A 49,105-nucleotide genomic window follows, 5' to 3' on the forward strand; every position below is an offset into this window, starting at 1 on the left:
GCTGCAAGCTGACTCCCTCGCCGATGGGCCCGCAGCCACAGGGGCCTCAAACAAAAAAGGCAGCCACCGCCAGGGAGCTGCCTTGTGCACACGCTGCAAGCGGCAAGGCCGTCAACCCTTATTTAATGAGGGCTTGCGCTTCTTTAAATACGGGGTGCTCCGCCGTGCGGATCCACTCAAAGGCCACCATTTCAGTAGTCACCAGCTCCGCGCCTGCTCCGGCCAGCCGGTCAAAGGCGGCATCGCGGTTGCGCTCGGTGCGGGAGCTACAAGCATCGGTCACCACCCACACTTCAAACTCGTCTTCCAACAGGTCCAGCGCGGTTTGCATCAAGCAAACGTGGGTTTCACAGCCCGCAATCACAATCATGCTGCGCTCTGAGGCAGGTGGCTTTTGCAGATGTTTGGGCAGGCTACGGGCATTGCCCTGCACCGGCTTGGCCGGAGGGCGCAACCACTCGCCCAAGCCCTCTTCGATAGCGCTGAACTGCATTTTGTTCAGCACCCGGGCACCCGCGCCCGCTAACGCTGCACCCAAGTCAGGCACCGTGTTACCCAGTCCGGCCGGATTCTGCTCGGTATAAAACGCCGGCACCTCCAACAAAGCCGCCAGCTTGGCCAGGCGCACCGCATTGCCCAGTACCAACTCCGATTCAAACATGGCGGGCATCAAGCGCGCCTGGTAGTCCACCAGCACCAACTGGCTTGAGTCGACGTCCATCAACATAGCAAAATCCTTCTCAAAAAACGTTCGCAGAGCATAACCGCCCTCAGCGCGGGGCCTTGGCCACCGCGTTTCGCAGGAAGAATATCTATGCGAATCAATGCGTTAGAGATGAAATCAAATGTATCTGACTGCTTGACAGGCCGCGCCGACCCCACTAGAGTGCGCCGATGCGTTTTTTCTTAGTCTGTGCCCTGATGCTGTCTTTTGGCATCGCCCACGCCCAAACCGCCCCGGCTCCCAGCGACGACATGTCCCGCTTGTTGGCAGAGCGCGGCTTGCTGTCCCGCATTGGTGATGTAGGCCAAAAGGTAGGCAACCGCGCCACCGAGCTGGTCATGAACTCCATGGCTTTTTTGGGCGTGCCCTACAAGCGCGGCGGCACGGAAGCTGAGATCGGTTTCGATTGCAGTGGTTTTGTCCGTGCCATCTACCAACAAACCGCCGGACTGCTGCTGCCCCGCCAGGCTTCCGAGCAGGCTGCCGCCACCCAAAAAATCGACAAACACGAGTTGCAACCCGGCGACCTCGTGTTCTTCAACACCATGCGCCGCACGTTCAGCCACGTTGGCATTTACGTGGGTAACGGCAAATTCATCCACGCACCAAAACCCGGTGCCGAGGTGCGCGTAGAGGACATGGGCATTAGTTACTGGGCTAAGCGCTTCGACGGCGCACGCCGCGTCAACACCGAACAGCAGCCCTGAGCGGCCCGATGCGGTCAGGTTCACCATGAACCTTGATCTTTTCGGCGACCCGCCGCCAGCCGACGCCTCCCCCCACCCGCTTTCCCCTGGCGCTTTTTCGCTGGAGGGCTTGGCGCTCGCGCAAGCCCCGCGTCTGTGGGCAGAAATTCAAAACATCACCTGCATCAGCCCTTGGCGGCACTTGCACACCCCTGGCGGGCTCAAGATGTCGGTGGCCATGAGCAATTGCGGCCCCTGGGGCTGGGTGAGCGATGCCAGCGGCTACCGCTACCAGCGCACGGACCCGCTCACAGGCGCGGCTTGGCCCGCCATGCCGGGTATCTTCACCGAACTGGCAACGCTGGCTGCAGAGCGGGCCGGCTACCCCGGTTTCGTGCCGGACGCCTGCCTGATCAACCACTACACGCCCGGCGCCCGCATGAGCCTGCACCAAGACAAAAACGAGCTTGACTACCGCGCCCCCATCGTGTCGGTGTCGCTGGGCTTGCCCGCCGTTTTTGAATGGGGCGGGCTCCAACGGAGCGACCCCGTGCAACGCGTGCGGCTGCACCATGGCGATGTTGTGGTGTGGGGCGGGCCGGCGCGCTTGCGCTTTCATGGGGTCCAGGCGGTAGAGCCCGGGCACCACCCGCTCACCGGTGCCTGCCGCATCAACCTGACCTTCCGCACCGCGGCCTAGGGTGAACCCGCAGCCGGTTTGGGGAGCCGGCTCAAAACCGCACCACGGCGACTCCCGCTCGCTGCACTTGCCCCCACAATGCCTGCTGCCAAAGCATCGCGCAGCACAATAAAAGCGCCTGCCTTCCCCCTACCGCCAGGAGCCATCGTATGAGCCAAGCTATTCAAGACGCCGACCCGCAATTGATGCAATCCACCTTCGAGGCCCAGCGCGCCACAGCACTCGCCTGGCGGCAATCGACGGCGGCGGAGCGCATTGAGCGGCTGCAGCGCCTGCGCACCAGCCTGATGGCCCACCAGGAAGCCCTGTTTGACGCCTTTGCGGCCGACTTTCACAAGCCCCGCTTCGAGGTCACCGGCACCGAAATCGTGCCCAGCTTGGACGAGATCCGCCACAACATCGGGCACATCAAACGCTGGATGCGCCCCGGCAAAGTGAGCGCCACCGAGCTCACCATGGGCAACAGCGCCTACGTGCAGTACCAGCCCCGCGGCCGCTGCCTGATCATCGCGCCCTGGAACTACCCGCTCTACCTGCTGCTCAGCCCGCTGGTGTCGGCCTTGGCGGCCGGCAACACCGCCATCCTCAAGCCCTCGGAAATGGCGCCGCGCGTGGCCCAAGTGCTGGCCAGCATCGTGGCCAAGGCATTTCCGGCGCGCGAAGTCGCTCTGTTTGAAGGCGGCTTGGCAACCTCGCAGGCACTGCTGGCCATGCCGTTTGACCACATCTTTTTCACCGGATCACCCGCCGTGGGCAAAGTGGTCATGGCGGCTGCGGCCAAGCACCTCACCAGCGTGACGCTGGAGCTGGGCGGTAAGTCCCCCACCATCGTGGACGAAACGGCCGACCTGCAAAAAGCGGCCGAAACCCTCATGTGGGGCAAGTTCGTCAACGCCGGCCAGACCTGCGTGGCACCCGACTACCTGTATGTGCACGCTGCCGTGCGCGACGCCTTTGTGGCCGCCTGCCAAGCGGTCATCAAGGCCCGCTATGGCGACAGCGCCCAGAGCCAGCGCAGCAATGCGGACTTCACCCACATCATCAACCAGCGCCACACCCAGCGTATCGGCAGCTTGCTCCAAGACGCCACCTCGCGCGGCGCGCGGGTGCTGGCCGGTGGCGAGGTCGATGCAGCCTCCAACTACATCGCCCCCACGCTGGTCGACAACGTGCCGATGGACTCCACCTTGATGCAAGAAGAAATCTTCGGCCCGGTGCTGCCCATCCTGCCCTACACCGACCTGCAGCAAGTGATTGAAGCCATCAACGCCGACCAGAAGCCGCTGGCCCTCTACATCTGGAGCAACAGCCAGACCAACATCGACAAAGTGCTCACGAACACCAGCTCGGGCGGCGCCTGTGTGAACCACTGCGTGCTGCATGTGGCCCATGGCAACCTGCCTTTTGGCGGGGTCAATAACTCGGGCATCGGCAGCTCACACGGCATTTACGGCTTTAAGGCGTTTTCGCACGAGCGCGCGGTGCTCAAGGGCGGCTGGCTGCCCAGCATCCGCATGTTTTTTCCGCCCTACACGGCCGGGCGCGCGCGCATCATGCAGCTGCTGGTGAAGTGGGTGGGGCGCTAAAGCGCGCTGCCCCGGAGGGCGCAGGCGACGGCGGTGGTATCGTGCGGCGATGAAAACACAGATAGACCACCTCGTCGTTGCCGCCCACACCCTCGAACAAGGCGTGCAGTGGTGCGAAGCCACCCTGGGCGTGACGCCGAAAGCCGGCGGTGAACACAGCCAGTTCGGCACCCACAACAAGCTCTTTAAAATCGCCACGCCGGGCCACCCGCTGGCGTATTTCGAAATCATTGCCATCCAGCCCGGCGCCAAAGGTCCGGCCAACCCCAACGCCAAGCGCTGGTTTGACCTCGACAACCCCGAGCTGCGCGCCGCAGTTGCCAAGGAGCCGCGCCTGGTGCACTTTGTGGCCGGCACCGACGAGATGTTGGCCGCCCGCATTGCCCTCAAAAACATCGGCATCGAACGCGGCCCGGCCATGCCGGCTAGCCGCCACTCGCGCAAAGGAGTGCTGCACTGGCAAATCACCGTGCGTGAAGACGGCTACCGCCTGTTTGAAGGCTGCCTGCCCACGCTCATTCAATGGGGCAAGCCCGAAGACGCCGAGCCCCTGCGCCTGCACCCGCGCAACAGCCTGCCACGCAGCCGCGTGAGCCTGGACAGTATTGCGGTGAGCCACCCGAGTGCAGCCAAACTGCAAGCGGCCTATGCCGCCATTGGCTTGGAAGGCATTGCCATCACCGAGGGCCCGGCCAACCTGAGCGCCACGCTCAAAACGCCCAAAGGCATGGTCACGCTGCAAAGCTTGGGCATTTAAACGGCAGTTGGCGACGAGGATTTGCTCTGCTTTTGATAGCTACTCGCGCATATTCCAACTGGGTTAGAGGCCATTTTGACCATGAAACCGACGCGCAGCAGCCCGCCCGCGCCCCCGCCAGGCACTGAGAGCGCAGATGGCGCGGTGCCCGGCCAGTTCCGCCCCCGCATCACGCTGATGACGCTGGGCCGGGGCGAGGGCCTGCTGGGCCTCAAGCCCCAGGGCAAGCTGGGCCCGCGTGGCGACAGCGTGACGCTGGCGCAGTTCGACTGGACCTACCGCACCCCGGTGGGCGACCGCTGGGAAACGCCCGCCCCCACCTCCATCCTCAACAGCCGCGCCGCCGAGTTTGAGGAATTGTTTGACACCGGCGGCCCGGTGGTGCGCCTGCAGCGCAATCTGGTGGCCGAGGCCGACGCCATGGACGCGGTGTGGGACCTGGGCTTTGTGCCGCTGGTGGACGCCAGTTTTCAGTGGCGCAGCCAAAAGCAGCGCCCGCATCTGGGCAGCGTGTGGACCCTGCCGCAAGAAGATCACTTTGGCGACTTCTGGGCCGACCAGGTGCCCCAGCTGCAAGCCAAGGGCTGGCAAGTGGTGGTGCAGCCCGGCTTTGCGCACGAAAGCGTGCCGGTTGAGCGCTGGAGGCTCATCCTCAGCAACACCGGAGAAGTGCTGGGCAAGGAGCTGGACAGCCCGCTGGTTAAACCCACACGCGGCGTCGAAAAGCTGGCCCTCCCCGGGCGCGAAGGCGAATGGCTGCTGAGCCTGGGCATCGAGATTGACGGTGAGACGCTGGACCTGGCCCCTATGCTGGCCAACCTCCTCAAGCGCGACCCGCGCTGGCTGATCCGCAACTACCTCGACACCTTGGACGACTTGGCCACGGTATCGCTACGCGCGCCGGGTGGCCGGCGGATTGACGCCGAAGCCGGGCCGCTCAAAGCCATTGTGGGCGCCATGGTGGACTTGCTGACCGACCCGCTGCGCATGGCCGTCAAAGGCCCCATCCAACTCGGCGCGTGGGAGGCCCGCCGCATCAACACCCTGCGCGCCAGCCTGTTGGATGTGCATCGCGTGGGTGCCCACCAAAGCTGGCAGCTCGGGGGTGATGTGGGGCTGGCCGCGCTGGCCCAGCGCCTGCACAGCACAGGCCAGCCCCAGCCGGTGGCTGCACCTGCTGGTTTGCAAGTGCAATTGCGGCCGTATCAATTGGAAGGCCTGGCCTGGCTGCAATACCTGCGCGCACAGCACCTAGGCGGCATCTTGGCCGACGACATGGGCCTGGGCAAAACCGCGCAAGCGCTGGCCCATGTGCTGCTGGAGAAACAAGCGGGGCGGCTGGACCGCCCGGTGCTCGTGGTGCTGCCCACCTCGCTCGTGTTCAACTGGCTGACTGAGGCCAAGCGCATGGGGCCGGACTTGCGGTTGCTGAACCTGCACGGGCCGGAGCGCGCCAGCCTGTTTGCCGACATGCCCGCGCACGACCTGGTGATCACCACCTACCCGCTGCTGTGGCGCGACATAGCCGCGCTGGCCGTGCAGCCTTTTCACCTGGTCATTCTGGATGAGGCGCAAATGGTCAAAAACGCGGCCAGCCGCAGCGCCCGCGCCCTGCGCCAACTGCAAAGCCGCCACCGCCTGTGCCTGACCGGCACCCCGCTGGAAAACCACCTGGGCGAACTCTGGGCGCAGTTCGACTGGCTGATGCCCGGCTTTCTGGGCGACCAGCGCAGCTTTGCCGCCCGCTGGCGCAAGCCGATTGAAGAGAACGGCGAGACCGTGCGCGCCGCCCTGCTCGCCCAGCGCGTGCGCCCCTTCATCATGCGCCGCCGCAAGCAAGACGTGGCCACCGAGCTGCCGCCGCGCACCGAAGTCATCCAGCGCGTGCAACTGCAAGGCCGCCAGCGCGAGCTGTACGAAAGCGTGCGCGTGGCCGCCGACAAACAGGTGCGCCGCGTGCTGCAACGCCAGAACTTTGCGGGCGCGCAAATCAGCATCCTGGATGCGCTGCTGAAATTGCGGCAGGTGTGTTGCGATCCTTTCCTCGTCAAAGGGAGTGAGCTTGGGGCCGACATGGAACGGACGAAGCTGCATGCACTTACCGACTTGCTGGTCCCGCTGGTGGACGAAGGCCGCCGCGTGCTGGTGTTCTCGCAGTTCACCGAGCTGCTGGAGCTGATAGCCGATGCGCTCAGTGCACTGCGCCTGCCGTTTTTAAGCCTCACCGGCCAAACCGCCCCCGCCCAGCGCGGCAAGGTGGTGAAGCGCTTCCAAGCGCTGGAGGTGCCGGTGCTGCTGGTGAGCCTCAAGGCCGGTGGCATCGGCCTGAACCTCACGGCTGCCGACACGGTGATCCACATGGACCCGTGGTGGAACCCCGCGGTGGAAGAGCAAGCCACCGCCCGCGCCCACCGCATCGGCCAGGACCAGCCGGTGTTCGTCTACAAGCTGGTGGTGGAAGGCAGCATCGAAGAACGCATGCTGGAACTGCAGGCCCGCAAACAAGCCCTGGCCGACGGCGTGCTGGGCCACGACGCCGAGGGCGCGCCTAAGTTTGACCAAGCCGATTTGCAAGCGCTGCTGGCGCCACTGGGCGCGCTCATGGCACAAGGCCAGACGCCGGAAGAAGCTGTGCGGCGTTGGGGTAGGACTGGTAGCCGGGTGGAGGGCTTTTAGGCATTAAATCGGCCTCTAGCCCACGTCTTACCTGCGCGAGCAGCTACCAATTTAGTAGCAATTAGCTCACACCGATGAGCTCGCGCTGGTGCGCGGCGTGGCCCCCAGCTTGAGGCCCAGTGCCTTGATGACCTTGAGGATGGTGGCAAAGCTCGGGTTGCCTTCGCCCGAGAGCGCTTTGTACAAGCTCTCACGCCCCAGCCCGGTGTCTTTGGCCAGCTGCGTCATGCCGCGGGCGCGGGCGATGTCGCCCAGCACATGTGCGATGTAGGCGGCGTCATCGCCAGCCTCTTCCATACAAATCGCAAAGTAGTCGGCAATGTCTTCCTCGGTTTTGAGGTGCTCGGCAACATCCCATTTACGTGTTTTGAGTGCCATGGTGTATTCCTAAAGTTGTCTGGCCAATGCCAAGGCGGCTTTGATGTCTTTGGCTTGCGTGGACTTGCTACCGCCTGCCAGCAAAAACACGAACTCCAAGCCGCGCTGAGTGAAATACACGCGGTAGCCGGGCCCAAAGTCGATGCGCATTTCACTCACGCCCTCGCCGACGGGTTTCACATCGCCAAAGTTGCCCAGCTCTGCCCGCCGGATACGCGCTTGCACACGCAACATAGCTTGCCGATCTTTCAACGCTGCAATCCACGCATCGAAAACTTCGGTTGTTTGAATCGTGTACTTGGCCAGAATGTATCCCATTAAATACAATTTTGGTGAGCCACACCAAACCCGAAAGGCATTAAAGACGCCTGATAAGCATGAAATTGGCCTCTAGCCCGCGTGGAACATGCGCAAATTGCTACTGAATAAATAGCAATTTTGTTCCTTGGCATGGGCAAAGTGCGTAATAAATGAGCATTTATCAGTAGCGGATAAAGACTCATAAACCCAATCGCTTTCAAAAACGCACTTGAAACCGTATGATTGGCCGCACTATTTAGCCCACCATTCGGAGCACGCCATGTCCCCCATCAGCGCCAACGACCTCAAAACCAAAGGCATTTCTGCCATTGAGTTGGCCCTCAGCACGGCCACCGAGGCGGTGGTGCAGGTGCGCGGCAAAGACAAGTTTGTGGTGATGGACATGGCGCACTACCACTACCTGCGCGAATGCGAGCTGGACGCGGCGCTGGCCCAAACCCGCGCCGACTTGGCGGCAGGCCGCGCCGTGCAAGAGTCGCCCGAGGCGCACCTGGCGCGGCTGGACGCCATGTAATGGCGGGCGCCACTACGCCACCCAGCGGCGCGCCCTGTGAGTTGGTTTTTACCGAGCAATACAACCGCAAGGCCGCCCGCTTTCTGAAACGCCACCCGGACTTGCGCCAGCAATACCTGAAAACACTGCAGGTGCTGGAGCTGAACCCGGCCCACCCCTCCCTGCGTTTGCACGCCCTGCGCGGCAAACTTGAAGGGCTGCAGTCGGTATCCATCAACCTGTCGTACCGCATCACGCTGGAGCTGTTGATCCAAGACGGCCAGATCATTCCGGTGAACGTGGGTGACCACGATGCGGTGTACTGAAGTTTGGAAACTGCTATGAATACATCCACTACCCGCCACCTACTTCCCCATCTTCAAGGCATCGCCAGCCGTATCGTCCTGGCTATCGGTTTAGTTGCTGCCGTTTTCGGCGGAGTTAGCAACGCTTGGGCGGCTGGCGGCGATACCTGGCAGGAAGAGGTGCTGTTGCACGATGGGCAAAAGATGGTGGTGGAACGCTCGCAGACCTATGGCGGGCGCTATGAGATGGGTCAGTCGATGCCCGCCAGAGAGCACACGATTCGGTTCACCCTGCCAAACTCGTCCAACGCAATCAGTTGGACGAGCGAGTACGGCGAAGGCTTGGGGCGTACCAACTTCAACCTTTTGGCTCTGCACGTCAAAGACAAAACGCCGTATGTGATTGCGGAGCCCAACCTTTGCTTGGCATACAACCATTGGGGCCGACCAAACCCGCCCTATGTGATCTTCAAATGGGAAGCCAAGGCTTGGCAGCAAATCGGGATTGCGGCCCTCCCAACCGAGTTCAGCACCATCAACCTGATTGTCAATAACAGCCGCATTGACGAAATCAAGGACAACAGCAAATCCACCGGCTATGTACCCGCGACTTATGTGCAGGTCATGAATGGACGGTTGCCACAAGCCCAATACCGCTCCATCCTGCGGGAGCCGATGGCAACAGGGCTGTGCCCGCAATACTCGGCTAGCCCTAAAGCGCCAGATTGAGCGATAGGCAAATCAGCCTCTAGCGCAGACTATTCGTCCACTTACCGCTACGCTATTGATAGCAAACCTATCCCAAAATGCCCAAGAATTCCGCTTCCCCCATCCCCCTACAAGCCGAACCCGGCCACCTGATCCGGCGGGCGCACCAGTTGGCGGTGGGCACGTTTGCCAAGACACATGGCAAGCAGATCACGCCGGTGCAATACGCGGTGCTGCGCGCGCTGCAAGACGCGCCGGGCATGGACCAGGTGACGCTGGCCGAGCGCGTGGCGCTGGACACATCGACCACCGCCGACATTGCTGCCCGGCTGGATGCCAAGGGTTGGATCGTGCGGGAGCTGCTGCCCCGCCGCCAGCGCGCACTGCGGCTCACTCCCGAGGGCGAGGCGGTGCTGGCCGAGATGCTGCCGCGGGTGGACCCCATGTATGCGCAGCTGCTGGGCGCCTTGGAGCCGGCCGAGCGGGAGGAGTTTTTGCGCCTACTGCGCAAGTTTGTGCACCTGAACACGCCAGCCGTTGAAAGTCCGGGCGATGCGGCGGACCAGCCATCCGACGGCGCATAGCCCGCTGCCAGCCCCTACCGACCAATCGTCGGATTCATCCCGTCGTCAAGGGAAAACCCTCATCCCCAGCCCCTAGCCGTGGAATTGACTTCGGTCTATGATTCTCGTCATTCAGCATACTGAATGAAGAAATTCACCGCCCTTTCCATCCAAGGAGCCACGCCATGTTTCCCCTCAACACCTGGTACGTTGCCGCACGCAGCGAAGAGATCCCTTCCGACCGCCCCTTGGGCCGCCGCATTTGCAACATCCCCATGGCGCTGTTCCGCAACAGCGCAGGCGTGCCGGCCGCGGTGGAAGACTTTTGCCCGCACCGGGGCGCCCCGCTCTCGCTGGGCAAGGTGGAGGGCGACACGCTGGTCTGCGGCTACCACGGCTTGGCCATGGGTTGCGACGGTAAGACCGTGTCCATGCCCTGCCAGCGGGTGCGCGGCTTTCCGGCCAACCGCTGCTTTCCCCTGCACGAGGAACACGGTTTTGTGTGGGTGTGGCCCGGCGACGCGGCCCAGGCGGATGTGGCCAGCATTCCGAAGTTTGAATGGCTGGGCAACCCGCAGTTTGGCTACGGCGGCGGCTTGTACGAGATTGCCTGCGACTACCGCCTGATGATCGACAACCTGATGGACCTGACGCACGAAACCTATGTGCACAGCACCAGCATCGGCCAAAAGGAAATTGACGAAGTGCCCTGCCAGACCCGCGTGGACGGCGACCATGTGATCACCGAGCGCTTTATGGAAGGCATTGAGGCTCCGCCTTTCTGGAAGATGGCGCTGCGCATGAACGGCCTGCCTGACGACCAGCCGGTGGACCGCTGGCAGATTTGCCACTTCACGCCGCCCAGCCACATCATGATTGAGGTGGGTGTGGCGCTGCAGGGCCACGGTGGCTACCACGCGCCCGACGAGTTTAAGGCCGCAAGCTGGGTGGTGGACTTCATCACCCCCGAGACGGATACGAGCATCCACTACTTCTGGGGCATGGCGCGCAAGTTCAAACCGGCCGACGCCGAGCTGACCGCGCAGATTCGCGAAGGCCAGGGCAAGATTTTTGGCGAAGACCAGGAGATGCTGGAGCGCCAGCAGCAAAACCTGCTGGCCTACCCCGAGCGCAAGCTGTTGATGTTGAACATCGATACTGGTGGCGTGCAGTCGCGCAAGATCATTGACCGCATCGTGGCCGCAGAGCGCAGCCCGGTCGCTGCAGAAAGCGCAGCCGCATGAGCAGCGCCACCACCTTGCAAGTGCGGGTAGCCGCCAAGCGCACCGAGGCGCAAGACATTTGCAGCCTGGAGCTGGTGGCGCTGGACGGCAGCGCCCTGCCCGCCTTTAGCGCCGGTGCGCACATTGATGTGCACCTGCCCAACGGCTTGCAGCGCCAATATTCGCTGTGTAACGCCCCGAGCGAAACCCACCGTTATGTGATTGGGGTGCTGCGCGACGCGGCGTCGCGCGGTGGCTCGGTAGCCGTGCACGAGCTGGTGGCCGAGGGCAGCACGCTCACCATCAGCACCCCGCGCAACCTGTTCCCCTTGGACAGCGCTGCGCCCCACCACCTGCTGCTGGCAGGTGGCATTGGCATCACGCCCATGCTGGCGATGGCGGAACATTTGGCGGCGACCGGCGGCGGGTTCACCCTGCACCACTGCAGCCGCAGCCGCGCGCGCACGGCTTTTGTGGAGCGACTGGCTGCAGCGCCCTTTGCCGCCCACGCCCACCACCACTTTGACGATGGCGATGCGGCGCAAAAGCTGGACATTGCCGCCACCCTGCAAAGCGCCCCGGCAGGCACCCACTTGTATGTGTGCGGCCCGCAAGGCTTTATGGACGCGGTGCTGACCGCAGGCCGCGCGGCCGGCTGGCCTGAGGCGCGGCTGCACCGCGAATACTTTGGAGCCGCCCCCACCGCCAAAGCGGACGACGGCAGCTTTGAGCTGGAGATAGCCAGCACGGGCAAGGTCATCAAGGTGCTGCCCGACCAGACCGCACTGGCTGCGCTGCATGTGGCGGGCATCGACATCCCCATGTCGTGCGAGCAAGGCGTGTGCGGCACCTGCCTCACCCGCGTGAAAGCCGGCACGCCCGACCACCGCGACCAGTACCTGGAGCCCGACGAGCAGGCGGCCAATGACCAGTTCTTGCCCTGCTGCTCGCGGTCCCAAAGCGCTCGCCTGGTGCTGGATTTATAGACAAATTTGCCTCTAGCCCCCGTATTACCTGCGCGAGAAGCTACTAACACCATAGCAACAACCGCCCTTGTGGCGGTTTTTTTACGCCCGTTGCACGAGCTCTGGAGAAAACCCTAGAACGTTTCCAGGCTCCATCGCCGCACAATTCGGCCAACTGGCCTTACCAATTTACCTTTTAGCCAATCGACGTATGCCGTTTCAACCCATAGAGCCCCGCCGGCTGTACCGCCAGATTGCCGACCAGTTGCGCCAACTCATCCAGAGCGGCGAGTTCGCCATCGGCAGCAAGTTGCCGGCCGAGCGCGATCTGGCCACCAAGATGGGCGTGTCCCGCCCGTCGGTGCGGGAGGCGCTGATTGCGCTGGAGGTGGAAGGCCTGATCGAAGTCCGAATGGGCTCGGGCATTGTGGTGATTGGGCGCGAGAGCGTGCGCCTACTGGACAACGCGCCCGGCCCGCTGGAAATCATTCGCGCCCGCCAGCTCATTGAAGGCGAGCTGGCTGCGCTGGCCGCGAAAAGCACCGACCCAACCCTGGTGCTCGACTTGCAAGAAACCCTGCGCGACATGGAGGCCGACATTGCGGCCCGCATCCTGCCCACCCGTGGTGACCGCAACTTTCACATCCGCATTGCCCAGGCCAGCGACAACAGCGCATTGCAAGCGGTGGTAACCCAGCTGTTTGACGAACGCAATGGCCTGATGTTCCAAAAACTGGGCGGCCACTTTGAGCGCGAAGCCACCTGGTACCAGGCGGTAGACGAGCACCGCGCAGTCATTGCCGCCATAGAGCGCAACGATGCCGACATGGCCCGCGCCGCCATGAGCGGCCACCTGGACCGCTCGCACGAGCGCTTCTCGGCCAGCTTGACCCACCTGTCCTAACTTCCCTCTATCTCAAGAGCCCTATGAATCCAGTCATTCGCATCCATCTGCAAGACAACGTCGTCATTGCAAAGCAACAGCTCTTAGGCGGGACCCGCATTGAGGCTGAAAACATCACCGTATCAGGCCTGATTCCTCCCGGGCACAAAGTGGCAGTGCGGGCTATCGCCCAGGGGGAAGCAGTGCGGCGCTACAACCAGATCATTGGTGTGGCCACACAGGCCATTGGGCCGGGCCAGCATGTGCACACCCATAACCTCGCCTTCAGCCACTTTGATCGTGGTCACACCGTGGGCGGAAATGTGCGGCCTGTGGACTATGTGGAAACTCCCGCCACGTTTGATGGCATCGTGCGTGCGGATGGTCGGGTGGCGACCCGGAATTACATCGGCGTTCTGACCAGTGTGAACTGCTCAGCGACGGTAGCTCGCGCCATAGCAGACCACTTCCGGCGCGACATCCACCCCGAGGCACTCGCGGCCTTCCCGCAGATCGATGGCGTCGTGGCCCTCACCCATGGTGCAGGTTGCGCCACGGACAGCGAAGGCGAAAGCCTGCAAGTGCTCCGGCGCACCCTGGCCGGCTATGCGCGCCACGCCAACTTTGCGGCAGTGTTGGTGGTGGGCCTGGGATGTGAGACCAACCAGATTCAGGGCCTCATGGCGCAAGAGGGATTGCGTGAAGGTGCCAAGCTGGTGACATTCAATATTCAAGACACCGGTGGCACCGCAAAAACGGTGGCGCGGGGTATTGAAGTCGTGCAAGGCCTGTTGGCAGAGGCCAATGCCGTGCAGCGCACTCCGGTCTCGGCCTCTCACCTGGTCGTTGGCCTGCAGTGCGGTGGCTCAGACGGTTATTCGGGGATCAGCGCCAACCCTGGCTTAGGCGCTGCGGTAGACCTGCTGGTGCGTCACGGCGGCACGGCCGTGCTCTCGGAAACCCCGGAGATCTATGGCGGCGAACACCTGTTGCTCCAGCGCGCGGTATCGCAAGCAGTGGCCGACAAGCTCGAAGCGCGCCTGCAGTGGTGGACCGACTATTGCGCCCGCAACAACGGGGAGCTGGACAACAATCCGTCCGCCGGCAACAAGGCTGGGGGCCTGACAACTATTCTTGAAAAGTCTCTGGGCGCCATCGCCAAAGGCGGCACCACGCCGCTGGTGGATGTCTACGAATACGCCCAGCCCATCAAAGCCAAAGGCTTTGTCTACATGGATACCCCGGGCTACGACCCGGTATCTGCGACCGGGCAGGTTGCCGGGGGTGCCAACCTGATTTGCTTTACCACCGGCCGGGGCTCCGCCTATGGGTGTGCACCAACCCCCTCTCTCAAGCTGGCAACCAACCACGCACTCTGGGTCAAACAGGAGGAGGACATGGACATCAACTGTGGCACGGTGATCGATGGCCATGAGAGTGTGCAGCAGCTCGGGGAGCGCATCTTTGGCGAGATGCTGGCCGCCGCCTCGGGGCGCAAAACCAAGAGTGAGTTGCATGGTTACGGCCAGAATGAGTTTGTGCCTTGGGCATTGGGCGCCGTGATGTAATTCCGGGCTCAACCACCGGGCACGCCATGAGCAATCCGATTTTGCGCAACCGTTTCATAGGGCTCACCGTCGCTTTGCTGTTAGGGGCATGCAGCAGCTCTGAGCGCATTGCGCCACGCACCACCGTGTCGGACGCTGCAAGCCAGGCGCGGCCGTCGGATGCCCCAAAGATGGAAACCCGCCGGGAAACCTTCAAGATAGCGCCGACGGAGTCCACCCTGCACATCCTGGTCTACCGCGGCGGGCCTATGGCCCGCTTGGGTCACAACCATGTGGTCAGTTCGCAGCAGCTGGAGGGCGAGGTGTGGCGCGCGGGCGGAGCACCTGATTCGGGCTTTGATATCCGGGTGCCGGTCAACACCTTGATCGTGGACGACGAGGCAGCACGCCAGGCCGAGGGGGCGGATTTTCCGCCGGGCATCAGCGACGATGCCAAGGCCGGCACCCGTGCCAATATGCTGCGCCCCACCCTGCTGGATGGCGAGCGCTACCCGCAGATCCGCATTCGCTCCGTGGCTATCAGTGGCGACCTGGCGGCTCCTCAGGTGCGTGCCGCCATCACACTCAAAAACCAGACTCGCGAAGTCGAGCTGCCGGTGCGCATCAGCGACAGCGCAGGCGCGCTGCGGGTGGAAGGTGCGTTCGACATCCGGCAGTCAGATTTCGGGATCACCCCGCTGAGCATCGCCATGGGCGCGCTGGTGGTGGTGGACACCATCACCATCAAGTTTTCGCTGCTTGCGCGGCCCGGCTCTGCCCGGCAGTAATTGAAGAGCGAAACAAGCCTCTAGCCCCCGTATTAATTGCGCAATCCGCTATCAAATATATAGCAGTTCGGGGGCGTGAAGTAGGCACTAGGCGTCCAGCGTCTCGTGCGCGTCGGCGCTGCCACGGCGCCAGTAACTGGAGGCGCGCACATACTGGGGATTCACCAGGCACTCGCCCACCAGGTAGGCCCGCACGGCTTTGGCCTGGGCGCTTTCGCAACCCACCCAGGCATGGAATACCCCAGAGCGCAGGGTGATGCGGCGCAGCGCATCTAGCAATGGCATAGCGTCCGGGTCCGCACCGCTGCGGTAGACCCAGTGCACGGCCACCTCCGCTGCGCTAGGTAGCGGCAAGCAATCGGCCGGGCTATCAACTTCCACCACCACTTCGGCGTGTGCTGCGGCAGGCAACTCAGCCAGGCGGCGGGCGATGGCGGGCAAGGCGGTGTCGTCGCCCACCAGCAGGTGCCAGTCAAACTCGGTGGGCACGATGAGCGAGCCGCGCGGGCCACCAACGCCCAGTGTTTCGCCCACCCGGGCTTGTGCCGCCCATTCAGTGGCCGGGCCGCCGGGTTGGTGCAGCGCAAAGTCAATCTGCAGGGTGCGCCCCACCGGGTCAAAGTGGTGGGGGGTGTAGTCGCGCATGGTGGGGCGGGTGCCCTCGGGCCACACCGGGCCTTCGGGGCCGGCAGTGGGCAAGGCCAAGATGCCGGTCACCGGGTCCGGGAAAAAGAGTTTGACGTGGTCGTCAAACCCGAGGCTCACAAAGCCTTCCAGGTCGTCCCCCGCCAAAGTAATGCGCGCCAGATGGGGTGTAGGGTGCTGCACATCGCGCACTTGGAGGCTACGAAAGCGCAGGGGGGGGCGTACACGCCGTGAAGTCAGGTCGGGCAACATTAAATCTTCTCCAGTTCTTGGGCGGCACGGTCCAGCACAGCCGCAAAGGCGTGGGCCTGCTCGGGGGTGAGGGCCTCGCGGGTCAGGCGCATGCGCATGGCGAGCTTCAGGTTCTCAATAGCGCGCATGACCTGCGGCGGGCGGCCACCGCGAGGGCCTGCGCCGTCTACCCCACCATTCAGGCGGGCCAGCATGGTGTCGACCACGGTGCGGTTTTCCTCCAGAAAGGCTTTGCCTGCATCGGTGATGGCGTAGCGCTTGCGGCCACCGGCGTCGGTGTTGTCAGCCTGCAGGTGGCCTTGCTCTTCGAGCAGGGTCAAGGTCGGGTACACGGTGCCCGGGCTGGGGCTGTAGCTGCCGCCCAGCCGGTCTTCAATGCGCTTGATGAGTTCGTAGCCGTGGCTGGCTTCTTCAGCAATCAGGCTGAGCAGCACAAAGCGTAAGCCGCCGTGGCCGAAGATGCGGCCGCCGCCGCGGCGTGTGGGCATCTCGTCGCCATGCCGGCCGGAGCCCTCGCCTGCGCCGTGGCGCATCTCGTAACGGAAATGATGGTGGTGCATACGTGCATCCTTTATTTAGATGCACTTATGATATATCTAAATGCAGTCTAAATAGGCACCACCAGTGGGCTTTACCGCAGGTTTACCGGGCGCGCCCGGCCCCCGAAAAGCTCTAGATTTGCAACTTGTCGCGCAGGTCGTAATACCAAGCGCCCAGCGCCGTGAGCGGCACCCGGAACCAGCGCCCGCCCGGGAAGGGGTAGTGCGGCAGTCCGGCAAAAGCATCGAAGCGGTTGGCCTGCCCTTGAATCACTTCGCTCAGTACCCGCCCGATAAGGTGGGTGAAAGTGACCCCATGGCCGCTGCACCCTTGCGAGTAATAAATATTGGAACTCAAGCGCCCTACTTCCGGCAGCCGCGACAAGGTCAACAAGAAGTTGCCGGTCCACCCGTAGTCAATACGCACATCCTTGAGTTGGGGGAATGTTTTGAGCAACTTGGGCCGGATGATGGACTCCACATGCGCCGGGTCGCGCGCACCGTAGATGACGCCGCCGCCGTAAAGCAGGCGCCGGTCGGCTGACAGGCGGAAGTAGTCCAGCAAGAAATTGCTGTCTTCAACGCAGTAGTCGGTGGGCAGAATTTCAGGGAACCGGTCCCCCAGCGGCTCCGTAGCCACCACTTGGGTGCCGCAGGGCATGGAGCGCGCGGCCAGCTGAGGCTCCAACCCACCGATATAGGCATTACAAGCCACGATCACAAAGCGCGCCCGCACCTGCCCGTGGGCGGTGTGCACCACAGCCGGGTCGCCGCGCTCAATGCGGGTGACCGCGCTGTCTTCAAAAATGTGCCCGCCCAAGGATTCGAGGGCTGCCGCCTCCCCCTGGGCCAAGCGCAAGGGGTGCATGTGGCCGCCATCGAGATCGAGCAACGTGGCCAGGTAACGGCGGGTGCCCACAGCGGCCTCGCTTTGCGCGGCATCCAGCATGCGCATGTTGGAGTGGCCGTAGCGGGCCCAGAGAGCTTGATGGTGCTCCAACTGCTTCACTTGCTTGGGCGTGATGGCGGCAAACATGCCGCCGGGCTTGAAGTGGCAGTCGATCCCGTAGCGGGCGATCCGCTCGCGGATGATTTTGGCGCCCTCGAAGGCCATGCTGCCCAGCGCCTGAGCGGTGGTGGTGCCGTAGCGGGCCTCGATCACATCCAGGTCCCGCGAGTAGCTGTGCACCAATTGCCCGCCATTGCGCCCGGAGGCGCCCCAGCCGACCCGGGCCGCCTCCAGCACCACGACCTTAAAACCCGCCTCGGCCAGGTGCAAGGCAGACGACAGGCCGGTGTAGCCGGCACCGATGACCAGCACATCGGCATCAAGGGTGCCAGCCAGCGCGGGGCGCGCAGGTTGGACTGCGCCACTGGCGGCGTAGTACGAGGGGGCGTGTGGGGTGGTGGGCATGCGGCAGGGCTAGTTAGCGGGGTTCAGGCGTCGATGCGCAACCAGGTGGTTTTGAGCTCGGTGTACTTGTCAAAAGCGTGCAGCGATTTGTCACGCCCGTTGCCCGACTGCTTGAAGCCGCCAAAGGGCACGGTGATGTCGTCTTCGTCGTATTGGTTCACATGGACGGTGCCGGCCTTGAGCCCGCGTGCGACCCGGTGGGCACGGTCGATCTGGCCGCTCCACACGCTGGCCTGGAGGCCGTAGACGCTGTCATTGGCCAGGGCGAGTGCTTCGGCCTCGGTGGCGAAGGGAATCACACCCAGAACCGGGCCGAAAATTTCTTCGCGGGCGATTTTCATGTCGTTGCGCACACCTTCAAAAATGGTGGGCTCCACGAAGTAGCCGCCGGTTTCGGTGCGCACCCTGCGGCCGCCGAACGCGATGTGCGCGCCCTCGGCCTGGCCTTGATGTATGTACCCCAGCACGGTGCTCATCTGGCCGGCATCGACCAGTGCGCCCATTTCGGTGGACTCATTGAGTGGGTCGCCCGGCAAGTATTTGCGGGCCTCGTCTTGCAGCGCGGCCATGAATTCGGGCACAGCCTCTTGCTGCACCAGAAGCCGAGTGGGTGCATTGCAGGACTCACCCTGGTTGTAAAAAACGGAGCCTGCTGCGGCGCGGGCGGCGGCGGCCACGTCTTTGGCGTCGTTGAACACCAAAAAGGCGGACTTGCCACCCAGCTCGTTGTACACCCGCTTGAGGTTGGACTCCGCGGCGCAGGCCAGCATCCGCCGGCCGATGCGGGTGGAGCCGGTGAAACCGATGGCGTCTACATCCATGTGCAAAGCGAGTGCCTCACCGGCCTCCTGCCCCAAGCCCGGCACCACATTGAACACCCCTTCCGGAATACCGGCCTCCACTGCCAACTCGGCCAAGCGCAAGGCGGTGTAGGGCGACTTTTCACTCGGCTTGAGCACCACGCTGTTGCCAGCTGCCAAGGCGGGCCCCAGCTTCCAAGCGGCCATGATGAGCGGGTAGTTCCATGGGACGATGGCGCCGATCACGCCCATGGCCTCGCGGGTAATCAGCGCCAGCGCCGTGTCTGCCGTGGGGGCAATCTCGTCGTAGAGCTTGTCGACCGCCTCGCCATACCAGGCTAGGCAGTTGGCGGTGGCGGGCACGTCCACCGCCAAGCTGTGGGCAATCGGTTTGCCCATGTCCAGGGTTTCGAGCAAGGCCAGCTCGTCCCGCGCGGCCAGCACCAACTCCGACCAGCGCTGCATGACCTTTTTGCGCTCGCGTGGAGACCTTCCGGCCCAGCGGCGGTCATTGAAGGCCAAGCGCGCAGCATGGACAGCGGCATCGATGTCCGCCTTTTGTCCGCGGGCCACACTGCCGAGGCGATGACCGTTGAGTGGGGAGTGTTTGTCAAAGGTCTGGCCATCAGCCGCCGCGACGCGTGCCCCATGGATGAAGAGCCGGCCATCGGGTTGAAGCGCGGCTGCGCGGCTGTGCCAGATGGTGGTGGGGTCAGTGCGTGTCATCGGGTCGTCCCATGGTGGTTAGCGTGCGGAACACCGCAGCAAGTGGCCCCTACGATACCCGCAAGGAAGCCCTCACAAAGGAGCCACTTTGCGCACCCGGGGCAGACCACTTTGGTGTGATTGCCCCGCCCGGACGCGCCCTCAGCCTCCGGTGCTGCGCCGCAAAGTAAAGCGGTCCACCACATGCCAGCGGGCGGACGGTGTGCCAGCCGGCTCCACCCACACCGGTCGCACCGTACCGGGGGCCTTGCCGGCCCCGTCAGGGTTCAAGGCCCAGTGCTTGGGCACGGCATCACAGCCGAAAAAGAAGCCGGTCAGGTTGCCATCAGGGTCCAGCCGGAAGCGCAAAAAGCCCTTGTAATCCTCGCAGGCCAAAGGGGAAAAGGCGTTGTTCCACAGCAGGCCACAGCGCGCCATGCACCAGAAATACACCCCGGCAAGGAGCCCGCCCACCACAGCGCCGAGCGCCACGGCGCCCAGCGTGCCTGCCAGTGGAGCAACACTGAAGGTGTAGCTCAGGGCGGCCGGGGCGGAGAACCACGCAGCGCCTCCCAATGCATGGGACACCCCGTACATCCCCCCTATCTGCAGTACCGCGTGAGCCAAGGGAGCACCGAGTCGGGCGAGTTTTCCCGGCTCGTCTTTCGCTAAACCAAAGCACATGGCCGCCATGGCCAGGCACACCGCCAGCATGACCGTGCCGGAGTAAGCAAACCAATAGGCACTGCCGAAGGCAAGTCCCAGCACCAAGGGAAACACCAGATTGCCCTGCGCTATGCCGCGCCCCAAGGGCCCACCGCGCGGGTCCAGGCTGTTCCACGCGAACTTGAACAAAGACCACCAGATGGCATTGCCCAAGCCTCGCGACACATCGGGCTCGGGGTAGCGGCAATGGGCCGTGTAGTCCCCCGGGCTATTTGATTCTGCGGATACAGAACCCACGCGGGTTGCATGTCCGAGCTCCGGGCTGATGGCGCTCGGGTCCCTGAGCACCTGGTGAACTTTGGGCTGCGATAAGGACTTCGCATGGGTAGGATGCAAAAAAGCCCCACCCGAGCCACAGGTCACCAACAGATCGGCGGCTGCCGGATCACTGTTGGCAGATGACTCGCGGCAATAGTGGTGCACATCCCCGGCAATGCGCATGCGAATACGCAGCCCTTTGCTCTCCAGCAAGGCTTCTAGCCGCTGGTAGCGCTTGGGGTAACCCTCCGGGGCGCCATCTCCCAAAGGTCGGGTCCAGTAGGGCTCGGGGTAAATCAGGATCAGCTGATCTCCGGGAGCCATTGCATGCTCCGGGTTCGGAGCGCCGCGTATGGTGTCTCCCGCCAGACGCCGGAATGCCTCGTACTGGCCGCGATCTAAGTCACCGGCAAGTGCAAAGTCAAAACCCAGCACCCACCAGCCGTGCGGCAAGCGGGTGGCAAAGTAGGAGCGTTTCTGCGGGGTGCGCACGCCGAAGACCTCGCCCTGGTCGCGGTCCACAAAATACCGTTTGAAAGTAGACAGGCTGTCAAACCAGTCGTGGTTTTGCGCGACTGCATAGGCGCTGCGGTGTTGGGTATCGGGCCCGCTGGTGGTGCGGGCACCTTCAAACATTTCGAGAAACCGGTATTGGTATTCGTAGGCACTGGCACCGGGGTAACTGAGGTCGCCGCCCAAAAAGAGAATCTGGCCCCGGGGACACTGCTGCCCAGCCCCGGCGTCCATGGTGTCGGCCTGCACGGCCCGGGCCACGGTGTAGGTGGCATTTCCGCCGTCGCCAGTGTCCGACAAAAAGTCGAACCAGAGCGTACCGTCAGCGCCGGTTTCGCCGGTGTGATCGGTCGCCTCGAAAACGCCCGTCCAGAGCTCACGCGGATCCGCATTGCGAATGACATCTGAACTCGACACCAGCTCGCGAGCCGACTGAAGCAGCACCGCCGGGTTGTACCAGGCCACCGGCCAGCGTTGATGAGGCGCTTCTTCCGCGCCGAATTGATATTCAGGCATGAGACTCTCCCTTTTTTTATCGTGAGCACCCCTCTACGGTGCACGCCACTATAAAAGAATGGCGATGTTTTGACTCCGCACGCGTGGGCCCACCAAGCAAAAAAAGCCCGGTACCTCAGGAGGTACCGGGCCCGCGCTGTGCCACGCCATCGGCATGGATGCAGCCGCTGGATGCGCTCAGTCTTTTTGCTCGATCAACCGGTTGATACGAAGTGCCACCAGGGTGCAAATGGCACCGGAGAGCAGGTACAGCGATACCGCCCCCAAACCGAACTTGGCAGACAAGCCCAAGGCCACCAGCGGGGCAAAGCCTGCGCCGAACAACCATGCCAAGTCAGCGGACAAGGCCGCGCCGGTGTAGCGGTAGCGGGGGGAAAAGTTAGAAGTTACGGTGCCTGAGGCCTGCCCGTAAGACAGCCCAAGGAGCACGAAACTGGTCAGCAGGAAAATGTTGTTACCCACCTCACCCGCACCGAGTAACCAGGGAGTCACAAAGCTGAAAAGGCCGATGAGCACCGCCATAGTGCCCAACAGATTGCGACGGCCCACGCGATCGGCCAACCAGCCCGAGAACATGATGGCCACTGCGGCCAGCATGGCGCCGATGATTTGTACTTCCAACACGTCGCCGATGGCTTGCTCGGAGTACATGGCAATCCAGGACAGCGGGAACACGGTCGCCAAATGAAACAGTGCAAAACTGGCCAAGGCGGCGAACGCACCCAGAACCACATTGCCACCCTCCTCACGCACCACGCGGGTGACGCTCACAGGCTGCAGCTCCAACTCTTGTAAACGCTCGGCGTAGGACTGGCCCACCACCAGGCGCAAACGGGCAAACAAGGCCACCACATTGATCGCAAACGCCACGAAGAACGGGTAGCGCCAGCCGTAGCTCAGGAACTCGGAGGAGCTCAGGTTGCTGTGCAGGTAGGCGAAAAGGCCCGCGGCCATGACAAAACCTACAGGCGCTCCCAGTTGCCCGACCATTGAAAACCAGCCCCGACGCTCTTTAGGCGCACTCATGGCCAACAGGGAGGGCAAGCCGTCCCAAGAACCACCGAGGCCCAGGCCCTGGCCGATCCGTAAAATCACAATGGCGGCAATGGCCATATTGCCGGCACTTGCGTAGCTGGGCAAGAAGGCCATTCCGGCGGTGCTGGCACCTAGCAAAAACAAGGCAATGGTCAGTTTTGTGCCCCGCCCCCAGCGGCGCTGCACCGCCATGGACAAGGCTGTCCCGATGGGGCGGGCAATAAACGCCACAGAAAAGATGGCAAAAGACATCAGGGTGCCGTCGAGCCGGGCCAGCTGCGGAAACAGCAGGCTGGGAAATACCAGGACGCAAGCGATTCCGAATACAAAGAAATCAAAGTACTCGGATGCGCGGCCGATGATGACGCCCACCGCAATCTCACCCGGTGTTACATCCTCGTCGGTGTGCGCTCTGGACAAAGAGACTGAACTCTCAAAACTAGGCCCGGCAGGGGCCGCAGACGCGGGGGTGTACATGGTGCTTACCTCTATCAACAGTGACAACGCGGTTTTACACCCTACAAGGGCAGAATTCATCCGCTTGGGCTAATCTCCTTCTCAGGAAAACCCTGATTGCCGGAGCAGCCGACCGCCCTGTTGATCTTGGACAAAATGTCCAATGGACAAATTTGCTACGGAAATTACAGTCGGAGGCTCGTCATAAAGTGTCCAACTAATGCGCCCTTACCCGGGGCGTTGTAAGCATGTCAAAACTAAAGGCATTTCCGAAGCGCACCACGCTGGCCGCCCTGGCAATGGCTGCGGCCCTCTCCGGCTGCAGCAAGGCTGTGGTGCTCAATCCGGCCGGCGATATCGCCGCGCAACAGGGCCAGATGGTGGTAACCGCCACCTTGCTGATGTTGATCATCATCGTTCCGGTGATTTTCCTGACCTTGTTTTTTGCCTGGAAATACCGCCAGAGCAACACCGAGGCGGAATATGAACCCGAATGGCACCACTCCACGTCGCTGGAACTGGTCATCTGGACCGTGCCTTTGCTGATCATCATTGCGCTGGGCGCTTTGACGTGGATTGGCACCCACAAGCTGGATCCGTATCGCCCGCTGGACCGCATTGATGCCGCGCGCCCCTTACCGGCTGACGTGAAGCCCATGGAAGTGCAGGTGGTGGCCATGGATTGGAAGTGGCTGTTTTTCTACCCCGAGCAAGGCATTGCAACCGTCAACGAGCTTGCAGCTCCGGTGGACCGCCCGATTTTGTTCAAGCTGACCTCGACCTCCACCATGAATGCGTTTTATGTGCCGGACCTCGCCGGCATGATTTACGCCATGCCGGGCATGCAAACCGAGCTCAATGCTGTGATCAACCGCCCCGGAGTTTTCAAGGGCATGTCGTCCCACTACAGCGGCGCTGGGTTCTCCGGCATGACTTTCAAGTTTCACGGTCTGAGCAATGAAGATTTCGCGCAGTGGGTTCAAAAGGCCAAAACCGAAGGCAAAACCTTGGATCGGACGACCTACATGAATCTGGTCAAACCCAGCGAGCGGGACCCTGTACAGCGCTTTAGCAGCGTAGAGACCGGCCTGTACGACAAGGTGCTCAACCGTTGTGTGGAAGACGGAAAGATGTGCATGCACCACATGATGGCGATCGATGCCCGTGGCGGCAGCGCCTATGTCAAGGCCATGGGCCTGAGCATGCCGCAAGACGTGTGCACCGTGCAAAACGCGGACCAAGTCATAGCGGCCTTGGAAACACGCAACGCCAACCGCGCAACCGTCCAACAATAAATTCCGTGCCGGCTGCCTATGGTGGCAGCCGGCGCCTTGCCACAGAGACTTTTTATGTCCTCACAAACTCTTACTGATACCCACTGGGCACTCGGCCGGCTAAGCTGGGACGCCGTACCCATGACCCATGACCCCATCATCCTGGGCACGTTCATCATGGTGGTTCTGGGTGGAATGGGCGTGTTTGCCCTCATGACCAAGTTCCGCCTATGGGGCCCCTTCTGGCGCGATTGGGTCTGCAGCATCGACCACAAAAAGATCGGCATCATGTACATGGTGCTCGGCATCGTGATGCTGCTGCGCGGTTTCGCCGACGCGGTGATGATGCGCTTGCAACAAGCCATGGCCTTTGGCGACAACATGGGCTACCTGCCCCCGCACCACTACGACCAAATCTTCACCGCCCACGGCGTGATCATGATCTTCTTCGTAGCCATGCCCTTGGTAACGGGCCTGATGAACTACCTGATTCCCCTCCAAATCGGGGCACGAGACGTCTCATTCCCCTTCCTGAACAACTTTAGTTTCTGGATGACCACTGCCGGCGCGGTACTGGTGATGTTCTCCCTGTTTTTGGGCGAGTTTTCTACCTCCGGGTGGCTGGCACTATCCAACCTGGGCGCACAAAGCCCCAGCACGGGTCTGGACTACTATATTTGGGCGCTACAGATCGCCGGGGTAGGAACGACGCTTTCCGGTATCAACCTCATCGTCACCATTGTCAAAATGCGCGCCCCCGGCATGAGCCTGATGCGCATGCCCGTCTTCGTCTGGACTGCGCTGTGCACCAATGCCCTGATCGTAGCCTCATTCCCTGTGCTGACCGCAGCGCTGGTACTCATGTCGCTGGACCGCTATGCAGGCACCAACTTCTTCACGAACGAGCTGGGCGGCAACCCCATGCTGTACGTGAACCTGATCTGGATCTGGGGCCACCCCGAGGTGTACATCCTGATCCTGCCTGCCTTTGGTGTGTTCTCGGAAATCGTGGCCACCTTCAGTAAAAAGCGCCTGTTCGGTTACACCTCCATGGTGTACGCCACTGTGTGTATCACCATCTTGTCTTACCTGGTGTGGTTGCATCACTTCTTCACCATGGGATCAGGTGCCAGTGTGAATACCTTCTTCGGTATCACCACCATGATCATCTCCATCCCGACCGGGGCGAAGATTTTCAATTGGTTGTTCACCATGTACAAAGGCCGCATCCGCTTTGAGCTGCCCATGATGTGGACGGTTGCCTTCATGATCACCTTCGCCATCGGCGGTATGACCGGTGTGCTGCTGGCGGTGCCGCCTGCTGACTTTGTGCTGCACAACAGCCTGTTCCTGATTGCGCACTTCCACAATGTGATCATCGGTGGCGTGGTATTCGGCATGTTCGCCGGCATCAACTACTGGTTCCCCAAAGCCTTCGGCTACAAGCTGGACCACACCTGGGGCGTGCGCTCTTTCTGGTTGTGGGTAGTAGGCTTCTGGGTTGCGTTCACACCGCTGTACATCCTGGGCTTGATGGGTGTCACCCGTCGCGCCAATCATTTTGAAGACCAGTCACTGCAGATCTGGTTCGTCATTGCTGCAATAGGTGCAGCAATGATTGCAGCCGGCATTGCTTGCTTCCTGATTCAGCTCGTAGTCAGCTACCTCAAGCGCGAAGAGTTGCGTGACTGGACAGGCGACCCTTGGGGTGGCCGCACCCTGGAGTGGGCAACCTCATCCCCCCCGCCAGACTACAACTTTGCATCCACACCGGTCGTTTATGAGATCGACGCTTGGTGGGACATGAAAAAGCATGGCTACCAGCGCCCTTTGAGTGGATTCAAGCCCATTCACATGCCAGCTAACACTGCGGCAGGTGTGGTGATCTCCGGACTCTCTTTGGTTTTCGGCTTCGCACTGATCTGGCACATGTGGCTGCTTGCCGGCGTGTCATTTGCTGCGCTGCTGATCGCCGCCATTGTTCACACTTTCAATTACCACCGCGACTTCTACATACCGGCAGCCCAAGTAACTGCCACTGAAGAAGCCCGCACACTCCAATTGGCACGCCATGTCTGATATCCGTACCTCCCACGGCGCCGCAGCTGGCGCACTAGCCCCCCGCGAGTACCACCTGGCGCATGAGCCTCATCCGGAGAACGGCACTGCGCTGGGCTTCTGGCTCTACCTGATGAGCGACTGTCTCATCTTTGCGGCCCTCTTTGCTACCTATGGCGTGCTCGGTCGCAGCTATGCAGCCGGTCCTACCGGTGCAGAGTTGTTTGACCTGACACTGGTGGCCATCAACACGGCTTTCTTGCTGTTGTCGTCCATCACCTTCGGCTTTGCGGTGCTGCGCAAGCAAATGAATGACGTGAAGGGCACGCTGATCTGGTTGGCCGTTACCGGCCTGCTGGGGCTGTGCTTTCTGGGCTTGGAACTCTACGAGTTCTCGCACCTTATGCACGAGGGTGCGGGCCCGGGCCGCAGCGCATTTTTGTCGGCGTTTTTCACGCTGGTCGGCACCCACGGCTTGCACGTGACCTTCGGCTTGATCTGGCTGGTCGTATTGATGCTGCAAATCAAGCAGCACGGCCTCACCCCCGCCAACAACCGCCGTTTGATGTGCCTGTCGATGTTCTGGCACTTTCTGGATGTGATCTGGATCGGCGTTTTTACATTTGTCTACCTGATGGGGGTGCTGTAAATGAGCGCACACAATTCACACGCTGCCCACGGGCACGACGATCACGGGCATGACAGCCATGCCAGCAACGAGCCACACAGCACGCTTTCCGGCTACATGACCGGTTTTGTGTTGTCGGTGATCTTGACCGCCATTCCGTTTTGGTTGGTGATGGCCAAGGTCATTTCGGACCGCCCCACTGCGGTGCTGGTACTGGGCGCCTTTGCAGTCGTGCAAATTCTGGTGCACATGTACTACTTCTTGCACATGAACGGCAAGATCGAGGGCGGCTGGACCTTGCTGTCCACCATCTTCACCGTAGTCTTTGTAGCGATCGCGATTGCCGGTACCTTGTGGGTGATGTTCCATATGAACAGCAACATGATGCCCACCCACACCGACATGCCAGCCATGGAACAAGCGGCACCGGGCGCACAGCCCAAAACCAGCCCCTGAGCGGAAGGCCGCCCTCCCCCATGGACACACCTCTTGCCCCGCCAATGACCCGTGCGCGTGAGCGTTGGGTTTTGCTGGTGGGAGCAGTCGTGTGTCTGGCCTTGGTGGCAGGGCTGATTCGCCTGGGAATCTGGCAACTCGATCGCAGGGTCTGGAAGCTGGAGCTGATCGACAGGGTGACCCGGCGGCTCGCTGAGGCACCAAGCACCCTGCCCCAGGCAACTCTGTGGTCCGCACTGACCCCGGCAGATTTTGAGTACCTCCATGCCGAAGCGCAAGGCCAGTGGATGCCCGAGAGGACGGTGCTTACCCAAGCCACCACCGTGTTCGGACAGGGTTTCTGGGTGCTGACCCCCCTCGCACTGGCGGACTCCTCCGTCCTGATCGTGAACCGGGGATTTGTTCCCGCCTCCCAGCGCGAGCAGTGGCAAGGTCCCGATGCGGGCCGGACACCCACAGGACTCGTCACTGTGCAGGGTCTGTTACGTAAATCAGAACCCGACGGCGGATTCTTGCGCCACAACGACCCTGCGACTCAACGCTGGTACTCACGCGATGTGGCGGCCATCGCTCTAGCACAAAACCTAAGTGCAGTCGCGCCCTTTTTCTTAGATGCCGGGCTGCCGGACCCATCTCTCATGCGCAACCCGGATGCAACCCTGCCTATGGTTGGCCCATGGCCGAAACCCGGGCTAACCGTCGTGAAGTTCAGCAACAGCCATCTGGTATACGCCCTGACCTGGTTCGGCCTGGCCGCAATGCTCTTGGGAGCTGGAGGGTTTGTGGTCCGTTACGAGCGACGCCTGCGCGGCCAAGGCCACAATACGGCCTATGGACACCCGCGCTAACGCATCCCCCCAAAACCCGCTAAGCCGCCCCGGGTCCAACGATGCCTCCGCAGGTCTGCGAAACCTGCACCAACTGATTCAGCTGCGCTGGATTGCGGCCGCCGGCCAGCTCCTCACCATCCAAGCGACCCACTACAGCCTCGGCATGAAAATCCCGCTGGAGCCTATGCTCGCCATCGTGGGCGCTGTGGCATTTTTCAACCTGGCGTGCCTCATGCGCTGGCACTCACGCCAGCCAGTTTACGAAGTGGAGCTGTTCTTCGGACTGCTGGTCGATGTGGCAGCGCTGACGGCGCAGCTCTACCTCAGCGGCGGTATCAGCAACCCCTTTGTCTTTTTGTACCTGCTTCAGATTGCGGTCGGTGCCATGCTGCTGCGAGGCGGCTATATCGGCTCCATCGTGGTCATAGCATCAGCCTGCGTCGCATTCCTGGCGATGTACAGCATTCCCCTTCCGCTCGCGCCTAATCTCCAGGATGGTCTGGCCAGCCCCTACGTGGTGGGGTTGCTTGTGTGCTTTTTGCTCAATGCGGTCCTGGTGGTGGTGTTCATTACCCGTATCAATAGTAACCTGCGCCGCCGCGATGCCCGCTTAGCCGCGGCCCGCCAGCGCGCAGCAGAAGAAGAGCACATCGTCCGCATGGGGCTGCTGGCCTCAGGCGCGGCCCATGAGCTGGGAACCCCCCTTGCCACACTCGCCGTGATCCTAGGCGACTGGAAACATATGCCCGCTCTGGTGCGCGATCAAGGCCTGAAAGAAGACATTGCTGAAATGGAAGCGCAGGTGCAGCGCTGCAAAAGCATTGTGAGCGGCATTCTGCTGTCCGCGGGTGAGACCCGGGGCGAACACTCCAGCCAGACTACCGTGCGCGAGTTCCTGGACCATTTGGTACGCGAATGGCGCGCCACCCGCTCTGTCGATGCCTTCGAATACGACAACGCCATAGAAGGTGACGACGCCATGGTGGCCGACACCACCCTCGAACAAATGGTTTTCAACGTGCTGGACAATGCCCGCGACGCTTCACCCCAATGGGTTCAGCTGCACGCCAGCCGCGATGCGGATGAACTGCGCATCATCATCACCGACCGGGGACCCGGTTTTGCGCCCGAGGTGTTGGCCCAACTCGGCGTGCCTTACCAGTCCACAAAAGGCCGGCCCGGTGGTGGGCTCGGGCTGTTTTTATCCATGAACGTGGCCCGCACGCTAGGTGGAAGCCTGAGCGCAGAAAACCGACCCGAGGGAGGTGCACAGGTGACCATCACCTTGTCGTTGCCGGACCTCGCATTGCCTGAACCAGAACCCCACGCTGCCGATGGACACTGAACGCCTGCTCCTCATTGTTGAAGACGATGAGGCATTTGCCCGCACTCTGACCCGCTCCTTCGAGAGGCGCGGCTACCGGGTTCTACATGCGGACGGCTTGCCCGGGGTTGACGCCCTGCTGCCCGCCCACACGCCGGCCTTTGCAGTGGTCGACCTCAAGCTCAAGGGCGAAGCCAGTGGTTTGGCCTGCGTGCGCTTGCTGCACGCGCACAGCGAATCCATGCGCATCGTGGTGCTCACGGGGTTTGCCAGCATTGCCACCGCAGTTGAAGCCATCAAGCTCGGCGCAAGCCATTACCTGGCCAAACCCTCGAACACGGATGACATTGAGGCCGCCTTTGGCCAAAGCGAGGGCAATACAGAGGTTGCACTGACCAACCGGTCCAGCTCCATCAAAACCTTGGAATGGGAGCGCATTCACGAAGTGCTGGCCGAAAGTGACTTCAACATCTCAGAAGCCGCCCGCCGCCTGGGCATGCACCGCCGCACCCTGAGCCGCAAGCTCGAAAAGCAACGAGTCTAGCCCTTGAACCAATTTCCAAAAGAAAAAGCCGCGCAGCCCATACAGGGATTGCGCGGCTAGCTACAAAACAAGTAGCACTCCGGTGTTAAACGCAGGGCACAGGAGTCCCAGAGTTCACACACAAGGCCATGTTGAGCGCAATGACGGCGGTTTTGTAGTCCGCCCGCTCAATCACAAACTGCATGTTCACCTGGCGCAGGGTTTGCGACACGCAGTTCACGTTGACCTGCGCGTCGGCCAGAGCTTGAGCGGCCTTGGCCAGCACGCCGGGGATGCCAATGTTGGACCCGATGGTGCACACAATCGCACTGGGCTTGACGGTGACGACCTGGTACAACTCTTCGAGCTCAGCCACGAGCTCTGGCGTGACTTGGTTGTCCCACACCAAATGGGCGATGGAGTTGGCGTTGGTGGCCTTCAGGATGTAGCTGATGTCGTGCTTGCAGAAAACCTGCATCAAGCTGGCGTCAAAGCCCACCGTGCCCACCATGCTGGGGTCGTGAATCTCGATCAGCGTGACCTTGTCGGTGCCAGTCACAATTTCCACGCGCGCTCGCTCGCCCACAAAGTCTTTGGTGATCAGGGTGCCGGGGTGGTCGGGCTCAAAAGTGTTTTTCAAGCGGATTGGGATTCCGGCCAACTCCATAGGCTTGGCGGCCTTGGGGTGGATGGCTTCCATGCCCACGTCGGCCAACTGGTCGGCCACATCGTAGTTGGTCGCACCCACCACAATCGCGTTTTCCAGACCCACGAGGTTGGGGTCGGCAGACGACAAGTGAAACTCCTTGTGGATCACCGCTTCTGCGGGGCGCACTTCGACCGCAATCTTGCTGAAAGTGACTTCGGAGTAGCCGCGGTCAAACTCCCGCATGATGCCTTCGGTGCCCTTGGTGTAGCCGGTAGCCACGATGGCGGTGTTTGCGAGATCGAGATCTTTGAAACTGTGGGCGATGCGTTCATCAATCGTCCAGGCTTCGTTGTCGTCAAAGCCGGCCAAGTCCATCAGCACGGCTTTGACGCCGTTAGCTTTCAAAATCTCCACCGAGTTGAACGCGCTGTGCGACTCGCCGATGGAGGCCAACACCTCGCGGGCGGCCAAGAGCACATCTTTACGGTTCAGGTAACCGCTGGCCAGCACATGTTGCATGGCGCCCAGGTATTCACGGGCTTGGGCGATGCGCTGGTCGATAAAGGCATCCGCCACTGCTAGGGGCAAGCCGATATCGGCATAGCCGGCGTTGAGCTTTTTCAGGCTGGCGGCTAGGCCGGTCAGGGCGTCCTGGTAGCCTTTGCCCTCAGCGAACAAGGCATAAATACCTCGCTCACCCGTTTTTTTGTGCTCCAGCAACTGGTTGGTTACGCCGGAATAAGCAGACACCACGTAAATACGACCGTAGATGCGTGCGGGGTTGTGCAGCATGATGTGGCGCAGCACATCACCAAAGGCGGTCATCGAGGTGCCGCCGATCTTTTCAACAGAGATCTTCGAGGAATGGACGTCTTGCATGGACAAGCTTGGAGTGGGCAAAAAATGAAAAGAACCGGCCGCAAACAAGGGCCGGTAGGGCGATATTCGAAAAGCCCTCTATTTTCGCCTACTTTGTAGATGGCACTTTGACCACCTGCTCCAAGGCAGGTACTTTCGCCCGGCTTACACAGGCCCGGGGACTGTGACGAGCGCTGCCAGCGCATCGGCGCTCACCGGGTGGCTGAAGAAGTAGCCCTGAAAAGACAAGCAACCCAACGCCACCATGGCATCCCGGTGGGCCTGCGTCTCAACACCCTCCGCAATCACGGACAGGCCGAGGGTGTCCGCCAGCACGATCACCATGCGGGCAATCGCGGCGTCGTTGGGATCATGCAAAACGTCGCGCACAAAGCTTTGATCAATCTTGAGCTGGTTCAGTGGCAGCCGCTTGAGGTAAGCCAACGACGAGTAACCTGTGCCAAAGTCATCGAGCGAAAAGCCCACACCGTGCGCCTTCAGCGTCGTCATCTTGGCAATCACCGAGTCCACCTCTTCGATCAGCATGCTCTCGGTTAGCTCGAATTTGAGACGTTGCGGATTGGCTCCGGTTTTCTTCAGCACTTCCAGCACCACCGGCACAAATTCCGGGTCCCTGAACTGGCGCGCACTCACGTTCACCGCCAACTCCAGGCCGACCATTGCAGGCTGGGTGGACCACTCCCGCAACTGCTCGCAAGCGGCCTGCAAAATGCGGGCCCCCAGCGGCAGAATCAGCCCACTGGCTTCCGCCACAGGAATGAACTCTGCCGGTGACACCCGCCCGCGTTGCGGGTGCTGCCACCGGGCCAGTGCCTCTGCACCGGTAATGCGCCCTGCGGCATCCACCTGCGGCTGGTATTCCAGGTACAAGCCTTGGCCGGCCAGGGCACCGCGCAGATCGGTCTCGACTTGCAATCGGGCCGACACCGCAGCCTGCATCAATGGATCAAAGAAGCGGATCGTGTTGCGGCCGGCCGCTTTGGCCTGGTACATGGCGGTGTCCGCGCGTTTGAGCGGCTCATCGATCCCCTCCGGCTGGTCGCCAAACAAGGTCACCCCGATGCTGGGCGTGTTGTGAAAATCAATCTCACCGATGGCGTAGCTCCGGTCCAGTTCGAGCAGAATTTTTTCGGCCACGCCCTCCGCCTGGCTGGCGGCCAGCAACGCATCCGGGGAGAGGTTATCCAACATCACCACAAACTCATCGCCCCCGAGGCGGGACACCGTATCCCCTTCCCGCACCGCTGCGCTTAAGCGATCTGCCACCATCTTCAACAGCAGGTCTCCCTTGTTATGACCATAGGTGTCATTCAGCGACTTGAAGTTATCGAGGTCAATAAACAGCAAGGCAGCCAACCGTTGACTCCGTTGCGCGGCTGACAGTGTCAGCTCCAGCCGGTTCAGCAGGAGCCGACGATTGGGCAAGCCGGTCAAGGCATCAAAAAATGCCAGGCTGTGGATCTGCGCCTCCGCGGCCTTGCGCTCGGTAATGTCCGTCACATAAGCCAGGATGCAGGGCTGCCCCTCGTAATCAATGATCTCGCCGGAAATACTGACATTGCGGATATCCCGGTTCCGGTGCACCCAAGTGGTTTCGTAATCCACCACACTGCCCCGGGCCTTGAGCGCCTCGACCCACTGGATACGCACCTCGGAGTCAGGCCACAGGCGGATATCGAGCGTTGTGCGCCCCAACAACTCTTCGCGGCTCCAGCCAAAATCACGCAGGTATTTCTCGTTGGCCTCGATAAATCGACCTTCGGCGAGACTCGCGATAGACGCAGCTACCGGACTGGACTGAAAAGCGGTCGCAAATTTGCTCTCGGATTCGCGCAAATGGAGCTCGACCAGTTTGCGCGCATGAATGTCCTGGGTAATGCCCATGACCCGGGTGACCGTGCCGCTGCTGTCACGCTCAAACTCTGCTTTTTGCAGCACCCATTTCAGCTGCCCATGAACAGACACCCGGTGTTCGTACTCGAAGTCTGGTGCACTGCGCGCCGCCTGGCGCCAGACGGACTCCACCAACTCCTGCTCATCCAAAGGCGTCAGGGCGAGATACGACGCACGACCCAATACAGTTCCTGCAGGCAGCCCGAAAATCCTGCACGCCTCGTCGGACAGTGTCATGGCGTCGGTGGCGACCAAGTACACCCAACTCCCCACCCCCGCCTGGGCCTGCGCTTTGTGCAACTCCAGCTTGGCCAGCACCAGATCCTGGCTGCGCAAGACCATGCGTGCGTTGCTGAAGTTCAAATCATGCAGCCTACGCTGGTAGGCCTGAACCAAAAAATGCACCAGAACCGCCGCCATCAGGAACACACTGATCTGCACCATGGCATGCAGCCAGGCTGGAGATGCAGCGGAATCCGGGAGCCAGCCATCTTTGGTGGCGAACACGGCAATGATGGTCACAAGCGCCGTCAAGGCAGCCACCCCAAACGCAGCCCGGCTACTGACGAGCCAGCCCAACATGAAAACAATCAGTGGAAATATGTATTGCACTGGCGCGGTCAGGCCGCCACCCACAAACATCATCAGCGCAACGTAAAACCACATCCCCACGCCCAGGATCGCGACCGTGGTCTGAGGTTTACTTTGGTGCAGACTCACCCAACCCGCCAACCCCACCAACAAAATGGACGAGGTCCGCAGCGCGGCAACGGTGCCGCCGGGAATAAAGAAGTAAATGGCCAGTGAAACGGCTACACCGCTGAGAAAGATGGCCGCTACCGCGGCTTTCAGATAGGCAACCGAGGGCTCCCACGTGACCGGGCTGTACACCACTTCGTCACTGGCAGAAGCCGGCGGGGGCTGCGGGGTGGTCTGTGTCTCCATCGATGTTCAAATATATCCCTTAATGCATTGCCCGCACCGCCCAGCGCAATTTGGCGGACGATGAGCGCGGATTGCTCCGCTGCTCATCAAAGGATGCACGGATAGGGTCCGCCGCGACACTGCTGAAAGCGCCGTTGCGTTCGCCCGTCTGAAAACACTTCTTCACGCGCCGATCCTCTCCCGAATGAAAGCTCAAAATCGCCACGCGCCCACCCGGCCTTAAACAAGCCGGCAAATTCCGCAGCATGGTGTCCAGCACGCCGAATTCATCGTTGACTTCGATGCGCAGTGCCTGAAAGGTGCGTTGCAACACCTTTTTGGTCTCTACCAATCTCTCTTCAGCAGGCATGCTGCGCTTGTAGGTGAGCTCCATGGTGGCGCGCACCAAGTCCGCCAGCTGGACTGTCGTTTCGAGGTATTGACCTTGCAAGGCTGCAGCCAGTGGAATCGCAAAGGGTTCGTCAGAGTTGTCGGTCAGCAAATCGCGCAACCGGGGCCGGGTCACACACAGCAGTAGCTCGCTGGCAGACTGGCCTCTACTGGGGTCCAGCCGCAAATCCAACGGCCCATCGGCCCGGAAACTGAAGCCCCGTGCCGGGTTGTCGATTTGCATGGACGACACCCCCAAGTCTGCCAATACAAAGTCAAAACCACCGCCGGCTTGCGGCAACAAGGAAGCCAACTCGCTGAAGTTGGCCCGATGCACGATGAGTGCCTCTTCGCCGAAGCCCAAAGCGCGCAAACGTGCTGTCGTGCGAGGAAGCTCAATGGGGTCTACATCCATGCCGAACACGCGGCCTCCCGGCTGCACCAGCGGCAGCATGGCCCGCGTGTGGCCACCAAACCCGAGCGTGAGATCCAGGCCGGTTTCCCCGGGTACAGGCTTCAGGATCGCGAGGATTTCTTCGACGCAGATGGAGCGGTGCATGCCTGCCGGCGTTTGACCCCGCTGCATAACCTTGTCGACCTCAGCCGCATGGCGGACGGGGTCCAGCTCTTTGTATTTGTCTTCAAACTGGCGGGGGTGGGTGCCAGCGTAACGCACGCGGCGCTTGTGGGGAGGGGTAGCGTCGATCATTGGCCATTATGCAGCCCCCCTCGCTGCAAGCCCTTCTAATTTGCCTTCATACTTCGCCGGTAGGCTTACAGTCCGGAACGAACTCTGTAAGTGAAAGTTATTCTAGAAAGGCGAGAACATGGATTCTTGGATCAATATTGCAATCGGTTTGGTGCTTCTCCTGGTGGGCGGTGAGTTACTGGTGCGTGGGGCGGTGGCTTCTGCCAAGGCGCTGGGCGTATCGCCACTGCTTATCGGTCTGACCTTGGTAGGTTTTGGCACCTCCACTCCCGAACTGGTCACCAGTGTCACAGCAGCACTGAACGGCTCGCCGGGCATCGCGGTGGGCAATGTGGTGGGCTCCAATATTGCCAATATTTTGTTTATTTTGGGACTGTCGGCTCTGATCTACCCGATGGCGGTGAACCCCAAAGGCTTTAAGCGCGATGCGACCATGGTGGTGGCCACTGCAATGGCATGCCTGGCGGCCGTGTTGTACGGGCGTATCGGCATGCTGGTGGGGCTTGCGTTCATTGCGAGTTTGATCACCTACATCGTTTTTGTGTTTGTACAAGAGAAGAACGCCCCCGACGAAGCGGCATTGGTCGCAGAACACCGCGCGGAAGATGCGCCAAAAGGCCCCGGCAGCATGGCTCTGTCTCTGGCGATGGCCGTGGGCGGCATCGCCATTACGATTTTTGGCGCGGGCTATCTGGTCGATGGGGCCATTGCACTGGCCAAAGATCTGGGGGTTTCCGACACCATCATCGGCCTGACCATCGTGGCTGTGGGAACCTCCATGCCTGAACTGGTGACATCGGTCATGGCGGCCATTCGCAAGCATGCCGATGTGGCGTACGGCAACATCATCGGCTCCAACATCTTCAATGTGCTCTTTATATTGGGCAGCACCTCCATCATTGCGCCCATTGACATACCGGGCCAGATCGCAGCGTTCGATATTTGGGTCATGCTGGCTGCCACAGCCCTCTTGGTGTACTTCGCACGGACCGGCGCCAAGTTGCATCGCTGGGAAGGCGGGGTCTTCATCGCTTGCTATGTCGCCTACACCGGCTATCTGATTTCAATCGCCTAAAAGCATTCACTGAGAAAGTTTTCATCCATGGCTGCCCCATCGTCTGATCAAAAGTTTCTGGGTTTCTTGCCGCAAGAGGCGGTGCCCGGCGCCCTGTTGGTGTTTATTGCTGCCCTGGCCATGGTGGTGGTGAACTCCCCCTGGGGCGCTGCCTATCAGTCGACTTTGTCGACCTCGTTCAGCATCGGCCCCACAGGCGGTGGTGTAGAAATGAAGTTGGCCTACTGGATCAAAAATGCGCTGATGGCGCTGTTCTTTTTCTTCGTAGGCCTTGAACTCAAAAGAGAAATGCTGGAAGGGCAGCTATCGAACCCGAAAGCCGCTCTATTGCCCGTGCTGGCGGCCGCGGGCGGCATGGCGGCACCGGCGCTGATTTATGGGGCATTTGCCGGCAGCGCAGGCTTTGGAAAGGGCTGGGCCATTCCGGCCGCAACGGATATTGCTTTTGCCCTGGGGGTGCTCTCGCTTCTAGGAAATCGGGTTCCCCCTGCCCTAAAGGCGTTTCTACTCGCTGTTGCTGTGGTGGACGACTTGGGCGCCATCTTGATCGTCGCGTTTTTCTACACCGAACAGGTCTTGAGTCAGTACCTGTTCATGGCAGTCGGCGTGTCCGCGGTGCTTTTGGTGATGAACCGTTTGAAGCTCGCGTCCATAGGCTTGTATGTTCTGGTGGGCATGGTTCTGTGGGTCGTGATGTACAGGTCAGGTATCAGCCCGACGATTGGCGGCGTCATTGTGGCCGCTTGTGTGCCCTTGAAAGACAAAGCTGGCCACAGCCCCCTGCATGAGGCTGAACACGCATTCCGGCCCTGGGTGCTGTTCGGCATCATGCCGGTGTTTGCGTTCGCCAATGCAGGCATCAGTCTGGATGGCGCTAGCGCTTACCTCACGCATCCGATCACCCTCGGTGCGGCATTAGGCTTGGCCGTAGGCAAACCATTGGGCATCGGACTCATGACCTATCTGGGTGCCATGTTGATGCGCGCCAATAAACCGGGAAATCTGATGCAGATCATAGGTGTGGGCTGCATAGCAGGCGTAGGCTTCACCATGAGTCTGTTTGTGGGTGCATTGGCATTTACAGACCCTGTGCTTGCCACTCCGGTGCGCCTGGGGGTGTACGCGGGCTCCATCGTTTCTGCGCTAGTGGGATTGGTCATTCTTACTTACAGCTTGCCTAAAACCGCCAGCATGCTGCCCGGCGAAACCGAAGACCCGACGCGTCCCTTCATATTGGCAGAACCGCAATACGAAGCCTACGAAAAAGCGAAACCTTGATGGTGCCTGGCTCGTACCAGTGCCCCCAGACCTGCTGACTGTGTGCTGGGGGCAGAGTGGAACTTTTGTGGATTGGCGGATTCCGATAGTCATCGTCTGACTTCTGCAACGCCTGGCTACTTATAGGCTGACCAGACTTTTTCAATGGAACCCTTCATGCCGCACGCACCGCTGCCCACCCGCCGCTCGCTTCTGGCCTCAGGCACCACATGGATGGCCCTAGCGGGCACCTCTGGGTGGCTCAGCCCCGCGATGGCCCAGACTGCCCTGCGCCCGACCCCCAAGCAGACTGAAGGGCCTTTTTATCCCATTGCACTACCCAGAGACCATGACTTTGACCTGCTGCGCAACGGCAGTGCAACGTACAGCAAAGGACAGATCGCGTGGGTGGAAGGCCAGGTCACCGATACCCACGGTGCACCGGTGTCAGGGGCCGTTGTCGAAATCTGGCAATGTGACCACGAGGGCAACTACCACCACCCACGGGACGGTGGTAAGGCAGACCCAGCCTTTCAAGGGTTTGGCAAAGTGATGGTCGGCAAGGATGGCCGATACCGGTTTCGCACTATGAAGCCACAGCCGTACACCGGGCGCACTCCGCATATCCATGTAAAAGTCATTCTGGATCGTAAGGAGCTCCTTACGACGCAGCTTTATGTCGCAGGCGATCCTGGTAACGACCGTGACTCCCTATGGCGACGCCTCGATATGCAAGAGCGGGCAGCCCTCACCCGGGTGTTTGCGCCTTCTGCAGAGGGTGTGCGTGCTGATTTCCCTATCGTTGTTCAGGCCTGAGCGGCCCAGCCGTCAACGATGGACTCTCTGACCCAAGTGGCACTCGGCTCGGCCGTGTGCGTGGCCATAATCGGCCAGCGTGCTGCGGCCTGGAGAGCGGTGCTTTGGGGCGCAGTGGCCGGTACCCTGCCTGACCTCGATGCACTCATTGACCACGGCGATGCGGTACTCAACATGGTGTTGCACCGAGCAGAAAGTCACTCCTTGTTCTACCTCAGTGTCGCAGCACCGGTGCTGGCTTGGATCGCGGCAAATGGGCACCATTTTTCGCGATGGTGGCAGGCACTCTGGCTGGTGCTCATCACGCACCCACTACTCGACACCATGACAATTTACGGTACGCAATTGCTGCAGCCGTTTTCAAACTACCCTTTCGGCCTCGGTAGCATGTTCATTGTGGACCCGGCATACACCTTGCCCTTGATCATTGGCGTGCTGGCAGCTTGGCGGAGCAAAGATAAGGTCCGCGGTTTGCGTTGGAATTCATTCGGCCTGGCTTTTTCTACGCTGTATCTTGGGTGGAGCCTGATAGGCCAACATCAGGTGGAACAATTGGCCCGCACTTCGCTGAAAGAGCTTGGCGTATCGGCGCAGCGGGTGCTCGTGACCCCTGCGCCGTTGCAAACCGTGCTCTGGAGAGTAGTGGCCATCCCGGATGACCCGGCAGACCCGGTGTATCACGAAGCGTATGTGTCTCTATGGGATGGGCCGCGTCCGCTACGTTGGATGCACCATGCACGTGGCAGTGACCTGCTCGAAGAACATGCGGCAGCACCACACGTGGAGAGACTCAGCGCATTTACCCATGGGTTTGTTAAAGCCGCAGTGTCACCTGAGGGACAGTTGCGAATCACCGATCTGCGCATGGGGCAAGAGCCTGACTATGTGTTCAGTTTTGATATCGGGCCGCTCGATGCGGTGGGACAAGCACCAGCGACCCAGATCAGCTCCCGCCCTCCCATCAGGCCGGCTCTGAGCTGGATCGGTAAGCGCATGCTGGGCCACGACATCCCTCAGCCTTGGTACAGCTTGCCTCGCCAGTGAGTGCTCCAGCACACACTTTTGTGCATAGGCATCGGCCTGCACATTGAAGGGTTTACCGGACGGATTCGGTCGAAACTGAATACTATCCGCCCATGAGCGCAAACACCTCCCCCTACCTCTTCAAGCCTTGGTTGGGCCACTACGGCCAGACCATACCCGTTAAGCTGCCGCCGCCCACCGCCCGCAGTTTGGCGGAGATGGCCTCTTTGGCAGGCCACAGATTCGCCAAACAGACCGCGTTCACTTGCGTGATGCCCAACGGAATGTACGGCTCGCTGCGGTACGACGAACTAGAGCGCATGAGCGACGCCTTTGCACACTACTTGCGACAAGTGTGCAAGCTCGAGCAAGGCGACCGAGTAGCAGTGCAAATGCCCAACTGCCTGAGCTACCCGGTGGTCGTGCTGGGTATTCTGAAGGCAGGGTGCGTGGTGGTGAACACCAATCCTCTCTACACGTCCGGCGAAATGGCGCACCAGTTCAAGGACAGCGGGGCCAAAGTGCTGGTAATTGTCGACCTGTTTGCCGACAAGCTCGAAGCCATCTTGGGGCAAACACAAATTCAGCATGTGGTTATGACGCGCGTGCCGGAGTTCTTTCCGCCGGTGGTGCAGCCTATCGTCTATGGCGTGATGAAGTACTGGAGCCGCCTCATTCCGGCGCACGGCTTACAGATAACACGCCTGCCAGAAGCACTCAAGCAAGGCACGCAGGCTGATGACCGAGACGCCAAAGCTTATTGGCAAGACTTGAACCACGACAGCCTAGCACTGCTCCAATACACCGGTGGTACTACCGGCGTAGCCAAGGGAGCGATGCTGACACATGGCAATCTTTTGTGGAACGTGCAGCAGATGCTGGGTATGTGCAATAGCCATATCGAAGAAGGTAAAGAAGTTGTTCTCACGGCCTTGCCGCTCTATCACATCTTTGCTTTCACCGTGAACTTCCTGTCGATGTACCGCATGGGCGCGATGAACGTGCTGGTGCCGTCGCCACGGCCAATCCAGAACCTGCAGCGCGCCATTGAGAACTACAAAATCACCTGGATCACCGGCGTCAATACCCTTTACAACGCCTTATTGGGCGAGGAATGGTTTACAGCCTTCCCGCCTAAGCACCTCAAGGCCGCCGGCGGCGGCGGTGCTGCCATGCACCACGCAGTGGTCGAACGCTTTGAGAAGGTCACAGGCGCACCCTTAGTAGAAGGCTATGGTCTGACCGAATCGAGTCCGGTCGCTTGCTTCCAGCCCCTGTCCACGGGCCGCCGGGTCGATACGATCGGCATCCCCGTTCCAGAAACCGAAATCCGCCTGGTCGACGACAACGGAGTCGATGTGCCGATTGGCCAGCCTGGCGAACTTCTCATCAAGGGGCCGCAGGTCATGCAAGGCTACTGGCGACAACCGGAGGCGACCGCTGATGTCATCAAAAACGGCTGGCTCTGCACCGGAGATGTGGCGGTGATGAGCGATGACGGCACTTTTAAGATCGTTGACCGGAAGAAGGACATGATCCTAGTCAGCGGATTCAATGTGTATCCCAACGAAATCGAGGACGCACTCACCAAACACGATGGCGTGATGGAGGCTGCCGTCATCGGTGTACCCGACGCCAAGACCGGAGAAGCTGTGCGTGCCTATGTGGTGAAGCGCGACCCGACCGTCAGCACCGAGGCCTTACTGCAGCACTGCCGTAGCCTCCTCACGGCCTACAAGGTGCCAGTACGCATTGATTTCCGTGAGGAGCTACCCAAGACACCGATCGGCAAGATCCTTCGCAAAGACCTGCGCGCCGAAGTTTTGGCCGACATCCAAAAGAAAGGCTAACCCATGCTCTCTGACTTCGAAACCCAGCTTCTCAGTGTGATGATGATGGTCATTATGTTGGGCATGGGGGCCAGCCTGACCTTCAAGGACTTTGCCATCTCGTTGCGCAAGCCCACCGGCGTGGCTATCGGCCTAGTAACAACCTACCTGCTGACACCTATCGTAGGCGTGACCCTGGCGACCATGCTGCAATTGCCACCCGCCTATGCCATTGGCCTGATCCTGATGGCCTGCCTTCCGGGTGGCACAACCAGCAACATATTCAACTACTTTAGCAAGGGCGTGCTCAGCCTGTCGTTGTTGATGACTATTGTCTCGACCCTGTTTGCAGTAGTGCTGGTACCCGTCACCTTGGGTTTCTTCTCCCAAGGAATAGAGGGTGAGTGGCGCATTCCGCCAGAGAATGTCGCCAGAGTGCTGTTCGTGCTCCTGGTGCCCACGTTGATTGGAATGCTGCTACGCAAGCTCAACGCCAATGTAGGTGCAGTGATTGAGATGATCGGTGGGTTGTTGGGCGTCGTCGTCATCCTCTTCCTCATCGTTTCCTGGGTCCCACGCAATTACCAGTTGCTGTTGACAACTTCTTGGCAGATCTACTTCGGCGCCATTGGTCTAGGGGTATTCGGGTTTGCCGTTGGTTACGGCTTTGCAAGACTGATGCGTCAGGACAAGCGCCGCGCTCGGACCATTGCATTGGAAACCGGTATTCAGAACGGCCCCTTAGGCGTGCTTATCGTGCTGCTTACTTTCACCGGCGTGCAACAGCAGGAAGTACTGTTGATTCCGGTGCTCTATTCGCTCTTCATCGTGCTGACCAGTTCAGCGCTAACCGTTTGGTTTCGAAAAATTTCGGCAGCCGAAGATCTGGCTCGGGACAACGCCAAAATCGGAGCGCTTACGCGCACCTGAGACCACTCCCATGTCAGCACCGGTGTATTGCACTTACAGCGGCACTTAGGTTCTATGCCCCAGTCAGAAACGTACGCAATTGCGACCTGCGTTTTTGGCGGCATAGAGCCTAGAGTCGGCCGCAGCCACCAGCGCTTGGGGCGTTGAAAAGGCATCGCTTACGGCTACGCCAATTGACACCGTGATGCCAGGCAACTTGTCGCCGCTGGGCGACACCACTGGCGCAGCTCGCGTGGCATCCGATATGCGTTGCGCTGTGGAAATAGCCTCAGGCAGTGTCGTATTGGGCAGCAAGACCAAAAATTCTTCACCGCCGTAGCGGGTTGCAAAGTCATAGGGCCGCACCGTGGTCTTCAACACATTGCTCAAAGCAACCAAGGCTTGGTCACCCCCTTGGTGTCCGTGTGTATCGTTGTACTGTTTGAAATGGTCAGCATCGATCAACAAGACGCCCAAGCCCTTCTGCGCCTTTACCGACTGCTCCAGCAGACGCCCTATTGCGTTGTCCAGCCAGCGCCGGTTGTAGAGCCCGGTCAGTGCATCCACGTCGACATGGTCGGTGAGTTCCTGGATCTGCCAGCGGTCCCGAACGATGCGATGCGTGTTTTCCTTTAGCCAACGCGTCAGCAGCCGCAACAGATTACCCGCCACGGAATGGCTATCGGCAACCATGTCCTGAATCAGATCCCTGTGGATTTTAAAAACTCGGCTCGGGACCTTGGCCACCACATAGGCAGACGGACGCGTGTCATCAATCACTGACATCTCCCCCACAGACCCACCCGGCGCAACCTCGCGGATGGCCGGTGAATCCAGCGATTCGAAATGAATCTCCAGAGCGCCACTCAACACCAGGTAAACATGCGCGTTGTCCTCGTCCGGCGTAAGTAACACCTCACCCGCCGCCAGCAACTGCGGGGTTGCATGCCCGGCCACCTGCACCAAAATTGCTTCGGGCAGGTTGGACAACAATTCTGTTTTGGCTAGTTCCTGGATCAGGGAGGTCATGGGTTGGCTCAGCTCGCTCAATACACCTACATGCATACGGCGTGAATTACGACGACTCGCTGCTATTGTCGGTCACTAGGGTGCGCTTGTACTCCCTACGCGGGTTGACAGTTGGCTGGCGGCTAGGCCGGCCATTGCGTGGGCATACATCAACATCACACAGAACATAAAAAAGCCGCGCAGCCCTCACGGAATATGCGCGGACCGCTACTGAATCAGTAGCAGTTTGAGGGCTTAATTCTTCGCCGGCGGAACGTCCGTGCAACTGCCGTGTGCAATCTCCGCCGCCATGCCAATGCTCTCGCCCAGCGTGGGGGGCGGGTGAATGGTCTTGCCGATGTCCACGGCGTCCGCGCCCATCTCAATCGCCAGCGCGATCTCGCCAATCATGTCGCCCGCGTAGGTGCCGACCACGCCGCCGCCCCGGATCATGCGGTGGCCGTGGGCTTCGGGGGAGTCATCAAACAGTAGTTTGGTGACGGCTTGTTAGCGGCCATTGGCAATTGCACGGCCGGTTACAGTCCATGGGAACAGGCCCTTCTTTACTGACCTCTCTGTGAAGATGTCTTGTGTATCAAGGTTCCAAAGCAATCTACCCACGAGGTGTTAAAAGTGGGCAATTGGGCTTATGGGGCTGAGTTTCCCTCCCTAGGTGTGATCGCCGGCCATACACAATTACATGTATGTATTTTATTTCTTCATTTGTTCTCTCCTTTGCGGTCGGTATAGCGGCTGTGGCGGCAATGGCGCTTGTGGTGGTGGCCGCCTCGCTGGCGGTGGGCGGGTGGTTGCTAGTAGTGATTGAGGCTGGCTTTGGTGGATCGGCCTGGTGGGCACGGCTGTTGGTGGTGGGTAGTGTGTTAGCGGCCTTGGGGGCTGCAGCGCTATTAGGTCGGCTGATGCGGCGCAGGGTATTACCGCCCTTGCGGGCCCTCATAACTGGAAGCGGTGCGGGCTGGCTTGGCATGGTCACTGGCGCGTCGCTTGGCTTGTTCTTGGGCGCTTGGTTAGTGCCTGAACCAATCGCGTCGAGTGCGCGGGATTTTTTAACCGGGGAAAGTGCGCGACAGCGCGTTGAGCGGCCAGTGACACAAGCGATAAAGCAGCGCTTGGAGTTGTTGCTGGCAGCGCACCCCGAGGGGCCTGAGGCCGCGTTGATTGCCGCCGTAGACCGCACGGCCACCCCCGTACCAAGGCCTGGGCGGCAGTTGGACGATGCAGACCTGCAAGCCCGTCTGGATGCGCTCCAGCAGCTGCTGCCCACCATTCCGCCGGGTTGGCAGACCGTAGTGCTGGGAACTATGGCCGAGATTCAGCGTGGGCACATTGCAGGCCCAACCACCCAGGGGCCGTTGGCAAAAGCGCAACTGGAGGCAAGCCGTACCGGTAGCCGCGCCATGCTGATATTGCATGCGCAACTGCAAGAGCAAATTGCACACTACGCGGAGAAGGCAGAGGAGACCGCCCTAGCTGATGCTGCTTGGCAGCGCGCACTGCAGGCCTATATTGCAGCTGGGGCTGCATTTGATGTAGCCCGCTTCTATGACGAGACGCTACCCCAGCGACTGCGCAATGTACCAATACCGGTGTTGTCAGTAGCATCGAGCCCGTCGGTAGATGCAGTATTGGCACAGCGCCTTGAGTCCTTTGCGCGAGCCCTGGGCGACGACATGGCATGGGATAGTGCTCGGCCTGGCGCGCGGGACTTGGCTTTAGTTGCTGCATTGGTGGCCCTGGAACTTTCCCCTGCGCCCAGTGCCATTGCAGGGATCAACCCCGCACAGCGTTGGGTGCAGTCACCTTGGGCGCTCGCTCGCTGGATATTGGCACTGCGCCATGCACGAGGTGACTGCATGGCGGCCCTGGAGCTATCGGATGCTCTGGGTCATCGCCGCCGTATTTTGGTTAACGCATCTGACACGACCGCCTCTGAACTTGATTTAGCTTGGGCCACGGCTTGGATGGAAGCCGCTGGTGCCTGTGCCAGCACGGAAAATGAGCGCGCCCAAGTGCAGATGCGAAAATCAGAGTTGGCCTACTTGCGTTTCGCCCCAGGCGCACTCGAGGCCGCGCGCACTGGCGTAGCGACGACGGTGGCGGGCTTGCGTTGACTGCGTTGACTGCGTCTTAACGATTGATGTTCAACCTCAGCTAAGTTTCATTCACGTCTAAAGTGTGTCTTAGCACTTGATGTTGGCAACCTCTGTTAGGGATCCAGACTCAAGCCATTACCTGTCCGCCAGACAGCAAAAGGCCCAAGCAGTAACCTTTTCAGGCCTTGTTTGCAGTGATTGCAGGAAGGCTTACTTTTTTGCAGGCGGCACATCCGTGCAACTGCCGTGCGCAATCTCCGCCGCCAAGCCAACGGATTCTCCAAGGGTTGGATGCGGGTGGATCGTTTTGCCAATATCCACCGCGTCCGCACCCACCTCAATGGCCAGCGCAATCTCGCCAATCATGTCGCCCGCGTGGGTGCCGACCATGCCGCCGCCCAGGATCTTGCCATGGCCGTGTGCTTCTGGGGAAGCATCAAACAGCAGCTTGGTCACGCCTTCGTCGCGGCCATTGGCTATGGCACGGCCGGATGCGGTCCAGGGGAACAAGCCCTTCTTGACCTTGATGCCTTGGGCTTTGGCTTGGTCTTCGGTGAGGCCCACCCAGGCCACTTCGGGGTCGGTGTGGGCCACGCTGGGGATGACTCTTGCGTTGAAAGCGGCCGCAGCCAGCTCTTTGTTGCCTTGCAGTTAACCGGCAATCACTTCGGCTGCCACATGCGCTTCGTGCACCGCCTTGTGCGCCAGCATGGGTTGGCCCACGATGTCGCCGATGACGAAGATGTGGGGCACGTTGGTGCGCATCTGGATGTCAACGTTGATGAAGCCACGGTCCGTGACGGCCACACCGGCCTTGTCGGCGCTGATCTTCTTGCCATTGGGCGTAAGGCCTACGGCTTGCAGGACCAGGTCGTAAGTTTGCGGCTCAGGGGCAGCAACGACTTCTGGCTCAAGGTCGCGACAACATGCAGCAGAGCTTGACCCATCGATTGTGAAGCGGATAATGCACTGTATTACAAGTAATCCAGAGAGTTACAGCCATGACTGCCAAGACCATCAATGTGCGCCTTCCCGAGACGCTGTACAACCAGATTGAAGCGCTATCCAAGGCCACAGCTCGAACCAAGAGTTTCTTGGCAATCGACGCGTTAACGACCTACGTGCAAAACGAAGCATGGCAAATTCGTGACATTGAAGCCGGCATCCAGGAGGCCGACGCCGGCGAATTCGCCTCAGACCAAGAAGTCAAGGCGGTGTTTGACAAGCATGGTGCTTGATTGATGACCATCAAATGGACCAGGATGGCCCTCCGATCGGTCGATGAAATTGCCAGCTACATCGCCCAAGACAACCCAACTCGGGCGACTAGGTTCGTACGGGAGCTTCAAAGTGCGGTGACCAAACTGCAGGACCACCCAGGCATGGGCCGGGCGGGCCGGGTTCCCGGTACGCGTGAACTGGTCTTGAACAAGAACTACATCGCCATTTACCGCGTGCGTGGCGACGATGTAGAAATCTTGCGGTTGCACCACGTCGCTAGAAAAATTCAGTAAGAAAGCCGCGCAGCCCTGACAGAATCTGCGCGGCCAGCTACTGAATCAGTAGCAGTTTGAAGGCTTACTTCTTCGCCGGCGGCACATCCGTGCAACTGCCATGCGCAATCTCCGCCGCCATGCCGATGCTTTCGCCCAGCGTGGGGTGCGGATGGATGGTCTTGCCGATGTCTACCGCATCTGCACCCATCTCAATCGCTAGCGCAATCTCGCCGATCATGTCGCCCGCGTGGGTGCCGACCATGCCGCCGCCCAGGATCTTGCCGTGGCCGTGCGCTTCGGGGGAGTCATCAAACAGTAGCTTGGTAACGCCTTCGTCGCGGCCATTGGCAATGGCGCGGCCCGATGCGGTCCAGGGGAACAGGCCCTTCTTGACCTTGATGCCTTGGGCCTTGGCCTGGTCTTCGGTGAGGCCCACCCAGGCCACCTCGGGGTCGGTGTAGGCCACGGATGGAATGACGCGAGCGTTGAAGGCGGCCGCAGCCAGCTCCTTGTTGCCCTGCAATTCACCGGCAATCACTTCAGCCGCCACGTGCGCCTCATGCACCGCCTTGTGCGCCAGCATGGGCTGGCCCACGATGTCGCCGATGGCGAAGATGTGCGGCACATTGGTGCGCATCTGGATGTCGACGTTGATGAAGCCACGGTCTGTGACGGCCACACCAGCCTTCTCGGCGCTGACCTTCTTGCCGTTGGGCGTGCGGCCCACGGCTTGCAGGACCAGGTCGTAGACCTGCGGTGCGGGGGCGGTGCCGCCCTCTTCCGCCGGCGCAAACGTCACCTCGATGCCTTCGGGCAAGGCGCGTGCGGACACGGTCTTGGTCTTGAGCATGATGTTGTCGAAGCGCTTGGCGTTCATCTTTTGCCAGATCTTGACCAGGTCGCGGTCAGCGCCCTGCATCAGGCCGTCCATCATTTCCACCACATCCAGGCGGGCGCCCAGCGTGCTGTAGACGGTGCCCATTTCCAGGCCGATGATGCCGCCGCCCAAGATCAACATGCGCTTGGGAACTTCCTTGAGCGCCAAGGCGCCGGTGGAGTCCACGACGCGCGGGTCGTTGGGCATGAAGGGCAAGCGCACGGCTTGCGAGCCGGCTGCGATGATGGCGCGCTTGAAGGCGATGACCTTCTTGCTGCCGGTCTTTTCTTGGGCGGCTCCGGAGGTTTCTTCCACTTCAAGGTGGTTGGCACCCACAAAGTTGCCGTAGCCACGCACGGTGGTGACCTTGCGCATTTTGGCCATAGCAGCCAGGCCGCCGGTCAACTTGCCGATGACCTTTTCCTTGTGGCCGCGCAGCTTGTCGATGTTGACCACAGGCGCACCGAAGTCCACGCCCAGGTCGGCCATGTGGCTGACTTCGTCCATGACGGCTGCTACGTGCAGCAAGGCCTTGGAGGGGATGCAACCCACGTTCAAGCACACGCCGCCCAGGGTGGCGTAGCGCTCGACCACAATGACCTTGAGCCCCAAATCTGCCGCGCGGAAAGCCGCGGAGTAACCGCCGGGGCCGCCGCCGATAACGACCAGGTCGCACTCCAAATCCGCACTGCCACCGAAGCTGCTGGCCACTGGGGCCACAGCAGCAGGCGCTACAGAAACAGGAGCTGCTGGCGCAGACGCTGCGGGGGCTGGAGCCGATTTTGACTCAGAAACTGCGCCTGCAGCCTCCAACATCACCACTACCGAGCCTTGCTTCACCTTGTCGCCGATTTTGACCTTGAGTTCGGTCACCACGCCGCCGTGGCTGGCCGGGATCTCCATGGAGGCCTTGTCGGACTCCACGGTGATCAGGCTTTGCTCGGGCTTGATGGTGTCGCCCACTTTAACCAGCAGTTCGATGACCGCGACTTCGTCGAAGTC

At 60.8% G+C, this 49,105-nt stretch carries 44 protein-coding genes and 2 pseudogenes; 30 read left to right on the forward strand and 16 right to left on the reverse strand.

Going from position 1 to position 49,105, the window contains the following annotated elements:
• Positions 1-118 precede the first annotated feature (118 nt).
• Positions 119-727, reverse strand: coding sequence for an isochorismatase family protein (locus QZW03_RS12690; RefSeq protein WP_296510369.1), 609 nt, complete (start codon positions 725-727; stop codon positions 119-121).
• A 194-nt stretch (positions 728-921) separates the two neighbouring features.
• Here QZW03_RS12690 and QZW03_RS12695 point away from each other — a divergent pair, with 194 nt between their 5' ends.
• From QZW03_RS12695 to QZW03_RS12715, 5 genes are all read left to right on the forward strand, one after another.
• Positions 922-1,431: a C40 family peptidase gene (locus QZW03_RS12695; RefSeq protein ID WP_296510417.1), complete on the forward strand. Its 510-nt coding sequence runs from the start codon at positions 922-924 to the stop codon at positions 1,429-1,431.
• A 25-nt stretch (positions 1,432-1,456) separates the two neighbouring features.
• On the forward strand, positions 1,457-2,110 hold the full coding sequence (gene alkB / locus QZW03_RS12700; protein WP_296510370.1) for a DNA oxidative demethylase AlkB: 654 nt from the start codon (positions 1,457-1,459) through the stop codon (positions 2,108-2,110).
• A 149-nt stretch (positions 2,111-2,259) separates the two neighbouring features.
• A complete protein-coding gene (locus QZW03_RS12705) occupies positions 2,260-3,696 on the forward strand; it encodes an aldehyde dehydrogenase family protein (protein WP_296510371.1) in 1,437 nt (478 codons plus the stop codon).
• A gap of 49 nt (positions 3,697-3,745) precedes the next feature.
• Entirely contained in the window at positions 3,746-4,453 is a 708-nt protein-coding gene (locus tag QZW03_RS12710; RefSeq protein ID WP_296510372.1) for a VOC family protein, read from the forward strand.
• A gap of 81 nt (positions 4,454-4,534) precedes the next feature.
• Positions 4,535-7,129, forward strand: coding sequence for a DEAD/DEAH box helicase (locus tag QZW03_RS12715; RefSeq protein WP_296510373.1), 2,595 nt, complete (start codon positions 4,535-4,537; stop codon positions 7,127-7,129).
• 66 nt (positions 7,130-7,195) lie between these two features.
• On the opposite strand, the gene QZW03_RS12720 is transcribed toward QZW03_RS12715, so the two are convergent.
• Together QZW03_RS12720 and QZW03_RS12725 are read right to left on the reverse strand one after the other, a co-directional pair.
• Complete coding sequence (locus QZW03_RS12720) at positions 7,196-7,507, reverse strand: addiction module antidote protein (protein ID WP_296510374.1); 312 nt, start codon at positions 7,505-7,507, stop codon at positions 7,196-7,198.
• Between the two features lie 9 nt (positions 7,508-7,516).
• Positions 7,517-7,825 (reverse strand): type II toxin-antitoxin system RelE/ParE family toxin, encoded by a 309-nt coding sequence (locus QZW03_RS12725; RefSeq protein ID WP_296510375.1) that lies wholly within the window; start codon positions 7,823-7,825, stop codon positions 7,517-7,519.
• A 262-nt stretch (positions 7,826-8,087) separates the two neighbouring features.
• On the opposite strand from QZW03_RS12725, the gene QZW03_RS12730 reads away from it, so the two are divergent.
• The 9 genes from QZW03_RS12730 to QZW03_RS12770 all read left to right on the forward strand — a co-directional run bounded on the left by QZW03_RS12730 (position 8,088) and on the right by QZW03_RS12770 (position 15,303).
• Positions 8,088-8,342, forward strand: a complete 255-nt coding sequence (locus QZW03_RS12730) for a hypothetical protein (protein WP_296510376.1) — start codon at positions 8,088-8,090, stop codon at positions 8,340-8,342.
• Positions 8,342-8,647: a hypothetical protein gene (locus QZW03_RS12735; protein ID WP_296510377.1), complete on the forward strand. Its 306-nt coding sequence runs from the start codon at positions 8,342-8,344 to the stop codon at positions 8,645-8,647. The genes QZW03_RS12730 and QZW03_RS12735 overlap by 1 nt, the downstream gene beginning before the upstream one ends.
• A 15-nt stretch (positions 8,648-8,662) precedes the next feature.
• Positions 8,663-9,355, forward strand: coding sequence for a hypothetical protein (locus QZW03_RS12740; RefSeq protein WP_296510378.1), 693 nt, complete (start codon positions 8,663-8,665; stop codon positions 9,353-9,355).
• 77 nt (positions 9,356-9,432) lie between these two features.
• Positions 9,433-9,918, forward strand: a complete 486-nt coding sequence (locus QZW03_RS12745) for a MarR family winged helix-turn-helix transcriptional regulator (RefSeq protein WP_296510379.1) — start codon at positions 9,433-9,435, stop codon at positions 9,916-9,918.
• Positions 9,919-10,082: 164 nt separating this feature from the next.
• A complete protein-coding gene (locus tag QZW03_RS12750) occupies positions 10,083-11,141 on the forward strand; it encodes an aromatic ring-hydroxylating dioxygenase subunit alpha (protein ID WP_296510380.1) in 1,059 nt (352 codons plus the stop codon).
• Complete coding sequence (locus tag QZW03_RS12755) at positions 11,138-12,106, forward strand: PDR/VanB family oxidoreductase (protein ID WP_296510381.1); 969 nt, start codon at positions 11,138-11,140, stop codon at positions 12,104-12,106. Before QZW03_RS12750 ends, QZW03_RS12755 begins: the two co-directional genes overlap by 4 nt.
• 190 nt (positions 12,107-12,296) lie before the next feature.
• Positions 12,297-12,989 carry a FadR/GntR family transcriptional regulator gene (locus QZW03_RS12760; protein ID WP_296510382.1) on the forward strand — a complete coding sequence of 231 codons (693 nt, stop codon included), beginning with the start codon at positions 12,297-12,299 and terminating at the stop codon, positions 12,987-12,989.
• Positions 12,990-13,012: 23 nt separating this feature from the next.
• The gene (locus tag QZW03_RS12765) at positions 13,013-14,536 is read left to right on the forward strand and encodes an altronate dehydratase family protein (protein ID WP_296510383.1); all 1,524 of its coding nucleotides are present in this window, start codon (positions 13,013-13,015) and stop codon (positions 14,534-14,536) included.
• Between the two features lie 26 nt (positions 14,537-14,562).
• The gene (locus QZW03_RS12770; protein ID WP_296510384.1) at positions 14,563-15,303 is read left to right on the forward strand and encodes a YceI family protein; all 741 of its coding nucleotides are present in this window, start codon (positions 14,563-14,565) and stop codon (positions 15,301-15,303) included.
• An 87-nt stretch (positions 15,304-15,390) separates the two neighbouring features.
• Here QZW03_RS12770 and QZW03_RS12775 read toward each other — a convergent pair whose 3' ends face one another.
• The 6 genes from QZW03_RS12775 to QZW03_RS12800 all read right to left on the reverse strand — a co-directional run bounded on the left by QZW03_RS12775 (position 15,391) and on the right by QZW03_RS12800 (position 23,183).
• The gene (locus tag QZW03_RS12775; RefSeq protein ID WP_296510385.1) at positions 15,391-16,200 is read right to left on the reverse strand and encodes a siderophore-interacting protein; all 810 of its coding nucleotides are present in this window, start codon (positions 16,198-16,200) and stop codon (positions 15,391-15,393) included.
• Positions 16,200-16,688 (reverse strand): PadR family transcriptional regulator, encoded by a 489-nt coding sequence (locus tag QZW03_RS12780; RefSeq protein WP_296510418.1) that lies wholly within the window; start codon positions 16,686-16,688, stop codon positions 16,200-16,202. Before QZW03_RS12780 ends, QZW03_RS12775 begins: the two co-directional genes overlap by 1 nt.
• 184 nt (positions 16,689-16,872) lie before the next feature.
• Positions 16,873-18,153 carry an FAD-binding oxidoreductase gene (locus QZW03_RS12785; RefSeq protein WP_296510386.1) on the reverse strand — a complete coding sequence of 427 codons (1,281 nt, stop codon included), beginning with the start codon at positions 18,151-18,153 and terminating at the stop codon, positions 16,873-16,875.
• A 23-nt stretch (positions 18,154-18,176) separates the two neighbouring features.
• Positions 18,177-19,679, reverse strand: a complete 1,503-nt coding sequence (locus QZW03_RS12790) for an aldehyde dehydrogenase (RefSeq protein WP_296510387.1) — start codon at positions 19,677-19,679, stop codon at positions 18,177-18,179.
• Between the two features lie 141 nt (positions 19,680-19,820).
• Positions 19,821-21,671: a hypothetical protein gene (locus QZW03_RS12795; protein WP_296510388.1), complete on the reverse strand. Its 1,851-nt coding sequence runs from the start codon at positions 21,669-21,671 to the stop codon at positions 19,821-19,823.
• 177 nt (positions 21,672-21,848) lie between these two features.
• Positions 21,849-23,183: an MFS transporter gene (locus QZW03_RS12800; RefSeq protein ID WP_296510389.1), complete on the reverse strand. Its 1,335-nt coding sequence runs from the start codon at positions 23,181-23,183 to the stop codon at positions 21,849-21,851.
• 227 nt (positions 23,184-23,410) lie between these two features.
• Between QZW03_RS12800 and cyoA the strand changes: the two genes are divergently transcribed.
• From cyoA to QZW03_RS12835, 7 genes are read left to right on the forward strand one after another with little or no spacing between them, the layout of a single operon-like run.
• Positions 23,411-24,457 carry a ubiquinol oxidase subunit II gene (cyoA, locus tag QZW03_RS12805; RefSeq protein ID WP_296510390.1) on the forward strand — a complete coding sequence of 349 codons (1,047 nt, stop codon included), beginning with the start codon at positions 23,411-23,413 and terminating at the stop codon, positions 24,455-24,457.
• A gap of 54 nt (positions 24,458-24,511) precedes the next feature.
• Positions 24,512-26,515: a cytochrome o ubiquinol oxidase subunit I gene (gene cyoB, locus QZW03_RS12810; RefSeq protein ID WP_296510391.1), complete on the forward strand. Its 2,004-nt coding sequence runs from the start codon at positions 24,512-24,514 to the stop codon at positions 26,513-26,515.
• Complete coding sequence (gene cyoC, locus QZW03_RS12815) at positions 26,508-27,143, forward strand: cytochrome o ubiquinol oxidase subunit III (RefSeq protein ID WP_296510392.1); 636 nt, start codon at positions 26,508-26,510, stop codon at positions 27,141-27,143. The genes cyoB and cyoC overlap by 8 nt, the downstream gene beginning before the upstream one ends.
• A complete protein-coding gene (gene cyoD / locus QZW03_RS12820) occupies positions 27,144-27,578 on the forward strand; it encodes a cytochrome o ubiquinol oxidase subunit IV (protein WP_296510393.1) in 435 nt (144 codons plus the stop codon).
• 20 nt (positions 27,579-27,598) lie between these two features.
• Positions 27,599-28,426: an SURF1 family protein gene (locus QZW03_RS12825; protein ID WP_296510394.1), complete on the forward strand. Its 828-nt coding sequence runs from the start codon at positions 27,599-27,601 to the stop codon at positions 28,424-28,426.
• Positions 28,410-29,753: an ATP-binding protein gene (locus QZW03_RS12830; RefSeq protein WP_296510395.1), complete on the forward strand. Its 1,344-nt coding sequence runs from the start codon at positions 28,410-28,412 to the stop codon at positions 29,751-29,753. The genes QZW03_RS12825 and QZW03_RS12830 overlap by 17 nt, the downstream gene beginning before the upstream one ends.
• Complete coding sequence (locus tag QZW03_RS12835) at positions 29,743-30,276, forward strand: response regulator transcription factor (protein ID WP_296510396.1); 534 nt, start codon at positions 29,743-29,745, stop codon at positions 30,274-30,276. The genes QZW03_RS12830 and QZW03_RS12835 overlap by 11 nt, the downstream gene beginning before the upstream one ends.
• A gap of 85 nt (positions 30,277-30,361) precedes the next feature.
• Here the strand turns inward: QZW03_RS12835 and QZW03_RS12840 are convergent, their stop codons facing one another.
• From QZW03_RS12840 to rsmH, 3 genes are all read right to left on the reverse strand, one after another.
• Positions 30,362-31,783: an aspartate kinase gene (locus QZW03_RS12840; protein ID WP_296510397.1), complete on the reverse strand. Its 1,422-nt coding sequence runs from the start codon at positions 31,781-31,783 to the stop codon at positions 30,362-30,364.
• Between the two features lie 144 nt (positions 31,784-31,927).
• On the reverse strand, positions 31,928-34,621 hold the full coding sequence (locus tag QZW03_RS12845) for a bifunctional diguanylate cyclase/phosphodiesterase (RefSeq protein ID WP_296510398.1): 2,694 nt from the start codon (positions 34,619-34,621) through the stop codon (positions 31,928-31,930).
• A gap of 19 nt (positions 34,622-34,640) precedes the next feature.
• On the reverse strand, positions 34,641-35,699 hold the full coding sequence (gene rsmH, locus QZW03_RS12850) for a 16S rRNA (cytosine(1402)-N(4))-methyltransferase RsmH (RefSeq protein ID WP_296510399.1): 1,059 nt from the start codon (positions 35,697-35,699) through the stop codon (positions 34,641-34,643).
• Between the two features lie 118 nt (positions 35,700-35,817).
• Between rsmH and QZW03_RS12855 the strand changes: the two genes are divergently transcribed.
• The 6 genes from QZW03_RS12855 to QZW03_RS12880 all read left to right on the forward strand — a co-directional run bounded on the left by QZW03_RS12855 (position 35,818) and on the right by QZW03_RS12880 (position 42,629).
• Complete coding sequence (locus QZW03_RS12855; protein ID WP_296510400.1) at positions 35,818-36,774, forward strand: calcium/sodium antiporter; 957 nt, start codon at positions 35,818-35,820, stop codon at positions 36,772-36,774.
• A gap of 27 nt (positions 36,775-36,801) precedes the next feature.
• Complete coding sequence (gene nhaA, locus QZW03_RS12860; RefSeq protein ID WP_296510401.1) at positions 36,802-38,052, forward strand: Na+/H+ antiporter NhaA; 1,251 nt, start codon at positions 36,802-36,804, stop codon at positions 38,050-38,052.
• Positions 38,053-38,304: 252 nt separating this feature from the next.
• Complete coding sequence (locus tag QZW03_RS12865; RefSeq protein ID WP_296510419.1) at positions 38,305-38,847, forward strand: protocatechuate 3,4-dioxygenase; 543 nt, start codon at positions 38,305-38,307, stop codon at positions 38,845-38,847.
• 18 nt (positions 38,848-38,865) lie between these two features.
• A complete protein-coding gene (locus QZW03_RS12870) occupies positions 38,866-39,891 on the forward strand; it encodes a metal-dependent hydrolase (RefSeq protein WP_296510402.1) in 1,026 nt (341 codons plus the stop codon).
• A gap of 92 nt (positions 39,892-39,983) precedes the next feature.
• Positions 39,984-41,720 carry an AMP-binding protein gene (locus QZW03_RS12875; RefSeq protein WP_296510403.1) on the forward strand — a complete coding sequence of 579 codons (1,737 nt, stop codon included), beginning with the start codon at positions 39,984-39,986 and terminating at the stop codon, positions 41,718-41,720.
• 3 nt (positions 41,721-41,723) lie between these two features.
• Positions 41,724-42,629 (forward strand): bile acid:sodium symporter family protein, encoded by a 906-nt coding sequence (locus QZW03_RS12880; protein WP_296510404.1) that lies wholly within the window; start codon positions 41,724-41,726, stop codon positions 42,627-42,629.
• 63 nt (positions 42,630-42,692) lie between these two features.
• Here the strand turns inward: QZW03_RS12880 and QZW03_RS12885 are convergent, their stop codons facing one another.
• Together QZW03_RS12885 and QZW03_RS12890 are read right to left on the reverse strand one after the other, a co-directional pair.
• A complete protein-coding gene (locus QZW03_RS12885; protein ID WP_296510405.1) occupies positions 42,693-43,637 on the reverse strand; it encodes a GGDEF domain-containing protein in 945 nt (314 codons plus the stop codon).
• Between the two features lie 234 nt (positions 43,638-43,871).
• Positions 43,872-44,183: pseudogene (locus tag QZW03_RS12890) on the reverse strand (dihydrolipoyl dehydrogenase); the annotation flags it as partial.
• A gap of 539 nt (positions 44,184-44,722) precedes the next feature.
• Between QZW03_RS12890 and QZW03_RS12895 the strand changes: the two are divergent.
• Complete coding sequence (locus QZW03_RS12895; RefSeq protein WP_296510406.1) at positions 44,723-45,748, forward strand: hypothetical protein; 1,026 nt, start codon at positions 44,723-44,725, stop codon at positions 45,746-45,748.
• A 192-nt stretch (positions 45,749-45,940) separates the two neighbouring features.
• Here the strand turns inward: QZW03_RS12895 and QZW03_RS12900 are convergent.
• Positions 45,941-46,624: pseudogene (locus QZW03_RS12900) on the reverse strand (NAD(P)/FAD-dependent oxidoreductase); the annotation flags it as partial.
• A gap of 107 nt (positions 46,625-46,731) precedes the next feature.
• On the opposite strand from QZW03_RS12900, the gene QZW03_RS12905 reads away from it, so the two are divergent.
• The gene (locus tag QZW03_RS12905; protein ID WP_296510407.1) at positions 46,732-46,968 is read left to right on the forward strand and encodes a hypothetical protein; all 237 of its coding nucleotides are present in this window, start codon (positions 46,732-46,734) and stop codon (positions 46,966-46,968) included.
• Between the two features lie 3 nt (positions 46,969-46,971).
• Positions 46,972-47,244, forward strand: a complete 273-nt coding sequence (locus QZW03_RS12910) for a type II toxin-antitoxin system RelE/ParE family toxin (RefSeq protein WP_296510408.1) — start codon at positions 46,972-46,974, stop codon at positions 47,242-47,244.
• Positions 47,245-47,308: 64 nt separating this feature from the next.
• Here QZW03_RS12910 and lpdA read toward each other — a convergent pair.
• Positions 47,309-49,105: dihydrolipoyl dehydrogenase (gene lpdA / locus QZW03_RS12915; protein WP_296510409.1), on the reverse strand; the 1,797-nt coding region annotated here is incomplete at its 5' end.

Origin of the sequence: Rhodoferax sp., assembly GCF_013297935.1 — a bacterium.
In the GTDB taxonomy this organism is placed as follows: domain Bacteria; phylum Pseudomonadota; class Gammaproteobacteria; order Burkholderiales; family Burkholderiaceae_C; genus Allorhodoferax.

Excerpts from the sequence above, each read along its gene's own strand:
- QZW03_RS12790 (WP_296510387.1), bottom strand. The coding sequence starts at position 19,679 with ATGACACGCACTGACCCCACCACCATCTGGCACAGCCGCGCAGCCGCG.
- QZW03_RS12715 (WP_296510373.1), top strand. The coding sequence starts at position 4,535 with ATGAAACCGACGCGCAGCAGCCCGCCCGCGCCCCCGCCAGGCACTGAG.
- QZW03_RS12750 (WP_296510380.1), top strand. The coding sequence starts at position 10,083 with ATGTTTCCCCTCAACACCTGGTACGTTGCCGCACGCAGCGAAGAGATC.
- cyoC (WP_296510392.1), top strand. The coding sequence starts at position 26,508 with ATGTCTGATATCCGTACCTCCCACGGCGCCGCAGCTGGCGCACTAGCC.
- QZW03_RS12760 (WP_296510382.1), top strand. The coding sequence starts at position 12,297 with ATGCCGTTTCAACCCATAGAGCCCCGCCGGCTGTACCGCCAGATTGCC.
- cyoA (WP_296510390.1), top strand. The coding sequence starts at position 23,411 with ATGTCAAAACTAAAGGCATTTCCGAAGCGCACCACGCTGGCCGCCCTG.
- cyoB (WP_296510391.1), top strand. The coding sequence starts at position 24,512 with ATGTCCTCACAAACTCTTACTGATACCCACTGGGCACTCGGCCGGCTA.
- QZW03_RS12765 (WP_296510383.1), top strand. The coding sequence starts at position 13,013 with ATGAATCCAGTCATTCGCATCCATCTGCAAGACAACGTCGTCATTGCA.
- QZW03_RS12720 (WP_296510374.1), bottom strand. The coding sequence starts at position 7,507 with ATGGCACTCAAAACACGTAAATGGGATGTTGCCGAGCACCTCAAAACC.
- QZW03_RS12795 (WP_296510388.1), bottom strand. The coding sequence starts at position 21,671 with ATGCCTGAATATCAATTCGGCGCGGAAGAAGCGCCTCATCAACGCTGG.
- QZW03_RS12905 (WP_296510407.1), top strand. The coding sequence starts at position 46,732 with ATGACTGCCAAGACCATCAATGTGCGCCTTCCCGAGACGCTGTACAAC.
- QZW03_RS12825 (WP_296510394.1), top strand. The coding sequence starts at position 27,599 with ATGGACACACCTCTTGCCCCGCCAATGACCCGTGCGCGTGAGCGTTGG.
- QZW03_RS12690 (WP_296510369.1), bottom strand. The coding sequence starts at position 727 with ATGTTGATGGACGTCGACTCAAGCCAGTTGGTGCTGGTGGACTACCAG.
- QZW03_RS12875 (WP_296510403.1), top strand. The coding sequence starts at position 39,984 with ATGAGCGCAAACACCTCCCCCTACCTCTTCAAGCCTTGGTTGGGCCAC.
- alkB (WP_296510370.1), top strand. The coding sequence starts at position 1,457 with ATGAACCTTGATCTTTTCGGCGACCCGCCGCCAGCCGACGCCTCCCCC.
- QZW03_RS12855 (WP_296510400.1), top strand. The coding sequence starts at position 35,818 with ATGGATTCTTGGATCAATATTGCAATCGGTTTGGTGCTTCTCCTGGTG.
- QZW03_RS12865 (WP_296510419.1), top strand. The coding sequence starts at position 38,305 with ATGGCCCAGACTGCCCTGCGCCCGACCCCCAAGCAGACTGAAGGGCCT.
- QZW03_RS12730 (WP_296510376.1), top strand. The coding sequence starts at position 8,088 with ATGTCCCCCATCAGCGCCAACGACCTCAAAACCAAAGGCATTTCTGCC.
- QZW03_RS12770 (WP_296510384.1), top strand. The coding sequence starts at position 14,563 with ATGAGCAATCCGATTTTGCGCAACCGTTTCATAGGGCTCACCGTCGCT.
- QZW03_RS12870 (WP_296510402.1), top strand. The coding sequence starts at position 38,866 with ATGGACTCTCTGACCCAAGTGGCACTCGGCTCGGCCGTGTGCGTGGCC.
- QZW03_RS12755 (WP_296510381.1), top strand. The coding sequence starts at position 11,138 with ATGAGCAGCGCCACCACCTTGCAAGTGCGGGTAGCCGCCAAGCGCACC.
- QZW03_RS12800 (WP_296510389.1), bottom strand. The coding sequence starts at position 23,183 with ATGTACACCCCCGCGTCTGCGGCCCCTGCCGGGCCTAGTTTTGAGAGT.
- QZW03_RS12740 (WP_296510378.1), top strand. The coding sequence starts at position 8,663 with ATGAATACATCCACTACCCGCCACCTACTTCCCCATCTTCAAGGCATC.
- QZW03_RS12835 (WP_296510396.1), top strand. The coding sequence starts at position 29,743 with ATGGACACTGAACGCCTGCTCCTCATTGTTGAAGACGATGAGGCATTT.
- QZW03_RS12830 (WP_296510395.1), top strand. The coding sequence starts at position 28,410 with ATGGACACCCGCGCTAACGCATCCCCCCAAAACCCGCTAAGCCGCCCC.
- cyoD (WP_296510393.1), top strand. The coding sequence starts at position 27,144 with ATGAGCGCACACAATTCACACGCTGCCCACGGGCACGACGATCACGGG.
- QZW03_RS12725 (WP_296510375.1), bottom strand. The coding sequence starts at position 7,825 with ATGGGATACATTCTGGCCAAGTACACGATTCAAACAACCGAAGTTTTC.
- QZW03_RS12840 (WP_296510397.1), bottom strand. The coding sequence starts at position 31,783 with ATGCAAGACGTCCATTCCTCGAAGATCTCTGTTGAAAAGATCGGCGGC.
- QZW03_RS12705 (WP_296510371.1), top strand. The coding sequence starts at position 2,260 with ATGAGCCAAGCTATTCAAGACGCCGACCCGCAATTGATGCAATCCACC.
- QZW03_RS12775 (WP_296510385.1), bottom strand. The coding sequence starts at position 16,200 with ATGTTGCCCGACCTGACTTCACGGCGTGTACGCCCCCCCCTGCGCTTT.
- nhaA (WP_296510401.1), top strand. The coding sequence starts at position 36,802 with ATGGCTGCCCCATCGTCTGATCAAAAGTTTCTGGGTTTCTTGCCGCAA.
- QZW03_RS12710 (WP_296510372.1), top strand. The coding sequence starts at position 3,746 with ATGAAAACACAGATAGACCACCTCGTCGTTGCCGCCCACACCCTCGAA.
- QZW03_RS12780 (WP_296510418.1), bottom strand. The coding sequence starts at position 16,688 with ATGCCCACACGCCGCGGCGGCGGCCGCATCTTCGGCCACGGCGGCTTA.
- QZW03_RS12785 (WP_296510386.1), bottom strand. The coding sequence starts at position 18,153 with ATGCCCACCACCCCACACGCCCCCTCGTACTACGCCGCCAGTGGCGCA.
- rsmH (WP_296510399.1), bottom strand. The coding sequence starts at position 35,699 with ATGATCGACGCTACCCCTCCCCACAAGCGCCGCGTGCGTTACGCTGGC.
- QZW03_RS12695 (WP_296510417.1), top strand. The coding sequence starts at position 922 with ATGCTGTCTTTTGGCATCGCCCACGCCCAAACCGCCCCGGCTCCCAGC.
- QZW03_RS12735 (WP_296510377.1), top strand. The coding sequence starts at position 8,342 with ATGGCGGGCGCCACTACGCCACCCAGCGGCGCGCCCTGTGAGTTGGTT.
- QZW03_RS12745 (WP_296510379.1), top strand. The coding sequence starts at position 9,433 with ATGCCCAAGAATTCCGCTTCCCCCATCCCCCTACAAGCCGAACCCGGC.
- QZW03_RS12910 (WP_296510408.1), top strand. The coding sequence starts at position 46,972 with ATGACCATCAAATGGACCAGGATGGCCCTCCGATCGGTCGATGAAATT.
- QZW03_RS12880 (WP_296510404.1), top strand. The coding sequence starts at position 41,724 with ATGCTCTCTGACTTCGAAACCCAGCTTCTCAGTGTGATGATGATGGTC.
- QZW03_RS12845 (WP_296510398.1), bottom strand. The coding sequence starts at position 34,621 with ATGGAGACACAGACCACCCCGCAGCCCCCGCCGGCTTCTGCCAGTGAC.
- QZW03_RS12885 (WP_296510405.1), bottom strand. The coding sequence starts at position 43,637 with ATGACCTCCCTGATCCAGGAACTAGCCAAAACAGAATTGTTGTCCAAC.